Annotated in this window: 29 protein-coding genes and 1 tRNA gene (2 of these 30 only partly in view); 28 read left to right on the top strand and 2 right to left on the bottom strand. The window is 39.5% G+C overall.

The features are described from left to right. The 18 genes from AC07VK_RS08050 to AC07VK_RS07965 all read left to right on the top strand — a co-directional run. Positions 1–1055, top strand: partial view of an alkaline phosphatase gene (locus AC07VK_RS08050; RefSeq protein WP_492959587.1) — the 3' portion only. Its footprint begins 808 nt before the window's first position; 1055 of the gene's 1863 nt are visible here — the last part of the coding sequence; its start codon lies off the left edge, out of view; the stop codon is at positions 1053–1055. Between the two features lie 114 nt (positions 1056–1169). Further along, positions 1170–2072, top strand: coding sequence for a metallophosphoesterase family protein (locus tag AC07VK_RS08045; protein WP_492959585.1), 903 nt, complete (start codon positions 1170–1172; stop codon positions 2070–2072). Between the two features lie 130 nt (positions 2073–2202). Next, positions 2203–3498, top strand: coding sequence for an esterase-like activity of phytase family protein (locus tag AC07VK_RS08040; RefSeq protein ID WP_492959583.1), 1296 nt, complete (start codon positions 2203–2205; stop codon positions 3496–3498). 82 nt (positions 3499–3580) lie between these two features. Next, complete coding sequence (locus tag AC07VK_RS08035; protein WP_492959581.1) at positions 3581–4069, top strand: LytR/AlgR family response regulator transcription factor; 489 nt, start codon at positions 3581–3583, stop codon at positions 4067–4069. Beyond that, on the top strand, positions 4066–4533 hold the full coding sequence (locus AC07VK_RS08030; RefSeq protein ID WP_492956185.1) for a hypothetical protein: 468 nt from the start codon (positions 4066–4068) through the stop codon (positions 4531–4533). Before AC07VK_RS08035 ends, AC07VK_RS08030 begins: the two co-directional genes overlap by 4 nt. Positions 4534–4654: 121 nt before the next feature. Next, on the top strand, positions 4655–6430 hold the full coding sequence (locus AC07VK_RS08025) for an aminopeptidase P family protein (RefSeq protein WP_492959579.1): 1776 nt from the start codon (positions 4655–4657) through the stop codon (positions 6428–6430). 462 nt (positions 6431–6892) lie between these two features. Beyond that, on the top strand, positions 6893–9658 hold the full coding sequence (locus tag AC07VK_RS08020) for a DUF5695 domain-containing protein (RefSeq protein ID WP_492959577.1): 2766 nt from the start codon (positions 6893–6895) through the stop codon (positions 9656–9658). Between the two features lie 879 nt (positions 9659–10537). Continuing rightward, a complete protein-coding gene (locus AC07VK_RS08015) occupies positions 10538–11944 on the top strand; it encodes an aminopeptidase P family protein (RefSeq protein WP_492959575.1) in 1407 nt (468 codons plus the stop codon). Between the two features lie 248 nt (positions 11945–12192). Beyond that, positions 12193–13869 carry a M1 family metallopeptidase gene (locus tag AC07VK_RS08010; protein WP_492959573.1) on the top strand — a complete coding sequence of 559 codons (1677 nt, stop codon included), beginning with the start codon at positions 12193–12195 and terminating at the stop codon, positions 13867–13869. Positions 13870–14207: 338 nt separating this feature from the next. Further along, entirely contained in the window at positions 14208–15125 is a 918-nt protein-coding gene (locus AC07VK_RS08005; protein WP_138823618.1) for a dihydrodipicolinate synthase family protein, read from the top strand. Positions 15126–15139: 14 nt separating this feature from the next. Continuing rightward, a complete protein-coding gene (locus AC07VK_RS08000; RefSeq protein ID WP_492959571.1) occupies positions 15140–16726 on the top strand; it encodes an aldehyde dehydrogenase (NADP(+)) in 1587 nt (528 codons plus the stop codon). Then, positions 16719–17720 carry a 4-hydroxyproline epimerase gene (locus AC07VK_RS07995; RefSeq protein ID WP_492959569.1) on the top strand — a complete coding sequence of 334 codons (1002 nt, stop codon included), beginning with the start codon at positions 16719–16721 and terminating at the stop codon, positions 17718–17720. Before AC07VK_RS08000 ends, AC07VK_RS07995 begins: the two co-directional genes overlap by 8 nt. 40 nt (positions 17721–17760) lie before the next feature. Continuing rightward, positions 17761–19002 (top strand): NAD(P)/FAD-dependent oxidoreductase, encoded by a 1242-nt coding sequence (locus AC07VK_RS07990; RefSeq protein ID WP_492959567.1) that lies wholly within the window; start codon positions 17761–17763, stop codon positions 19000–19002. Between the two features lie 563 nt (positions 19003–19565). After that, positions 19566–20468, top strand: a complete 903-nt coding sequence (locus tag AC07VK_RS07985) for an AraC family transcriptional regulator (RefSeq protein WP_492959565.1) — start codon at positions 19566–19568, stop codon at positions 20466–20468. A gap of 87 nt (positions 20469–20555) precedes the next feature. Beyond that, entirely contained in the window at positions 20556–22337 is a 1782-nt protein-coding gene (locus AC07VK_RS07980; protein WP_492959563.1) for a DUF885 family protein, read from the top strand. A gap of 45 nt (positions 22338–22382) precedes the next feature. Then, a complete protein-coding gene (locus AC07VK_RS07975) occupies positions 22383–23831 on the top strand; it encodes an APC family permease (RefSeq protein WP_492959561.1) in 1449 nt (482 codons plus the stop codon). A 76-nt stretch (positions 23832–23907) separates the two neighbouring features. Further along, complete coding sequence (locus AC07VK_RS07970) at positions 23908–26205, top strand: S9 family peptidase (protein ID WP_492959559.1); 2298 nt, start codon at positions 23908–23910, stop codon at positions 26203–26205. A gap of 133 nt (positions 26206–26338) precedes the next feature. Further along, positions 26339–27127: an NIPSNAP family protein gene (locus tag AC07VK_RS07965; protein ID WP_492959557.1), complete on the top strand. Its 789-nt coding sequence runs from the start codon at positions 26339–26341 to the stop codon at positions 27125–27127. 689 nt (positions 27128–27816) lie between these two features. Here the strand turns inward: AC07VK_RS07965 and AC07VK_RS07960 are convergent. Beyond that, positions 27817–28116 carry a hypothetical protein gene (locus AC07VK_RS07960; RefSeq protein WP_492959555.1) on the bottom strand — a complete coding sequence of 100 codons (300 nt, stop codon included), beginning with the start codon at positions 28114–28116 and terminating at the stop codon, positions 27817–27819. 493 nt (positions 28117–28609) lie between these two features. Here AC07VK_RS07960 and AC07VK_RS07955 point away from each other — a divergent pair, with 493 nt between their 5' ends. From AC07VK_RS07955 to AC07VK_RS07920, 8 genes are all read left to right on the top strand, one after another. Further along, the gene (locus AC07VK_RS07955) at positions 28610–30154 is read left to right on the top strand and encodes a glycosyl hydrolase family 28 protein (protein WP_492959553.1); all 1545 of its coding nucleotides are present in this window, start codon (positions 28610–28612) and stop codon (positions 30152–30154) included. A gap of 1020 nt (positions 30155–31174) precedes the next feature. Beyond that, the gene (locus AC07VK_RS07950; RefSeq protein WP_492959551.1) at positions 31175–35065 is read left to right on the top strand and encodes a TIM-barrel domain-containing protein; all 3891 of its coding nucleotides are present in this window, start codon (positions 31175–31177) and stop codon (positions 35063–35065) included. A gap of 179 nt (positions 35066–35244) precedes the next feature. Beyond that, on the top strand, positions 35245–39369 hold the full coding sequence (locus AC07VK_RS07945; RefSeq protein ID WP_492959549.1) for a hybrid sensor histidine kinase/response regulator transcription factor: 4125 nt from the start codon (positions 35245–35247) through the stop codon (positions 39367–39369). A 228-nt stretch (positions 39370–39597) separates the two neighbouring features. Beyond that, positions 39598–42765, top strand: a complete 3168-nt coding sequence (locus tag AC07VK_RS07940) for a SusC/RagA family TonB-linked outer membrane protein (protein WP_492959547.1) — start codon at positions 39598–39600, stop codon at positions 42763–42765. Positions 42766–42770: 5 nt separating this feature from the next. Next, the gene (locus AC07VK_RS07935; protein WP_492951941.1) at positions 42771–44471 is read left to right on the top strand and encodes a RagB/SusD family nutrient uptake outer membrane protein; all 1701 of its coding nucleotides are present in this window, start codon (positions 42771–42773) and stop codon (positions 44469–44471) included. Between the two features lie 21 nt (positions 44472–44492). After that, positions 44493–46016, top strand: coding sequence for a glycoside hydrolase (locus AC07VK_RS07930; protein ID WP_492959545.1), 1524 nt, complete (start codon positions 44493–44495; stop codon positions 46014–46016). A gap of 125 nt (positions 46017–46141) precedes the next feature. Further along, a complete protein-coding gene (locus AC07VK_RS07925) occupies positions 46142–47980 on the top strand; it encodes a glycoside hydrolase family 35 protein (protein WP_492959543.1) in 1839 nt (612 codons plus the stop codon). Between the two features lie 60 nt (positions 47981–48040). Next, positions 48041–49099 (top strand): cellulase family glycosylhydrolase, encoded by a 1059-nt coding sequence (locus AC07VK_RS07920; protein WP_492959541.1) that lies wholly within the window; start codon positions 48041–48043, stop codon positions 49097–49099. A 317-nt stretch (positions 49100–49416) separates the two neighbouring features. Here AC07VK_RS07920 and AC07VK_RS07915 read toward each other — a convergent pair whose 3' ends face one another. Continuing rightward, entirely contained in the window at positions 49417–50046 is a 630-nt protein-coding gene (locus AC07VK_RS07915) for a Crp/Fnr family transcriptional regulator (protein ID WP_492959539.1), read from the bottom strand. Positions 50047–50361: 315 nt separating this feature from the next. On the opposite strand from AC07VK_RS07915, the gene AC07VK_RS07910 reads away from it, so the two are divergent. Together AC07VK_RS07910 and AC07VK_RS07905 are read left to right on the top strand one after the other, a co-directional pair. Next, positions 50362–50434, top strand: a tRNA-Lys gene (locus tag AC07VK_RS07910). A 1753-nt stretch (positions 50435–52187) separates the two neighbouring features. Further along, positions 52188–57671, top strand: the 5' portion of a protein-coding gene (locus AC07VK_RS07905) for an IPT/TIG domain-containing protein (protein WP_492959537.1). The gene runs 1128 nt beyond the window's last position; 5484 of the gene's 6612 nt are visible here — the first part of the coding sequence; the start codon lies at positions 52188–52190; its stop codon lies off the right edge, out of view.

The raw sequence follows: 57671 nt of genomic DNA, 5'->3' as shown, positions 1-57671 counted from the left end.
TAAAGGCTTATATACCTTATCAGCCAACCTACAAAAGCGACGGATTAAAAAGCAAAGCCAAAAATGTAATTCTTTTAATAGGGGATGGAATGGGACTGGCACAGATTCAGGCAGGTTTGAGTGCTAATTTTGGTCAATCCAACATCATCACGATTAAACATCTTGGCCTTTCGCGTACCGAAGCTTCCAATTCTGATTTTACTGATTCTGCAGCAGGTGCAACGGCTATGGCTACAGGGCATAAAACCAATAACCGTTATATCAGTGTCGATTCTACAGGTAAAGCACTTCAGTCTATTCCTGATATATTGGCTCCTTATGGTCTTACAAGTGGGATCATCAGCAGTGGCGATATTACCGATGCTACACCTGCCGCATTTTATGCGCATCAGCTTGAACGATCTATGACGAAGGAAATTGCGGCCGATTTTAAGAATAGCCATGTTGATATTCTAGTTGGTTCGAAACGCAAAAGCTTTACCGAGAACCCAGATCAAAAACTGATGGATAAAATCTCGGCCAAAGGTTATACACTGCAGAACGACCTAAAAAGTTTTGTTGCCTCAAATGCGGATAAGCAAATAGTACTTTTAGACGATTCTGCTACGCGGAAAGTATTGGATGGACGGGGAGAAATGCTGAAGACTTCGTTCTTAAAAACGGTTGAATTGCTTTCGAAAAATAAAAAAGGATTTTTCATCATGGCAGAAGGGGCACAGATTGATCATGGCGGGCACGCAAACGATTTGCCTTTCGCGGTAACCGAACAACAAGATTTCGACCGCCTGGTGGGTGAAGCCTTAAAGTTTGCCGATCGGGACGGCGAAACGTTGGTAATCGTTACTGCCGATCATGAAACCGGAGGACTATCACTTCTGGATGCCTCTTATAGAAAAGGAACCGTTCGTGGCAATTTCAGTACAGACGATCATACCAATATCATGGTACCTGTATTTGCTTACGGTCCTGGTTCAGATGCCTTTATGGGAGTATATCCAAACCATCAGATTTTTTATAAAATCATCGAAGCTTATCGTTTAAAGAAAACTCAATAAATCTTTAAAAAATACCAAAATCTGCATAGCGGTGTCTGTATATCCACAGCACCGCTTTTTCTTAACGTTAAAGTAACGTGGCAGCGCTAATTTTGAAACAATAAAAAGAATGTTATGGAAAGAAGATCCGCACTTAAGCATATAGGCGGCCTGTTTTTACTGCCAACGCTGCCTACATTTTCGGCGGCAGCCGATAAAAAACCGGTGCTAAGAGTGGCACACATCACTGATGTGCATCTTAAAAATCAATTTAATGCGCCCGCCAGATTTGTTAAATGCCTGCACCATTTACAGTCGCAATCACCTAAGATAGACCTGGTTTTAAACGGTGGAGATATCGTTTTTGATATGAATAAAGAAAACATCGGCACCATTAACGATCAATGGAAACTGGTAAAAGAGACGATGAGGAACGAATGTAACCTTCCTGTGCATTACTGTTTGGGCAATCACGATATCTGGTGGAACGAAAACACCAAAGGCGATATTTTTTACGGGAAGAAATATGCCATGGATAAATTGCAGCTGGTTAAGCCTTATTATAGTTTGGTGAAGAACGGATGGAAGATTATTGTGCTGGATAGTACCCATCTGGATATCGACAATACCTGGTATATTGGGAAATTGGGCGACGAACAGTTGGCATGGCTTAAAGACGAACTCGAAACAACAAATGCTGAAATGCCTGTAATGGTGATGTCGCACATTCCAATCCTAACTGCACTTTTAATGATTGAAGATGACATTGTAAACAAATGGACCATGTTGGGTGGCGATATGCATACCGATACGAGCAAAATTATCAATCTTTTTTATCAACATCCTAATGTAAAACTGTGTTTAAGTGGCCACCTGCATATGCGCGATAAAGTGGTTTACAATGGTGTTACCTATCTTTGTAACGGTGCCGTATCAGGTGCATGGTGGGAAGGCAACAGAAGAGAAACCGCACCAGGTTATGGACTGGTCGATTTACACGCTGATGGCAGTTTTGAAGAGCAATATGTGAATTATTGATGTATGAAGAAGTCGTCACCCTGAACTTGTTTCAGGGTCTTTTTAGCAGGGATATCAGTCAATTACTATTCTTGTTATTCCCTTAATATTGCCTTCACATTTAGATCCTTGCTTTGTTCAAAAAAGTTAAATGAAGAAAGAATTACTTACCCTAATAGTAGCCATATCTATCGGTATGGTATCATGTAAGAAAAGCCACGAAGAAAGCCCTGCAGAATTTAGCTATCCTGCCGTTGCAGAAGTTTCCGATCCTTCAGTGCTTTTCACAACTGCTGCCGGCGTAAAAGTGTACAACGGAGGTTTTGGATCAGCAGTTGCCGCCGATCCCAACTCGCCGGATGTTTTTTATATGCTAACCGATAGGGGTTCGAATGTTGCCGGACAGCTCGCGAACTCCATCATCATCGGAAAACCTGATTTTGATCCACAGATAGGAAAATTCAGGTTGAAAGATGGGAAATTGGTGCTCGAACAAACCATCGAACTTAAAAATGCATCTGGTAACAAATTAAACGGACTTCCAAACCCTGCGGGAATGGGGGCTTCTGGTGAAACTGCTTACGACTTAAACGGACAAGTGATTGCCCCAAGTGCCGATGGGATCGACTCAGAAGGTTTGGTAAGGGCAGCTGATGGCTCATTTTGGATCAGTGATGAATATGGCCCGCATATTGCACATTTCGATGCCTCAGGTAAAACAATAGAGCGCATTAATCCATTTGGAACAGGAACCGGTGGGCGTACTATTCCAGCTGTATTTGCCAATAGAAGAGCAAACCGTGGCATGGAAGGTTTGGCCATTACCCCAGATGGAAAAACTTTGGTAGGCATGATGCAGTCGCCAATGTACAATCCGTCTAAAGCTGCAGTTGCTAATTCGGTGGTATTAAGAATTTTGACTTTTGATATCGCAAGCGGAGCAACCAAGCAATATGCTTACCTGATGGATAACGCTACTTTAACAGGCGTGAGCGATATTGTTGCCGTTAACAGTACTACTTTCCTAACCATAGAACGTGATGGATTGTATGGCGGCGCAGCAAGCAACCCGGCAACATTTAAAAAAGTTTTTAAAATAGACCTGAGCGGTGCTACCGATATTTCTGATTCCGGCAATGGTGCAACAGGAAAACTTTATGGTGGCAAAACCGTGGAAGAATTGAACAATGCAGCAGGTTTGAGCACAGCGGGAATTACCCCGGTAAGCAAAACCATTGTTTTAGACCTGTTGAAAGATCTGCCTTCCATTTATCCGCACGATAAAGCAGAAGGTTTAGCCTTACTGCCTGGCAATATCCTCGTAATTTCTAACGATGATGATTTTGGTGTGGTGGATAATGGAGCAAGTGGTTTTGCACAAAAAATATTGCCTTTAACAAATTCGGTTGATAGAAACCGTTTATACTTTGTTAAAATTAAACTTTAAAGGATTTAGCCATGTGTCAATTGACTCATGGCTAATTTATATCATGAAATAGGTACAAGTTGTGATGTATTGTCTTATTAGTATGCCCATTACTACCGTACTTTTACCCTTTTTGTGCCTGGTAATAGGAATTGAAGTTTACATTGTTAAGCTTTGTACAGCCTATCTTAATTTGCCTATGTATTATAGCTGTGCAATTGTTGATGATGAACAGCACGCGATTGATTTACTCCATGATTATATTGGAGGTGTCCGTTTTTTAAAACTGTTTAGTGCCTTTAATAACCCCTTTGATGCCTTAAAAACAATTAGTGCCGGCGATAAAATCGATTTTCTTTTTTTAGATATAGATATGGATGGAATGAAGGGCACTGAATTATCTCAGCATCTCCGCTCAAAAGCCAGGTTTGTGATCTATGCGTCCGCCCACCTCGAAAATGAGGTGAGAAAAATAGATTCCAGCTTTGAATGTTATCTTGGTAAACCGATCTCAATGAAACGTTTTGCTGGGACGATTGATAAACTGATACGACTTAATAATTTGCCGATAACAATTGAAAATAGCTTATGATCGAACTTGCTTACCCTTTTAAACAGGAATTTTTAGAAGATGTATCCTATCAGTTAATGCGGGCCAGCATGGGAGACCCATGGTTGGTGCTGTCTGGATGTAAAGTACTGGGGATTATTGATGAAGTTGAGGGTAGCTGGGCCCAGATAGTAGGTGAAGGCATTCCTCCAATGGCAATTAAAGGGATGGGGGATTTGATTAACATGCAGCAATTTAGCTGGTTGCCAAAACTGATTAAAAAACAGTGGCCAAAGTATGTGCTTGATGTAGTCGTAGAAAATGAAGACTGTTACGAAATAATCTGCCATAAAGAGGCTTGTCCCAAACGTTTTAAACAACGCTTTATACCAGGTATCCATGCACTGGCCCAAAGAGAATCTGCGCTTGTTTTTAAAGTAAGGTGCTTCGGGAAATCAGATTGTTATGAGGTGCTTAAAGCGCCGGCGGTCGATCGATACGTTTAATATTTCCAAAATATTTTAAGGGAATACAGCAGTGTTTTAAAAATTACATTAATTCCTGCTTGTTTTAAGCGCTGATGTGAATGTAATATTTAAATTTGGCCCTACAAAAAACTTCCTCAACATGACCTTTGTAGAAAAATTGCAGGCCTTACGCCAATTAATGGCTGCTCAAAAAGTAGATGCTTATATTATTACGGCTGCAGATCCTCACATTAGTGAGTATTTACCGGCACATTATAAAGCTATTCCCTTTGCCTGTGGATTTACGGGGTCGGCTGGCACGCTGGTCATCACGCAAGATTTTGCTGGTTTGTGGACTGATTCGCGATATTTTACGCAGGCAGAAACACAATTAAACAATACTGGTTACGAATTGGTAAAGTTGAAAGTACCGCATACACCCGAGTATATTGGTTGGCTGCTCGAAGTTTTGCCAAAGGGTGCAAAAGTAGGTTTTAACCATCAGCTCATTACGGTAGGTTTAGCCCTCGAGATGCAGAACAGTTTAACCCAGCGTGGAATTGAAATAACTGACGTTGATTTGATCAGCACCATTTGGCTCGATAGGGCAGGGTTGCCAGAAGAAAATGCCATTTTAATAAGCAAAGAAGCTGCGGGGCTTACCGTTTCCGCTAAAATAACTCAGGTAAGAGCTGCTTTAAAAATAAATGGTGCAGATTATCATTTTATTTCATCGCTTGATGACATTGCCTGGCTTTTTAACCTAAGGGGAAAAGATGTAGATTATAATCCTGTAACCTTAAGTTTTGCTTTAATTGCGCCTGCAGCGCTAAAACTCTTTGTCGACAAACAAAAATTGTCGCAAACAGATATCGATACTTTAAATCAGCAGGGCGTAACCTTGCATCCCTATGGTGAGGTGGCTGAGGTATTAAAAAAATTACCAAAAGACGCGCAGGTGTTTATTGACCCTAAACGCACTTGTTTTGGCTTGTACCAGTGTTTGCCTTCAAGAGCTAAAATCGTTTCAGGCATTAATCCAAGCACACACTTAAAAAGTTTAAAGAATAACACTGAGGTTAACCACATTCGTAAGGCCATGTTAAATGATGGGGTTGCTTTAACCAAGTTCTTTAAATGGATGGAAGATCATTTAGGCAAAGAAAAGATTACAGAATGGTCTGCAGCAGAGAAATTGGCCACATTAAGAGCAGAACAAGCCTCTTTCGTAGGCATAAGTTTTAATACCATAGCCGGTTACAATGCCAATGGGGCCTTGCCGCATTATAATGTAACAGCAGAAAGCAATCAGGAAATTACAGCCGATGGTTTGTTTCTCGTCGATTCAGGAGGCCAGTATTTGTATGGTACGACCGATATTACCAGGGTAATGCCTATCGGTAACTGCTCATCAACCCAGTCCGATGATTATACCTTAGTGCTAAAAGGCCTGATTGAAGGTTCTAAACTGATTTTCCCAGAAGGTACCAAAGGTTATCAGATCGATTCCATCTGTAGAAAACCACTCTGGGAACATGCCATAAATTTTGGCCATGGAACGGGGCACGGTATCGGCTTTTTTCTGAATGTACACGAAGGACCTCAGAATATTAGTCCAGCCAATGTAGATGTTGCCTTTAAGCCAGGGATGGTAACCTCCATTGAGCCTGGAATTTATCGCCCTGGAAAACATGGGGTACGCATCGAAAACCTGGTTTTATGTATTGCTAAGGGCAGTAGTGAATTTGGCGATTTTCTCACTTTCGAAACCTTAACCTTATGTTTTATCGATACCGCGATTATCAATAAAACACTTTTGGCTCCAGATCAGATTGAGTGGTTAAATCAATACAATCAAATGGTGTTTGAGAAGCTTCAGCCACTTCTTTCAACAGATGAAGCAGCGTGGCTAAAAGAGAAATGTAAGCCAATTTAATAATCCGTGTTGTCAGTCTGAGCTTGTCGAAGACCTTTATTGCTATTTAGTGATAAACGGCTTAAATTTCCTTATATCTCTTATGTGGTTAATAATCTGACATAGGAAAGCAATTCCTGCATTTCAATTAAAGTCAGTACCTTTCGGCTGTAGTTCCGACTTTACATCGGGAGCTGCCGCTACAATCGTGTTTTGACACCTGGCGTAGGACTAATGGGCTAGGTCCCTTTATGTGTTAATCTGCGCGCTTTGCGTAATCTGCGGGAACCTATAACCTGTATAGTTCGTCATACTTCCTGCTATTCACCATCGATCCCGCCATCCGCTTACCGTCTCACGCCCCAACTCCCCATAAATACACCAATTCTTTACCGATTTTGCGCTATTTTTAAGTTCGATGCCTGCTTTATTTTTTAAATTTTAATTTTGATTTAACCACATTCCTTAATTTCCTTTGTCATTATGATTTTCAAATTAAAAAATAAGAGTACCTTATCCATAATAACTTTTAAAGCAATATTTTGCTGTATTTTATCTTTTCTAAATATTGAGGTAGTTCTGGCCCAATCGCCTTGGATTGCTTTAGGCAAAAAGCCGTCTACATTGGGACTGGAAAATGGATTTTCGACCTACAATGCAGGAGCATTTAATCTAAAGCTTGTTAAGTCATCCCAAACAGTAGCAGGTCTGCAGCCTAAAATGGTTAAAGATTTCGATTTTGTACCCAGCGACAGTTTAAAAGTGCGTAGCTCAGATGGTTTATATCACTTGGGCGATATCAATTTAAAGTTACGCTCCATTGGCGAAGAAGCCTGGAAAAGCTACAGCACAGCCGCAAAACGAAGCCCTGTGAAAAACATTGTTATGGGTAAAAACGTACTCGCTGCTGCCGATCTTGCTGCAACACTTCCGGCTGATATCCCGCTGCAGGTTAAACGGATGTGGGAAATGTTTAACGGAAAGCTTGTGCTCCGCTTCGAACTGAAAAACAAGAGTAATAAAAACGTAGAAATCGGTGCATTAGGTATTCCGATGATTTTCGATAATATTCTCGAAGGCAGAACATTAGAGCAAACCCATGCGAAAAATGTTTTTTACGATCCTTATATCGGAAAAGATGCCGGTTACCTTCAGGTTACCAGGCTAAGTGGGCATGCACCTTCTTTGCTCGTTGCGCCACTGGGACATACGCCGTTTGAGGCTTACAATCCGCTTAATGATGACCGGACACCAAGAGGAATCGCGTTTGAAGGTTTTTATGAGTGGATGGTATATAGTAAAGCCTATGCAGAAAACGAATGGAAAAATGTCGAGCAGTGGAATACGCCGACTTCAACCACTTTAAAACCTGGTGAAACCAGAAGTTATGCCCTTCAGTTTATCCTTTCTGGAGCAGCAAAAGATATCGAAAACAAACTCATTGAAAATAAACGACCAGTCGCGATCTCGGTTCCGGGTTATGTACTGCCTAAAGATGTAGAGGGAAAATTATTTGTTAACTACCCTAAAAAGATTAAAACTATTCAGGTTCAGCCCGAAAATGCCCTACAGGTAAGTGCATTAGCCTCAACCAAAAATGGTTGGAAAAGTTATACTGTAAAGGGAAATACTTGGGGAAGAGCAAGATTGTCTATTACCTATGAAGATGGCCTGGAGCAAAGTATAAATTATAAGGTAATTGAAGCCGAAAGTGATGTGATTGCTGGTTATGGCAATTTTTTAACAACCAAGCAATGGTTTAACCAGGCCGATCCTATTTTTAAAAGAAGTCCTTCAGCTATTACTTACGATAATGAAAAGCAACAGCAGGTAACGCAAGACAATAGGGCATGGATTGCAGGTTTAAGCGATGAGGGTGGTGCAGGTTCGTGGTTGGGCGCAATAATGAAGCAATTGGTGCAGCCCAAAAAAGAAGAAGTTGATAAACTGAAACAATTTGTAGATAGTGTAATGTTTGGGCGGATACAGCTTAAAAACGGTCCTCAGAAATATGGTGTAAAAAAGAGCTTATTTTACTATGCACCAGATTCGCTTCCTAAAGATACTTATGCTGCAGATATCAATTTTAAAACATGGTCTGCATGGCCCAAAAAAGAAGCTGATAACCTGGGCAGGTCTTATAACTATCCGCATGTTGCAGCATCTCATTGGGTGATGTATCGTTTGGCGCGTAATTATAGTGGCCTGGTAGAAGAGCAGAGCTGGAAACAACACCTGATCGACGCCGCTGAAACAGGTATGGCTATGGTTAACATTGCCCCTTATTATGCACAGTTTGGGCAGATGGAAGGTACAGTTTTCTATCTCATCCTAAATGACCTCAAAAACGAAGGACTAACAGCAGAAGCAGCCAGGTTAGAAAATGAAATGAAAAAGCGGGCCAACCACTGGCGTTCGTTACAATATCCATTTGGTAGTGAGATGCCTTGGGACTCTACAGGTCAAGAAGAAGTTTATGTATGGTCGAGCTATTTTGGCTACCAGGACAAGGCAAATGTAACGCTTGATGCCATATTAGCGTATATGCCTGTGGTGCCACATTGGGCATATAATGGTAATGCCCGTCGGTACTGGGATTTTCTTTATGGAGGTAAACTTTCTCGCATCGAACGGATGATCCATCATTACGGTTCAGCACTTAATGCCATTCCTGTATTAATGGATTACCGTAAAAATCCCGGCGACTTTTATCTTTTACGTGCTGGTTACGGTGGACTTTTGGGTTCGATTTCCAATATCACTCAAGAGGGTTTTGCGCCTGCTGCATTTCATGCTTATCCATCAACCTTAAAAAATGACGGCATTACGGGCGATTATGGATCTGGTTTTTTTGGCTATGCGGTTAATACTTCATCGTATATCTTACAACACCCCGAATTTGGTTGGTTAGCTTTCGGTGGCAATTTGAACAAAACTGGCAATAATATCAATGTTAAATTAACTACAGCAGCAAAATCATCGGTTTACATTGCTGCTGCGGGCCTTTGGGTTAGTCTTGATGCGGGTACCATTGATGAGGTAAATTATAATACGGTAAATGGCGAAATTCGCCTAAAACTGAGCAAAGCAAATGAATATACACCTAATGCCCTATTGAGGTTTTTACAACCTGCAAAAATTAATGGCGTTGGTGCTTATACTGTAAAAAGCAGTGGCGTTAGGAAGAGGGGAGGATACGAGTTTCCACTTGCAAAAGCACATACAACTGAGATCATTCTTCAAAGATAATATCAGTTTTTTCTACTGTCTCCGCCCCGTGAACTAAAATTTACGGGGCTTTTTTTTCTTAATTAATATTGATAACCAATAGGATATGTACTTTATCAATATTATAAATTGATATAAGATGTTTATATTATTTGTATTACAGATTATTAAAGTTAAATATTGAATTTAGTAGAAGTATTTTATAGATTGAAGACCATTGATTTTGTTCTATTTATAGCTAAATAATTACTTCATATTAATTGATTCAAAATTTTGTATTTCAGTAAAATATTTAATTTAATAATAATATAGTCCATTTAAATTGCTTAGATTGTTCTTGTTTGTCACAAAGTGATTCCTCTGGAATAAGAGGATGGTGTGAGAAAAGCGATTTTATCGCCAATAAAAAAACATTTTGATTGAAAAGTGGGGCTCGTTAATTTATTGTTCTTATTTCTTTAAGGGTCGTCATCTCGACTGGAGTGCAACGCAATGGAGAGATCTTTGTAGCAAATTATCGAAATGAAATTTAAAAGATTTTGCTTCGCAGAGCTTTTGGATTCTTCACTAAGGTCAAAATAACGATACTTCAAGGCCGTTTGTCTCCATAAAATTCACTCATTTATATTGATTTTACATAATAGATTGCCCCCTCAGAATGACAAAATAAACTTCATAAATGTTCTGTGCATCCGCGGCTAAAATTGTTAACGATATCATAAACTTTCTTTAACCCCCCTTTAAGTGTGCAGATTTTACCCTTATTTTTCGCTAACCTGAAATTTATTGTGATTTTTGTGCCATAACCATAGCTTATAATTTGCAGATATAAACCATATTTTATCCATTCATTTTAATTCTGATGTAATGAATATGGCTTTTTGGATATTTGCTTAACACATGAAAAATATGTTTGAAAAGAAAATCTACCTCCAACGAAGAGCAGCATTAAAATCAAAGATAAATTCTGGAATATTACTCTTTTTGGGTAATGAAGAAAGTCCGATGAATTATAAGGACAATACCTACCATTTTAGGCAGGATAGTACCTTTTTATATTATTTCGGGATTAGTGAGCCATCATTGGGCGCTATTATCGACCTTGATGAAGATCAGGTTATCCTTTTTGGCGATGAAATGAGCATTGATGATATCGTGTGGATGGGCAGACAGAAAACACTTGAAGAAAAAAGTTTGGATGCCGGCTTGACCAAAGTTCTGCCTTTAGCGCAACTGGATACTTATCTTAAGCAATACCAGGATAAAAAGCGTCAGGTTCATTTCTTGCCCCCTTATCGTTCAGAAAATAAAATTAAATTGGCTGATTGGCTTAATTTGCCTGTCGATCAGCTTAAAGAAAAAGCATCTCTTAGTTTTATTAAAGCCGTTGTAGCACAACGATCAATTAAATCTGTCGAAGAAATTGAAGAATTAGACCGTGCAGCAGCAATATCGGCCGATATCCATTTAATGGTGATGCAACAGGCAAAACCTGGTATGTACGAACGCGAACTTGCCGCAAAAATTCAAGGTGCTGCATTGGCTTCGGGCGGTAATCTGGCTTATCCGGTTATACTAACTGTTCGTGGCGAAATTTTGCACAACCACTATCATGGTAATCAGCTACAGGAAGGTCAGCTGGTTTTGAACGACTCTGGTGTAGAAACAGCTTTAGGTTATGCAGGCGATCTTACCCGTACTTTTCCGGTAGGCAAAAAGTTTAGTGCCGAGCAAAAAGACGTTTATGATATTGTATTGAATGCTTATACGCATGGCAAAAACATGTTGGCACCGGGCGTAAGATATTTAGATGTGCATTTGGCTTCGTGTAAAATGCTGGCACAGGGTTTAAAAGATATTGGCCTGATGAAAGGTAATATCGACGATGCGGTGCAGGCCGGTGCGCATGCGATGTTCTTTCAATGTGGAACAGGTCATATGATGGGCTTAGATGTACACGATATGGAAGATTTAGGCGAGCAATATGTAGGTTATACCGATGAACTGACTAAAAACACCACTCAGTTCGGATTGAAATCGTTGAGGTTGGGCAAAGCACTTGAAGCAGGATATGTGTTAACGGTAGAGCCAGGTGTTTATATTATTCCCGAACTTATAGACCGTTGGAAAGCCGCTAACCAATTTACCGAATTCATTAACTATGATAAATTGGAACAGTTCAGAAACTTTAGCGGTGTAAGGGTTGAAGACGATTTTTTGGTTACCGAAAACGGAAGCAGGATGCTGGGTAAACATTTAGCTTTAACCACCGATGAAATCGAATCGATTAGAAGTGGGGCTTATTAACAAAGGTGCTTATTGGGATTAACAAATCTTTTTGTTTTGGAGCGCGGGACTTTTCGATTTTTGAAAGGATGGCAGGGTTAGAAACCTCGGACAGACGCACAGAACTAAAGTTAAATAAACCTGATAAAACGGATGCTCCCGATTCTTCATCGGAGCAGGAGGGATAGCAGGGCCGAACTAACCGATAAAGTACTGCAATTGCTTTTCAAATTAATAATATACGATCGCAACATGATAACCAGCAAAAGATGAGAAAATTAACACTTACAACCTTAACCATGGTCTTAGTATTGTTCAGTACAATACTTTTCGCACAGTCACCCAAAAAGGTTTACACTTTGGCCGATACCTTAAGGGGGAGCCTTAATGCCGAACGTACCTGGTGGGATGTGCAGCGTTATGAACTTTCTGTTAAACCCGATTATAATGATAAAAGTATAACGGGCTCGAATAAAATCGTATATAAAGTAGTGCAGCATAATAATGGTAGTACCCGCATGCAGATCGATCTGCAGGAACCATTAATTATTGATAGTGTGCTGTATAACGGAAGTTCAAAGGTGAAATTCGAACATGTGGGCAGTGTTTGGTATGTGCATGTTCCGGCACAGAAATTATCAGCACAGAATAACGTACATATTTTTTACCATGGTAAGGTTCACCAGGCCAAAAGGGCACCTTGGGATGGTGGTTTTATCTTCACCACCGATTCGCTTTCGCGCCCGTGGATGACGGTTGCCTGTCAGGGCTTAGGCGCTTCAGTCTGGTATCCGAATAAAGATCATCAAAGCGACGAGCCTAATCTGGGCGCTTCTTTAACGATGACGGTTCCTGATACCTTGGTAGCGGTAGGCAATGGGCGCCTGGTATTCAAGAAAGATAACCACAATGGCACTACAACCTATCAGTACAATGTTAAAAATCCGATCAGTAATTATTGCATTATCCCTTACATTGGCAAGTACGTTAATTTTAAGGAGAAATATGCAGGTGAAAAAGGTGCATTAGATGTGAATTATTGGGTACTCGATTACAATTACCCAAAGGCGAAGACCTACATGCCCGATCAGGTGCATAAAATGATGAAAAGCCTGGAACATTGGTTTGGCCCTTATCCTTTTTACGAAGATGGTTATCAATTGATCGATGCTTCGCACACCGGAATGGAGCACCAATCGGCAGTATCTTATGGTAATGGTTATAAGTTTGGCTATAGAGGTAGAGACATGTCGGGCGATGGTTGGGGCTTAAAATGGGATTTCATCATTATCCACGAAAGCGGGCACGAATGGTTTGGAAATAACATTACCACCAACGATCTGGCCGATATGTGGGTGCACGAAGGATTTACCAATTATAGCGAAACCCTTTTTGTAGATTACATTTTTGGTAATAAAGCTGGAAATGAATACAATTTTGGGATCAGAAAAGGCATTCGCAATGATAGCCCTATTATTCCCCCATATGGTGTAAATGCGCAGGGCAGTGGCGATATGTATCCAAAAGGAGGGAACATGTTACACGCTATCAGGCATAGCTTAAATAACGACGAACTTTTTAGGTCGATATTGCGCGGACTCAATCAAACCTTTTACCATAAAACGGTAACTACTGCACAGATCGAAAATTATGTTTCTAAAAAAGCAGGTTACAATTTTTCAAAAGTTTTTGATCAGTACCTGCGTACGGTGCAAGTTCCTACATTTGAATATTACTTAAAAGATGGTAAAGCTTTTTATCGTTACAGCAATTGTATTAAAGGTTTCAATCTGCCTTTAAGCCTGAAAAAAGAAGGTGTTAAAACGCTTAAAATTATTCCTTCGCAAAACTGGCAACAGGTTACATTGGCTAAAGGTCAAGATGCGCTTTTTACAAAATCGGGTATCGAATTTATGTACTACCTACAGGTGAAAAATATAAAATAGTTCATGCTGAAATAGGCGAGGCAGGAGGGTGTTATGCATCCGATTGATTTTATTAAAGGTATTCTTTTTCGGAAGGCTACCTTTTTTTGTTATATCTCATTTGCTTTACAAAGGTTCCCAGCTTTTTCTGATTAGTTTTGTCTGATTCAAATGGCGTATTTATGACCAATATCGGTTAAAATCCAACAATATTACTGGCTGGCAATCTCCTAACTTTGAATATCGTTTAAATGAATTTATCGACTATAATTTAATTGAATGATTTACCAATTACACCGGTTTGGATTAAAAGCCCAGATTAAATTTTTGAACCTTAATTATTAAAACATAACATTACAATGAGTATCAAATGGACTGGGGTTTTCCCTGCTGTAACTACAAAATTTACAGCAAACGATGAGTTAGATTTTCCGGCTTTCGATTTAAACATCGAAGCGCAATTAGAAGCAGGTGCTGAAGGGATTATTTTAGGCGGATCGCTTGGCGAAGCCAGTGTACTAACCGATGAAGAAAAGTTCGGTCTGTTATCGCATACCTTAACTGTAGTAAATGGCCGTGTACCGGTTTTATTGAATATTGCAGAGTCGACTACCAAAAAAGCAATCGAAGTAGCTAAAAAAGCTGAATCACTCGGTGCACAAGGTTTAATGTTGTTGCCGCCAATGCGCTATAATGCTGCTCCAGACGAAACTTTGGCCTTTTTTGGTGCCATTGCTGAAAGCACAAGTTTGCCGATCATGATTTATAACAATCCTGTTGATTATAAAATCGAAGTTACCTTAGATATGTTCGAGGTTTTGACTAAATACGATAACATCCAGGCAATCAAAGAATCAACAAGAGATGTATCAAACGTAACCCGATTGATTAACCGCTTTGGCGACCGTTTCAAAATCTTTACTGGGGTAGATCCATTGGCGATGGAAAGCATTGTGATGGGTGCGCATGGATGGGTTGCAGGTTTAGTAGATGCTTTCCCGAGAGAAACAGTGGCTATTTTCAGATTAATTAAAGAAAACCGCATTGCTGAGGCGCTAACCATTTACCGTTGGTTTTTACCTGTACTTGAGTTGGATATTCATGCAAAATTAGTACAGTACATTAAACTGGCAGAGGTAGCAACCGGATTGGGAACAGAAGCTGTTCGTGCACCTCGTTTGCCACTAAGCGGCGCAGAAAGAGAAAAAGTGTTGAAAATTATTAACGATGCATTAGCTGTTCGTCCGGAACTACCTGCAGGTAGCTGGGGGAAATAGTTTAAAAACCAAATATGAACGGAAAAAATATTGTAGCCAGCACCTATATAGAAGTTAATGAAAAAAGCCTTAAAGCCGTTAATCCTGCAACAGGATTAACGCTTGACGGTGAATTTTTTAAAGCGAACGATAGTCTTGTTAATGATGCTTTAACGTCGGCAACATCGGCTTTCCAAAGCTATAGAAGCCTAAACAAAGATCTTAAAGCTGCCTTTTTAAATGCAATTGCTGATGAAATCGCCAATCTTGGCGGAGAGCTGGTAGACAGGGCTTCGGCAGAAAGTGGTTTGCCTTTAGGCCGTTTACAGGGCGAACTGGGCAGAACAACTGGTCAGTTAAGGTTATTTGCCAATCTGGTTGCCGAAGGCTCTTGGGTTGATGCAATTATCGATACTGAACTGCCTGAAAGACAACCTTTACCACGGCCAGATATTAGACGAATGCTGATCCCAATCGGGCCGGTAGTGGTTTTTGGTGCCAGTAACTTCCCACTTGCTTTTTCAGTAGCAGGTGGCGATACAGCATCAGCACTAGCTTCTGGTTGCCCTGTAGTAGTTAAAGCACATCCCGCACATTACGGAACCAGTGCTTTGGTAGGCGGTGCCATTATCAAAGCTGCTGAAAAAACGGGAATGCCTAAAGGTGTTTTCTCTTTGTTGTATGATGATGGTTATACCATTGGAGCTGGCTTGGTTCAGCATCCATTAACCAAAGCAGTAACGTTTACAGGTTCGCTTAAAGGCGGAATGGCCTTGATTAATCTGGCGCAACAGCGCGAACAACCTATTCCGGTTTTTGCCGAAATGGGAAGTATTAATCCGGTAATTTTTCTTCCCAGGGCCATAGAAAACCAGGCAGAAGAACTGGCTAAAAAATATGCTGCATCAATTACTTTGGGCGCTGGTCAGTTTTGTACCAACCCGGGTTTATTATTAGCGGTGCAATCGCCGGCACTTGAAAATTTTAAAGCCGTTTTAAAAGAAGCAATTTCAACTATTCCATCTGCAACTATGCTAACCGAAGGTATTGCCAATAATTATGGTAAACTTTCTGCTGAAGTAGTAAATGAAGGTGGTGTTGCGCTTTTATCGGCATCAACAGTAAAAAATACTGAACTTCAAAATCAATCAGAGGCGAAAATTGCTCAGGTTAGTGCTGCCGATTTTATCAAAAATCCAAAACTCCGTGAAGAAATTTTCGGCCCATATTCGCTGTTGGTTGTTGCTCAGGATATTGCTGAACTTGAAAAAGCCATTGATGTGCTGGAAGGACAGCTTACCGTAACCTTAATGGCCGAAAAACAGGAACTTCTGCATTATCAAACTTTGGTAAATAAACTGACTGATAAAACCGGAAGGATTATTTTAAACGGTGTGCCTACAGGTGTGGAAGTTTGCGCAGCCATGCAACATGGTGGACCATTTCCTGCTACCAATGATAGTCGTTTTACTTCAGTTGGTTCAACTGCAATCAACCGTTTTGTAAGGCCATTGGCTTATCAGGACTGGGAGCAGGAATTATTGCCGGATGAATTGAAAGACGGAAATCCTTTAGGTATTTTCAGAATGGTTAACCAGATATTAACGAAATCTCATGAGTAAAACTTTTTTTTGTGTAGATGCACATACTTGCGGAAATCCGGTTAGGTTAGTTGCAGGCGGCGGTCCTCAGCTTATTGGCTCAAATATGAGCGAAAAACGTCAGCATTTTTTGAAAGAATTCGATTGGATCAGAACAGGTTTAATGTTCGAGCCACGTGGCCATGATATGATGTCGGGCAGTATTCTTTATCCGCCTCACGATCCAGCTAATGATGTAGCTGTACTTTTTATCGAAACCAGTGGCTGCCTTCCAATGTGCGGCCACGGTACTATCGGAACCATTACTATTGCCATAGAGGAAGGATTGATTCAGCCCAAAATACCAGGGGTGATCAGAATGGAGGCCCCGGCCGGATTAGTCTTGATTGAATATAAGCAGGAAGGTAAAAAGGTTAAATCGGTTAAGCTGAAGAACGTAGCTTCTTACCTGGCAGCAGAAAATTTAGAAGTAGAATGCCCAGATTTAGGTATGCTTACTTTTGATGTAGCTTATGGCGGTAACTTTTATGCCATTGTAGACCCGCAGGAAAATTTTCCGGGACTGGAAAACTACACCGCTTCGCAACTGATTACCTGGAGCCAGACCATTAGAAAACGCATTAATGAGCAATATACTTTTGTACATCCTTTAGACCCGACGATAAATGGCTGTAGCCATGTGCTGTGGACCGGTAAAACAATCGATCCTACATCAACCGCCAGGAATGCAGTTTTTTATGGCGATAAAGCCATCGATCGTTCACCATGTGGAACGGGTACTTCAGCCCGCCTGGCACAGTGGTTTGCTAAAGGAAAATTAAAACAGGGAGAAGATTTTATCCACGAAAGTTTTATCGGTAGCAAGTTTATCGGAAGAGTAGAGGAGGTTGTAGACCTGAACGGAATTAAAGCCATTATACCAAGTGTAGAGGGCTGGGCAAAAATTTATGGTTACAACACCATTAAAATAGATGCCGAAGATGATCCATATGCATATGGATTTCAGGTGATTTAGGGAGTTTTTAAAAAGAATATCAGCAGTATAAATTAAAAGAATGTCGAAAGTATTAATTATAGGTGGTGGAATTGTAGGCCTAACTTCAGCGTATTATCTGCAGAAAAGGGGTTACGAAGTAACAGTTTTAGATAAGGGAGATATTACAGACAACTGCTCATTTGGTAATGCAGGGATGATTGTGCCCAGTCATTTTGTGCCTTTGGCTGCACCGGGCATGATAAAACAGGGTATCCGTTGGATGTTTGACAGCAAAAGCCCTTTTTATGTTCGCCCATCTTTAAATGGGAACCTCATTAACTGGGGCTTGAAATTTATGAAACATGCCACGGCAAAACATGTGAGCCAATCGGCAGTACCTTTACGCGATTTATCGCTGCTTAGCAAAAAACTATATGAAGGATTGGCTAAAGAGCCTGATTTCGATTTCGAATTAACGAACAATGGTATTCTGGCATTTTATAAAACAGAAAAAGCAGGAGAAGAAGAAGCGCATTTAGCTGCAAGGGCAATTGAACTGGGTTTGGATATGGCTGTGTTAACAGCCGACGAATGCCGCGCGTTACAACCCGATTTAAAATTAGATGTTTTAGGCGCCGTACATTATCGTTGCGATGCACACCTTTACCCAACAAAGTTGATGAATGCTTTGCTTAAGTATTTGTTAAACAATGGTGTTAAAATAGAACGTAATAAAGAGGTTGATAAAATAGAAACGGTTGGCAATCGAATTATGAAGGTTTTTACAGGCAATACCGCCTGGGAAGCCGATCAGTATGTTCTGGCAACTGGTTCATGGTCGCCTGCTGTAGCTAAAATGGCCGATGTTAAAATATCTTTAATGCCAGGTAAAGGTTATTCTTTTATGGAGCCAGAACCTCAGCAACGGCTAACTATTCCGGCATTGCTATGTGAAGCCAGAGTGGCTATAACACCAATGAACGGGCAGATTAGGTACGGTGGTACAATGGAATTAGATAAAATTAATACGCGCATTAATATGCAAAGGGTTAAAGGGATTGTAGAATCGGTTCCGGCTTATTTCCCGGATTTAAAACCCGCACTTCCAGCAGAAAAAGATATCTGGTATGGTTTCCGTCCGTCATCACCAGATGGTTTGCCCTACATTGGCAGAAGCGAAAAAAGAGAAAATCTAATTATCGCTACCGGCCACGGCATGATGGGTTTAAGTTTAGGCCCCGCAACAGGTTTGTTGGTTAGCCAGATTGCTTCGGGCATAGCTACTGATCTAAAAATGGAGCCATTCGCAGTTGTTAGATAGTATTGAATTTATATTATGCATTTCGTCATTCCCAAGATGTCAGTTTTAGAAAGTGGTTGGTATGACATGTTGGGAGGTATCTTCATCTCGACCGTAGTGTTCCGAAGGAACTCCTTTGGAGGAGAGATCCTTGAACTATATTAAAAGATTTCTCCGTTTCGCTGTGCTTCAGTCGAAATGACGCGTGATTTTTGGAATCTGTCATTGATAACTCGATTGGAAATCGTTAGGCAGCAAGCTTAAATCAAGGAAGTCAAGCTTTCAAAACTTGACTTCCTTGATTTAACTCAGTTTCTCACCAATTTTCCCAAAAAAATGCCAGAATAGACTGCTAATTCAAAAATAGCAGACTTTACTCATTCAAATTAATCGTCTTATATCTTGCTTTACAGTAGGTTAAACTAAATTTGTAGTGATTTACGAGCTGCCGAATTCATAATCGAATCCGTCATATATTATCAAATTATAGCAGGATTTTAACCTTATTTAGGTTTTATTGGTTTATTTGAGTTAATATTCATACATTCAATTCGTAATCAAACTCAACCAACTAAACCAAAATTATGAAAGTATTACCATTTACCATGCTTGTTCCCGATGACAAGAGTGTGATATCGGAACATATTGAACTTCCATATTTTTACCAATACCTGCACCGACATGATGAGTGGCAGATAACTTACATAGAAAAAGGAGAAGGTACATTAATTGCGGGGAATGATATGCATGCTTTCCGATCGGGCGATATTTTTGTAATTGGGGCAAAACTTCCACATCTTTTTAAAAGCAATCCCGAATATTTCTGTGCTGAGAACAATAAAACAATCAAAGCATGTTCTATTTACTTCAATCCCAATGGTATTTTAGGTGCTTTATTCAATCTTCCCGAAATGAAGATGGCAAGTGCTTTTTTGGCTAAAAACAAACATGGTTTCAAAATTCCTGCTGCTTTTACTAAAAACATGGTAACCAAAATGTTCAATGTTCATCAGGCATCAGGCGTTGATGTGCTGTTTAACTTTCTGAAATTGGTTAACAGTCTTCAGGATTTAAATGAGAATGTAGAATCGTTGTGTTCAGATATGTATTCTTCTAACGTAACCGAAAATGAAGGTATGCGGTTGAGTAAGATCATTAACTTTATCACCGAAAACTACAATAATCAGATTTCTTTAGAAGATGTAGCCAATGCCGCGTTTATGACGCCTCAGGCTTTCTGCAGGTATTTTAAGAAACATACCGGACATACTTTCGTATCCTTTTTAAACGAAGTTAGAATTAACGATGCCTGTAAAAGTCTTATTTCGGGTGAGAAAGCCGATTGCATTTCAGGTGTAGCCTATAAAGCCGGTTTCAATAGTATTACCAATTTTAACCGGGTATTTAAAAGTATTATTGGTCAGTCGCCAAGAGCATATATCGATACTTATAATAATGTGAGCAGGGTGAGCTATGTAGGCGCCTAAACAAAAAAAACACTTTTATTTTTTAAAAAAAGCGAGCCATTTTTTCAAATGGAGGCAAATGCTATTCGCCAAATTTAACCAAACCAAATGCAAAACAAATTGAAGTTTTTTGTCCTCTTGTTAATGGTAAGCCTGTTATCAGGTACTTTTGTATTAGCCCAAACATCAAACGAAAGTTTGTACGAACAAACCAGCGAAATGGGTACGCTGATAGTAGGCTACCAAAGGGATGTAGATGCCATTAACGATTTCTATTATCCTTATTCCGCAGGAGGTACTTATTCTTTTCCGATGACTACTTTTAAGAGCCCTGAACAAAGAAAACGCCTGCAAGACATCAACAAAGATTATTTAAGCAAGTTAAAATCGGCCAAATTTGAAGGCTTTAGTATTTATGGCAAAGTAGATTATATCCTCCTTAAAAAACAGATAGAGTCTTCTGCCTGGCTCTTAGGTAAAGAGGAAACAGAATATAATGCCCTGTCGAAGTATTTTACCTTTGCCGATGCAATTTATGCACTCGAAAAGCTGAGAAGAAGGGGCACTTATAAAGAAGGATCTTTACTGGCTGTCCAGATGACCGAAATCGCGAAGCAGATTGATACCCTGGGCCAAAATTTCACGAAGCAGGTAAGCCTCAAACCCGATCAGCTTAAAATGGCAACAGCCATAACCTTGAGTTTAAAACACCGTTTAAAAGGTTTTTATCAGTTTTATATGGATTATGAGCCTGGTTTTACCTGGTGGGCACCAAAACCATACGAAAAATTAGATCTCGCTTTGACCAATTACGCTAAGTTTTTTAACGATAAAGGAGATCTTGTACCAGCAACAAAATCAAATAAACCAGAAATTAGGGGCAATCCCATTGGAAGGGAAGAACTGATCAGGCAATTAAATGCAGAACTTATCCCTTACACACCAGAAGAACTGATTAAGCTTGCCGAAACAGAATTTAAGTTTTGCGACGAAGAACTTTTAAAAGCATCGGCAGCAATGGGCTTCGGTAAAGACTGGAAAAAAGCCCAGGAAAAAATCAAGAACAGTTATGTGCCCTTAGGCAAACAACCAGAATTGATTGTAAAACTACAGGATGATGCCTTAAACTTTATAAAAGCCAACGATCTGATCAATATTCCTGCACTGGCAGAAGAAACCTGGGGCATGGTCATGATGTCGGCCGAACGCCAATTGGTAAATCCATTTTTTACCGGCGGGCGCGAAATTAGTATTTCCTACCCAACAAATTCAATGGAAGAAGATGATAAGTTAATGAGTATGCGGGGTAATAATCCTTATTTTTCGAGGGGAACCGTGCAGCACGAACTCTTACCGGGTCATCATTATCAATATTTTATCAATAACCGTTATAAAAGCTACCGCGATCCTTTTAAAACTCCTTTTAGTGTAGAAGGCTGGCCTTTATACTGGGAGCTTTTACTCTACGATAAAGGCTTTGCCAAAACTCCCGAAGAAAAAATGGGCATGCTTTTCTGGCGGATGCACCGTTGCGCGAGGATTCTTTTTTCGCTAAACTTTCATCTTGGTAAATGGACTCCTCAGCAGTGTGTCGATTTTCTGGTCGATCGGGTAGGACACGAACGCGCCAATGCAGAAGGCGAAGTACGAAGATCTTTCAAAGGCGATTACAGTCCTTTGTATCAGGTAGCTTACCTTACTGGTGGTCTTCAGCTTTTTGCGCTGAAAAAGGAATTGGTTGATAGTGGTAAGATGAGCTTCAAAGCTTTTCACGATGCGGTAATTAAAGAAAACTTAATTCCTGTAGAAATGATCAGGGCTACTTTAACCAATCAGCCCTTAACCCGCGATTTCACTACCTCTTGGCATTTTTACGGCCAACTTAAATAAGTAAATAAACTCACCAACCATTTGAACCACCAAGCAACAGAACACATGATTGAAAAAGAAACCACACAATTTAAACCCTCACTTAAATTGATGGATGCAACAATGCTTGTAGCCGGAAGTATGATCGGCTCAGGTATTTTTATAGTAAGCGCCGATATTACCCGGAATGTGGGCAGTTCTGGCTGGCTATTAGTGGTTTGGCTAATTACAGGCTTTATGACGCTTACTGCTGCATTGAGTTATGGCGAATTAAGTGCCATGTTCCCAAAAGCGGGCGGGCAGTATATTTATTTAAAGGAAGCTTATAATCCGCTGATCAGTTTTTTATATGGCTGGAGTTTTTTTACCGTAATCCAAACAGCGACTATTGCCGCAGTAGGCGTGGCATTTGCCAAGTTTACTGCATATCTTGTGCCTGCACTAAGTGAAGATTTAGTCGCCATCGATCTGGGGTTCTTTACCATTTCCCCAGCTCAACTATTGGCCATTGGGGTGATTATATTACTGACCTATATTAACAATAGAGGGGTAAACGGTGGTAAAGTGATTCAAACCACCTTTACAGTAGCTAAATTATTAAGTTTGTTTGGCCTTATCGCGTTTGGCCTTTTCTTTTTAGATAAGGGAATCTGGAAAACAAACTGGGAAAATATGTGGGTTTTAGGACCGCTATCTGCCGATGGAAATATTGGCTCTTACACCACTTTGGCGGCTTTTGGTGCTATTGCGGCGGCGATGGTGGGCTCGATATTTAGTAGCGACTCCTGGCACAACGTTACTTTTATTGCCGGAGAAATTAAAAACCCCGCACGCAATATTGGTTTGAGTTTAGCCTTAGGAACCATCATCGTAACGGTGCTCTACATCCTTACCAATGTGATGTATACAGGGGTGCTTTCATTACACGATATCGCCTATGCTGATAAAGATCGCGTAGCGGTTTCTGCTGCCAATCATATTTTCGGTACAGCGGGTACCGTCATTATTGCATTAATGATTATGGTTTCGACTTTCGGCTGTAACAACGGTTTAATTATGGCTGGTGCCAGGGTGTATTACTCAATGGCCAAAGATGGGCTTTTCTTTAAAAAAGTAGGTACACTCAACAAAAATGCGGTTCCTGGTTTTGGACTGTGGATTCAATGTGTTTTTGCTTGTTTATGGTGCATTAGTGGAAAATATGGCGATCTGTTGGATATGATCTCGTTTGTAGTAGTGATGTTTTATATGCTCACCATTTTCGGAATTTTTATCCTTCGTAAAAAACGACCGGATGCCGAAAGGCCTTACAAAGCTTTTGGCTACCCTGTGCTGCCAATCATCTATATGGCAATGGGACTGGCTTTTTGTGTATTGCTGATTATTTTTAAACCTAAATTTACCTGGCCTGGGTTAATTATCACTTTAATTGGTATACCGGTTTATTACCTGATTAAAGGAAATATTGCCCGACAGGATTTGAAAGCAAAAGAATCGGTTGATGTGAGCGGTTAAAATATTGATGTTATTCATCAAAATCTAAAGGAAATCTGAAAAGCCGTAGCACTATATTTACCACAAAAAATCTGTAATGACCATTTATCCAAACGCTAAAAAAGCAATAGCGATCATCTTATTCAGTTTTGTTTCCTTTCAGCTGCTGGCGCAACAAGCGGGTTTACAGCCTTATGCACCAAGTGCTGCTGAAATGGCAAATGCTTACCAATTATCTGCTAAACTGGATACCGCATTACGGAATATCCCAACCAACAACGATCCTGTTCCCTTTTGGAAAAAAGACGGGAGTGCATTTTGGTACAAAAAGAACCTTCCTAACAGAACATGGGAATATTATTATGTAGATGCTGCAACAGGTAGACGTAAAGCTGCATTTGATAACGATAAACTGGCTGAAAACATAGAAAAGGTAACAGGTAAAAAGCAAAATCCATTAAAACTGCAGTTTGCTGAACTGTATTTCGCCGATCAGGGTAATACGGCAAAACTAAAAATACAGGATAAATGGTATGAATTAAACTTGAACGATTACAGTTTGGCGGACACCAAAGACACTACAATTTATCGTTACAATGCCAAAAGACCTTTGCAGCAAAGCAGATCGCGCTGGCAACGGAACCGTGAGGCCAGAAAATCGCCTGATGGTAAAAGCGAAATCCTTATAAAGGGTGGAAATATATTTGTGGTTGATCTAGCTACCAAAACAGAAACCCAATTGAGTACTGATGGTAATGCCGATAAACCTTATGGCGAATTTGCATGGTCACCCGATGGCAAAAATATTGTTGCCTATAAAATCGATCCGAAAGAGACTAAAAAAGTACATTATGTATTAAGTTCTGTTCCTGGCACTACCCGTGGTGAATTAAAATCAAGAGAGTATGCACAGCCTGGCGACGATTTTACCGCTTATCAACCCTATGTTTTTAATGTAACGGCTAAAACTGCCATTAAAGTAGATGCAGATCCGATAGATTTCTTTGGTGCACCAGAATTGCATTGGCGCGATAACAACAGCAGATATTATACCTATGAGAAAGTAGATCGCGGCCATCAACGTTTCAGGGTAATTGAAGTAGATGTTTTAACAGGCAAAACCAAAAACATTATCGAAGAAAAAACAAAAACCTTCATTTATGAGCGCCGCATTTATACCCGTTACTTACCTAAAACAAATGAAATATTGTGGACCAGTGAGCAGGATGGATGGCAACACCTTTATCTGGTTAATGGCACCACAGGAAAACAGACGCTGATTACCAAAGGCAATTGGGTGGTTAGGGATATCGATAGTGTAGATGTGGTTAAACGCCAGGTTTGGTTTAGGGCCTGCGGAATGAATGCCAGTGAAGACCCTTACTTTATCCATTATTACCGGATTGGTTTCGACGGTAAAGGATTGGTAAATCTTACGCCCGAAAAAGGTAACCATAACCTCAGTTTTTCTCCCGATCGTAAATATTATATCGATACTTATTCACAGGTAAATGTGCCGCCTGTAAGCGAGTTAAGGTTAACTTCGAACACCAAAAAAATAAGTGAAATAGAACATGGCCAAACGGATGTTTATTTGGCTACCGGTGTTAAACTGCCTGAAGTGTTTGTGGCCAAAGGAAGAGATGGCATAACAGATATTTGGGGCATTGTTTGTTTTCCTTCAAAAATGGATGTGAATAAAACTTATCCTGTGATCGAAAATATTTATGCAGGTCCTCATGATAGTTTTGTGCCCAAAAGTTTCTTGCCTGCCAGTGAGATGCAGAGCATTGCCGAATTAGGCTTTATTGTAGTACAGATTGATGGAATGGGTACTGCCAACAGGTCTAAAGCTTTTCATGATGTATGCTGGAAAAACATAGCTGATGCTGGTTTCGCTGATCGGATATTGTGGATGAAAGCCATGGCCGTTAAATATCCAAATGCTGATATTAACAGCGTGGGGATTTATGGCACTTCGGCAGGGGGGCAAAGCTCAACAGGTGCGCTGTTATTTCATCCCGATTTTTATAAGGCTGCGGTTTCTGCCTGTGGTTGTCATGATAACCGCATCGATAAACAATGGTGGAACGAACAATGGATGGGGTATCCGGTAGGACCGCACTATGGAGAACAATCCAACATTACCAATGCAGCAAAATTACAGGGTAATCTATTTTTAATTGTTGGTGAGGCCGATGAAAACGTACCACCAGAATCAACCTATCGACTTGCCGATGCATTGATCAAAGCAAATAAAGATTTCGATATTTTAAGCATTCCGGGTATGGGGCACAGTGATGGCGGTATTTACGGTCGTAGGCGTAAACGCGATTTCTTTGTAAAACATTTATTGCACGCCGAACCACCAAATCCGAATGTATTGGTTCAATAGTCGTTGGTTAATAGGTGATTAGCCCTTTGTTTATCTGTCATTGGCTCCCTAAAAATGTAATGACTCAACGCTACTTTTATTCAATCATTAAAATAAATTGTTACTTTGCTGCATTATCTAATCATCCTTAACCATGTTGCAAAGAATTAAAGTATCCTGTCTGTTTTTATTTGTGCTGTTATCCAGCGCATTTGTGGCCAATGCATCGAAGATAGATTTCTATCAGATCAAAATTTACCATTTGAAAACCGATGCACAAGAAAAAACAGTAGATGATTATCTGCAGAATGCATATTTACCCGCATTGCACCGTATCGGAATTACAAAAGTTGGTGTATTTAAGCCAATTGTAAGCGATCAGGCTGTGGTTACAGAAAAGCTTATTTATGTATTTATTCCTTTGAAATCGTTCAATGGCGTTCTGGACTTGGATGAAAAGTTAGCCAAAGATAAACAACATGCCATTGACGGTAAAACTTACCTTGATGCAGCTTATACTGAAACTCCTTATGAGCGATTAGAATCTATTGTTTTAAAGGCTTTTGAGGATGCTCCTCATTTTATGCTCCCTAATCTAAAATCGCCGATGAAAGAACGGGTTTACGAATTAAGAAGTTATGAGGCACCTACTGAGAAATATTTTAAGAATAAAGTTGAAATGTTTAATAAAGGTGATGAAATCGGTTTATTTAAAAGACTCAATTTTAATGCCGTATTTTATGGAGAAGTAATCGCCGGTAGTCGCATGCCTAACCTCATGTATTTAACCACTTTCGAAAATAAGGCAGATAGGGACGCACACTGGAAGGCTTTCTCTGCAGATGATTATTGGAAGAAGTTATCAGCCATGCCAGAATATCAGCACAATGTTTCTAAAAACGATACTAAATTTGTTTACCCTACAGACTATTCAGATTTTTAAGAAAGGTAAAAGCTGAAAGACTAAAGCTGAAAGCAAAAGGTAAACTAATTTCAGTGTAAATCTGTGTTTCCGTGGCAAAAAAATAATCCAAGCTGGATAGATCAGGTTCAGGATGACGATCGCCGGAAACGAGTTATGAAATCTTAATGTTCTTAACTACTTAATGGTAGAAGCTTAAAGACTAAAGCTTAAAGCAAAATTAAATTCCGTGTAAATCTGTGTTTCCGTGGCAAAAAAATAATCCAATCCAGATAGATCCTGAAACAAGTTCAGGAGGACGATCGCTAGGAATAAGCTATGAAATCTTAATGTTCTTAATTACTTAATGGTAGAAAGGTAAAAGCTGAAAGCAAAAGGTAAACTAATTTCAGTGTAAATCTATGTTTCCGTGGCAAAAAAAATAATCCAAGCTGGATAGATCCAGGTTCAGGAGGACGATCGCCGGGACCGAACTATAAAAATCTTAACGTTTTTAATTGCTTAATGGTAAGAAAGGTAAAAGCTGAAAGACTAAAGCGCAAAGCAAAATTAAATTCCGTGTAAATCTGTGCTTCCGTGGCGAAAAAATAAGCCTGGATAAATCCTGCATCAAGTTCTGGAGGACGATCGCTAGGAATAAGCTATGAAATCTTAATGTTCTTAATTACTTAATGGTAGAAAGATAAAAGCGAATATCATCAGGGAGCTACTTACAAAAGTATTTCTTTATCCTTATGTTCAGTCAGAATCAGCTGATTTACCGTGTCTTCAAATTTTCTAAAATCGAGCGGTTTAAATAAAAAACAGTTGCCCTTAGCAATGGTATTATCGTAATCGTTACTTACAAATACAACAAATTTTACGCTGTTTCGAAGCATTCTGGCTATATCAATTCCTGATATTTCCATCTGGATATCCAGAAATAGAAAATCAATCTTCCCGTAAGTCCAAAAGGCGGCCATGGCATCTATTGCATCTGTAAAACTTCCCTTTAGTTGGAGTTTGTTCATTTTGGAAACAAAGTGCTCAAGTGTTTTTATACTCGTTTGGCTGTCATCTATAATTACACAGCTATAGGATTTTGATAGGGGGGAATTCATTTGTAATAAGCAATTTTATAAACACTTGCAAAATGCTTGCCATTCGATTGTTTTTTAAGTTTATCATGCAAAAATACTTTGTTTAAAATATAACTAATCAATGTTTTATGGTCAGGTAGTATAAAAAATAAACTATTTTGTGCTTTGTATTTTTTTTGATAGTATAGGTAATTGCGGTTCTAGCCCTGTATTTATAGAAACCTGAAGAAATCTTTTTCGCAAATCCTCGTTCCCGATTCCTTTAGCATATAAATCGAAATAAAAATCATTCTTGATAGATATATTATTGCTTTAAATATTGTACCCTATAGCGCATGACAGTTAATCTGATAAGCCAGTTATCTTTGTAAAGAGATAACTGCAGTACCCGTAATTATTTCGCTAACCAAATAATTTTCTCATCATGATTGTACCGATACTTATCAATAAAATAAGCAAGAAGTTGCTGTTGTTTATGCTCGTTTTTCTGTCGTTCAGGGCTGGTGCAAGGGCCATAAATCAGTTTAATCTTTTAGTTGCCCCAGGTACCTTGTCAGAAAATACTGCGGCCTTATTGTGGGATAAACAATATGAGGCGCCGAATGTAATTTATCAAATCTCTTTAAACGGTAAAGTATACGGTACTACAGGAAAAACCAATTATACGATCGAAAATTTGAATCCAAATACCTGGTATACGGTAAGTGTAAATGTTAAAGGAAATAAGACTGCCCGCTTAAATACTCTACGTTTTAAAACCAGGGTAAAGGGAAAAATATTCAATATTTTAGATTTCGGGGCAAAAGGAGATGGTATGGCCAGTAATACGAAAGCGATTCAAGCAGCGATAGACGCCTGTAGTGTGGGCGGAACGGTCTATATCCCTAAAGGGACTTTCGTTTCAGGTGCACTCTATTTAAAAAGTAATATGACCCTCCGGATAGAAGAAGGTGCAGTATTAAAAGGGTCAACAATTGTAGAAGATTATTTGCCGATGATCTTAAACCGTTTCGAAGGCTGGGAGCTGAAAACATATGCCAGTTTACTCAATGCAGGTACGCTTAACCGCAATGGAACTTATAATGTGAAAGATTTAAGAATTACAGGTAAAGGCACCATTAGTGGCGGAGGGAAAAAACTTGGCGATGCGATGATCAAAGCCAGTGGAATAAGAAGCAGAGGCCGTTTAGTCTGCTTAATGAACTGTCAGAACGTAAGTTTGTCTGATTTAACGATTACTGAACCTCCTTGCTGGACCATTCATTATATCTATAGTAACAACATAACCTGTCAGAATTTAAACATCATCACTGTAAATATCCGTAACGGGGATGGTATAGATCCCGATTCTTCTACTGATGCTTATATTTTTAACTGTACTTTCGATACTGGTGATGATTGTATTGCCATTAAATCGGGTAAAAACCCTGAAGGCTTTTTTGTAGCCAAACCAACCAAAAATGTACGGATAACAGATTGCGACTTTAAACGCGGTCATGGTATTTCGATTGGCAGCGAAATGTCTGGTGGGGTAAGCGATGTTTTGGTACAAGACTGCAAAGCTGGGAAATTATTACATGGCATGCAGATAAAAGGAACAAAAGATAGAGGTGGTTATGTAAAAAATGTAACCGTAACCGATTGTCAACTATTGCAGATTACGATCTTCTCAGCAGTTAATTACAACAACGATGGTGAAGCCGCACCACAGATCCCTACCTTCGAAAATTTTGTATTCAAAAATATAGATATGTCTATGGCTTCAGATGCAGGTACAACAATTAATATCAATGGTTTTAAAGATCCAGCCCACCGCTTGAGAAATGTAACTTTCACGAACGTCACACTGCCAGAGCAGTCAAAAGTTGTTGTAAATGATGCCGAAAAGATAAAATTTACTGAAGTGAAATCGGCCGCCGGCGCTAAACCTCAGTACATGGTAAACAATAGTTCGGAAGTGATTTATTAGTTCATTAGTCATTTGTTCAATGGTCATTAGTTCATTACCTGGTGACCATTAAACATCAATTATTGATCTTTTTATAACTTTAATAATCTTTACTACCTTAAACCCCTATCCGCCTATCGGCACCTTTCCCCTGAAAGGGAAAGGGCTAAAAAACAAGTTACTGCATACTGCAATATGCCCCATGCTATCGGCCTAGGAAATGATGGAAGGAGATCCTTCGACTACGCTCAGGACGTTAAAGCTTTTGCACCTTCTTTCAACCTACCACTACCCCGAGGCAGCACGCACTCCCCGATCCTTTATAAGCTTGTCCCGAACATTCTTCGGGAGGGGCTTGTGCTGGCGACCCAAAAAGCTTTGACGAATTTATCTGACATCAGTTCCAAGCCTTTCAGTTATGCCTTGGTCTTTGTTATTTTTAACGGCAGGCATGCTTTCGCTGCGCTCAGGTTTGTTTCTTTTGGGCCAAGCCAACCTGCGAAGCAAGCTTGAAGGCCTATAAAAAAATATACAAAACTGAAAAAAGAAAGAGCCCTCGGCGGCGGTGGACCTGTACCGATTTTTCATCGGCAGCCGAAGCAAGACTGCGCAAAGGACAAGAATAGCGACCGCTTTAAGGTTCCCGCCTGCGCGGGAATGACGACCACATTAAATAACTCCTAATAATATTATTTCGTGCAAATCTGTGCTTCCGTGGCAAAAAACTAACCATAAAGATTCTGAAATAAATCCGATAGCTATCGGATCAGAATGACGCAATTTTAGATCCTGAAACAAGTCCAGGAGGACGATTGCTGAATCAGTTCTGTGAAATCGATCTTCTACTACCTTAATGCCCTTAATTTCTTAATGATAGAAAACATCACTCCATCTCTGGTAAAAAATTAGATAGGCAAACGATTGCGCGGTTTTTATACCTAAAAACGCACTAGATCCTTTAATGTGTTTGCTAACTTTAGCCCACAGCAACTAAAGCTAAATGCTTGCTTACACATAAACACATAACCAAATCAAAATTTAATGACCCCGCATTATTTCTTAAAAAACTTTAAAATAGCCAATCTCAAAAATCAACCTAAAAGCGTTGTTTTGGCATGTGCGTTTTTTTTAATTGCCACTCCATTTTTTGCTTCTGCTCAGCCAGCTGCTCAGAAAACCAATCAGGCAGCAGAAAAAGTTACCAAAGTGATTGGTGCAAAAAAGATTAATACCACCACAGTAGAATTGTTGCTTTCTGATAATCAACGTTTAACGTTAGATTTTTACAATGATCATATTTTCCGTCTTTTCGAAGACCCTACGGGAGGTTTTATACGTGATCCGGAAGCTAAACCAGAAGCCAAAATTTTAGTGGAAAACCCACGCAGACCAGTTTCAAAACTAGATGTTAAAGATGAGAATAATCAACTGTTCATATCTACCGGTAAGATTACCGTTCTTTTCGATAAAAATACTTCCCTGATCAAAATTATCAACCTTGCTACACAAGCTGTGGCTGTTGAAGAATTAGCGCCGGTTCAGTTCGAAAAAGGAAAAGTAACCCTGAGTTTGAAAGAAAATCCGCAGGAGTATTTTTATGGCGGAGGTGTACAGAACGGTCGTTTCTCACACAAGGGAAGAGCCATTTCTATCGAAAACCAAAACAGCTGGACGGATGGGGGAGTTGCTTCGCCAACGCCTTTTTATTGGTCTACCAATGGTTATGCTGTTATGTGGCACACCTTTAGCAAAGGAAATTACAATTTTGGGGCTAAAGAAAAAGGATTGGTGAAATTGGCACATGAAACCGATTACCTGGATGCTTTTTTTATGGTTAACGATGGAGCAGTCCCTTTATTGAACGATTTTTATCAACTTACCGGAAATCCGATTCTGTTGCCAAAATTTGGCTTCTACCAGGGCCATTTGAACGCTTACAACCGCGATTTTTGGAAAGAAGACGAAAAAGGAACTTTATTTGAAGATGGCAAACGTTACAAAGAAAGCCAGAAAGATAATGGCGGTATAAAAGAATCGCTTAACGGCGAAAAAAATAATTATCAGTTTTCAGCCCGTGCGGTGATCGACCGTTATAAAAAACACGATATGCCTTTGGGCTGGGTGCTTCCAAATGATGGTTATGGCGCAGGTTATGGTCAAACTGAAACATTAGATGGCAACATTCAGAACCTGAAAAGTTTTGGCGATTATGCCCGTAAAAACGGCGTTGAAATTGGACTTTGGACACAATCCGATCTACACCCTAAAGCAGAAGTAAGTCCGTTATTGCAGCGCGATATTATTAAAGAAGCCAGAGATGCAGGCGTTCGTGTATTAAAAACCGATGTGGCCTGGGTAGGCGCGGGTTATTCGTTCGGCTTGAATGGCGTTGCCGATGTAGCGCAGATTATGCCTTATTATGGCAATAGTAGTCGTCCGTTTATCATTTCATTAGATGGCTGGGCAGGTACACAACGTTATGCAGGTATTTGGTCGGGTGATCAAACTGGTGGCGTTTGGGAATATATCCGTTTCCACATCCCTACCTATTTGGGGGCTGGTTTATCAGGTCAACCGAATATTACTTCCGATATGGATGGTATTTTTGGTGGTAAAAATCTAACCATCAACACCCGCGATTTCCAATGGAAAACCTTTACGCCTATGGAATTAAACATGGACGGTTGGGGCGCTAACGAAAAATATCCACATGCATTGGGCGAGCCTGTAGCCTCGATTAACCGTAATTATTTAAAACTGAAATCGGAGTTGATGCCCTACACTTATAGCGTAGCTAGAGAAGCGGTTACCGGACTGCCGATTATAAGGGCAATGTTTCTGGAGTATCCAAATGCCTATACCAAAGGTACTTCAACACAATATCAATACCTGTACGGGCCTTCTTTTTTAGTTGCACCGATTTATCAGGCAACCAAGTCAGATGAGAAAGGTAACGATATCCGTAATGGTATTTATTTGCCAGATGGAGTATGGATTGATTATTTCACCGGAGAAAAATATGCAGGGAACAGTATTCTCAATAGTTTTGATTCGCCGTTATGGAAATTGCCTGTTTTTGTGAAAAATGGCGCCATTATCCCGATGACGAATCCTAATAACAACGTTGCTGAAATCAATAAAGCAAACCGTATTTATGAATTATATCCTTTTGGAAAAACTTCATTTACGGAATACGATGACGACGGTGCAACAGAAGCCTACAAATTGGGAAAAGGCGCTTCTACTTTGATTGAATCAGCACTAGATGGGAAGAACAATGCCTTGGTTACCATTCATCCTGCAAAAGGTGATTTCGATGGCTTTGTGAAAGAAAAAACAACCGAATTTGTGATCAACGTTACCGAAAAACCAAAAAGGTTAACGGCAAAAGTTGGAAACAGCAAAATAAAATTGACAGAAACAAACTCAAAAGAAGAGTTTTTAAAACAGTCTAACGTTTATTTCTACGATGCTACACCAAACTTAAACCGTTTTGCTACGAAAGGAAGCGAGTTTGAAAAAGTGGCAATGGTTAAAAACCCTCAATTGTTGGTTAAACTTCAGTCTACTGATATTACCATCAATCCGGTAACACTTAGTATAGACGGTTTTAAATTTGAGCCTGTAGATAAACAACGCATGTTAACAGGGAAATTAACTGCTCCTGTTAATGCAAGGGTAAGTGATAAAAACAGAGAAGCCTATACGCTAACACCAAGCTGGACCAAAGTGAGCAATGCAGATTTTTATGAAATCGATTTTAACGATATGCATTACACTACTATCAGCGATACTGCTTTATTATTTGATGGTTTATTGGCCGAAACAGCTTACACCTTTAAATTGCGTGCAGTAAACAAAGATGGCTACTCGGATTGGACCGAAATTAAGGCAACTACTAAAACCAACCCGCTTGAGTTTGCTATTCAGGGTATTGTTGCCGAAACTACAGTAGAAAATCAAGGAGGTTCTGGTATCAATAAATTGTTCGATTATGACGAAGGTAATACCTGGCATACCAAATGGGGTGTTAAAGCAGTTCCTTTTGATATGATCATTGATCTGAAATCGGTCAATCAACTGGATAAATTCCACTACCTGCCACGCACAGGAAGAGGGAACGGAATTTTATTAAAAGGTAAAGTATTTTATAGCAATAATAAAGAAAACTGGACAGAAGCTGGTGCATTTGAATGGGCCAATAGCGACGAAATTAAAATATTTAATTTCACTGCACATCCTGCTGCACGTTACATCAAAATTGCTGTTGCTGATGGCGTAGGTGGTTTTGGTTCAGGTAGGGAGCTGTATGTGTTTAAGGTTCCTGGTACCGAAAGTTATCTTTCGGGGGATATTAATAACGACCGTTTAATTGATAAGAATGATTTAACTTCTTATATTAACTATACCGGTTTAAGAAAAGGTGATGCCGATTTTGAAGGTTATATCAGCAATGGCGATATCAATAAAAACAACTTGATCGATGCTTATGATATTTCAGTTGTGGCCACACAGCTTGAAGGAGGTGTGAAAAATGCTAAAATCGATAAAATTGCAGGTAAACTGGAAATCAGTACTGCTAAACAAGCTTACAACAAGGACGAAATCATCGAAATCAAAGTAAAAGGAATAAACCTGAAATCAGTAAATGCTTTAAGTTTTGCACTACCATACAGTGCACAGGATTATGATTTTGTAAGCATTCAGCCTTTAAATACCAAACAGATGGATAACCTGACCAACGATCGCCAGCATACAAGTGGTGCCAAGGTTTTGTACCCAACCTTTGTAAACATAGGTAACAAAGATGCTTTAAACGAAACTGCCGATCTGTTTATCATTAAATTAAAGGCAAAACACAAACTACAGTTCATGCTTAAAATTAGTGAAGGCATTTTAGTAGATAAGAATCTCAATTCAGTTAAATTTTAGTTAGTAGTGATTAGTGCAGAGAGGTCGGTTTTTAATCGGCCTCTTTTTTATTGGCACTAACTAGAACACCAGAATAGATTCGGTAATAAGTTTGCAAAGTGTATCTTTACAACTCGTCTATTTTAGAAAGAGGCGGGGTTTAGCTAAGGCATTCTCCCATCAAATTTTGTTGTTCAACTATGAGATTAATTAGTCTAGCTTGTTTTATTCTGCAATTTTTTTTCCTCTTTACTCATGTTAAAGCGCAGGTATTCCCTGTAAATAAACAGCCAGTAATAGCAGGCCATTATGTAATTAAAACATATGGCATAAACGAAGGGCTGCCCTCAAAAAGTACAACAGCTGCCTTAAAAGATAAGCGGGGATTTATATGGGTAGGTACCGAAAACGGTTTGTGTAAGTTTGATGGCTATTCTTTTAAAATTTATGTAAATATCCCGGGCGATACCACATCAATAACCAATAACTATATCAATGCTGTTGTAGAAGATCAGAATGGTGTTTTCTGGGTGGCTACCATGAACGGTTTAAATAAATTCGACCCTGTAACAGAGAAATTTGAGCGTTTTTATCATCAAGAAAACAAGAGGACATCGTTGAGCAATAATAAAATATGGTCGCTGCTCATCGATAGAACAAATAAGCTCTGGGTAGGTACCGACGATGGTTTTAACCTTTTTAACAAAAACTCAGCATCATTTACAGTATATCAGCCCAACATTAAAAATCCAAATGCCATTAAAGGAAAATCCGTTAATGCCATTGCAGAAGATAAAGAAGGTAACTTATGGTTAGGCAATTGGAGCAAAGGATTAAATAAATTTGATAAAAAGACGAGGCGCTTTACCAATTACACGCAGAAGGAAATAGCGGGTGAAAAAAATCCAAATGATATCTGGACACTTAGTATAGATGCCGATGGTATGATATGGGTTGGTTGTTATTGGAAAGGTGATCTGTTCAGATTCGATCCGAAAATAGGGAAATTCAACACCTTCAGTAGTAAAGGCACTGGTAACGCCTCAGTATTTAGTATATTAAGTTTAGGTGCAAAAAAAATGCTGGTTGGCGGAAATGCCGGATTATTTTGGGTAAACACTGAATTAAATAAATGGGAGAAAATAGAAGAACTCGATTTTTTTGCCAATGGGGGGCTATACCGCGATAAAACAGGAATGATATGGGTTTGTGGTAAAAATGGTCTCAGTAAAATAGACTTTAACCAATATAAATTTAATTTTATCTCCCTTCCTTTTGACCAGGCAGAAGTTAAATCCATCATCAGTTATGGTAAGATTTTTTGGATAGGCACAAACAAAGGTTTGTTTAAATATAATCCCGATAATCGTTCAGTAATTAAATTGCTGCATACCGGTAATGCGAATAGTTTATCCAGCTCTGATATTATTAACTTATCTACCGATTTAAAGGGCAGGTTATGGGTGCTGGGCGAAAATGGTTTCGATCTTTACGAGGAGCAAGAGAATAAATTTGTTCACCATCATCACCGCTCGGCACTTGGTAGTTTTTTTAATGAAGATGTTTTTAGAGATTTAATTGAGGTAAACAATAACGAATATTATTTGGCTACCGATGCTGGTTTGAAAGTATATAATGATAAAACCCGCAGTTATACACATTACTTTAACGACCCTAAAAACCAGGCTTCATTAAGTAATAACCATTTGTACTGCCTGTTAAAAGATGCGCAGGGAAATGTTTGGATAGGGACATACGGAAGCGGGCTCAGTCGCTTTAACCCTAAAACCAGAAAGTTTAGCAATTACATGATCGATAATTCAAGAAAAGGTGGCATTAGCAATAATATTGTAAATAGCCTCTATCTGGATTCACATCAAAATGTTTGGATCTGCACCCGCGATGGATTGAATAAATATGTAGCTAAAACAGATACTTTCGAAATATATTCAAAGCAAAACGGTTTTGCGAGCAATGTTTTTACCGATCTGGTAGAAGATAATAATGGCAGGTTATGGGTAACTACCGAACAGGGCATTTCACTCTTTGATCCGGTAAATAAAATGGTGAAAAATTACGATGAGAAAGACGGTGTTTATGCCAATGCCGCTATCTGTAAAAATGCAAAAGGAGAAATTTACCTGGCAGGAAGTAAAGGAATCGTTTATTTTAACCCACAACAGCTAAAATATAATAAAACGGCCCCGGCGGTTTATTTTTCCGATTTTTCTATTTTTAATAAATTAATTCTGCCAGGTGATGATTCTCCTTTAAAATTACCGGTGTACATGACTAAGGAGATTACTTTGCCTTACAGCCAAAGTGTGCTTTCTTTTGGTTTTGTAGCGCTTAATTATACGCTTTCCGAAAAAAACAAGTATGCTTATTTTCTTGAAGGTTTCGACAAGAAATGGAATTACAGTGGCAGTGAGCATAAAGTTACCTATACCAATTTAAATCCCGGTAAGTATGTGTTAAAGGTAAGGGCATCAAATAACGATGGCATCTGGAATATGGAGGGCAACTCTATTATAATTACCATTACACCGCCATGGTATGGTACCTGGTGGGCTTTTTGTATTTATGGACTGGCTTTCTTTGGGATGATTTATGCCTATCTTAAATACCGTGAGCATCGCGCAAACCTCGAATTTCAGGTGAAACTGGCCCATGTAGAGAGTGAAAAAGAGAAAGAACTTAGCGAGAAGAAACTTTCTTTTTTTACCAATGTATCGCACGAGTTTCGTACGCCACTTACACTAATTATCAATCCGGTTAAAGAGCTTTTATACAAGAACGATAAGAATGTTGATACCACTGATTTAAATATTGTGTACCGAAATGCAAAACGGCTTTTAAGTTTGGTAGATCAATTGTTATTGTTCAGAAAAGCAGATACCTACGGCGGGAAATTAAAAGTAGCTCCGGTAAATCTGGTGAGTTTGTGTAAAGAAGTATTTCTTTGTTTTGTGCACCAGGCCAGGTCTAAAAATATTGTATTTGAGTTTATATGCGCTGATGAATTGATCCCATTTTATGCTGATAGGGAAAAAATAGAGATTGTGTTTTTTAATCTGCTTGCAAATGCCATAAAATTTACGGCCGATGGCGGTACGGTTAAAATGATTGTAAAAAGTAACCAGGAGAATATAAATGTACTTATAGAAGATACAGGCTGTGGTATTACCAACTTTGCAGGAGAAAAACTCTATGAAAAATTTTATCAGGATCCAGGAAATAAATCAGCAAAGGGAGGTTTCGGTATCGGTTTGTACCTGGCCAAGAATTTTATAGAAATGCATGGCGGAGCGATAAGTTATACCAGCGTCGAAAATAAAGGCACTACATTTAATATTGCTTTACTAAAGGGAATAAGCCATTTTAAAGATGCGGTAATTTTGCAGGAGGAATTGGTAGATACCGATTCATCGTTGTTTAAAGAGTTAATAGAGGATGAAATTACGGCAAATAATATCGTAAAAGCAGCAGAAGAACCATTGATTGATAGTCAGCTCGCTGTGGATTTGAAAACACTATTGATCATTGATGATAACATCGAGATCAGAGAATACCTGAAACAGGTTTTCAGAATGGATTATCACCTTTATGAAGCGAGCAACGGAGAAGACGGATATGATATGGTAAAAGAGCTATTGCCCGATATTGTGATATGTGATGTAATGATGGATGGTATAACCGGCATAGAACTTTGTAGTAAAATAAAAGAAGATGTAGCCGTTTCTCATATTCCAATTATCCTGTTGACCGCTATTTCTGCACCAGAAGTTAAACTTAAAGGAATAGAAGGCGGGGCCGACGATTACATTAGCAAACCTTTTGATAAAGATTTTTTAAAGGCGAGGGTAGCCAGTATATTAAAAAGTAAAAATGCCCTGCAAAAATATTTTTATAATGAGATTACCCTCAATTCTAACAATACCAAAATCTCTGCAGAATACAAAGAGTTTTTGGATAGCTGTATCCGTATTGTAGAAGAACACCTGATCGACCCCGATTTCAATATCGATATATTAACTGCGGCTATTGGCATGTCGAGATCTAATCTTTACCGCAAAATAAAATCCATTTCTGGTCAGTCAGCGAATGGCTTTATCCGTTTCATCAGGTTAAGAAAAGCTGCCGAAATTTTTATCAATACCGATAAAACCATTCAGGAAACTTCTTACATGGTGGGTATTAACGATCCGAAATATTTTAGAGAGCAGTTTTATAAGCTCTTTAACATGAACCCATCGCAGTACATTAAAAAATTCCGCAAGCCGTTTTCCAATAATATTAATACCACAGTTAAAAAAGGTAAATAGCAAGTAGCCTTCATCTATTTTTTAATAATTGGCCCCGAAGCATTCTTTTGGGGTTTTTTCGGTTTGTTTACCCCTCTAATTTGGATTGTTTGTACCCTATAGGAGTTGTTTGTTGGCGCTAATTTAGCCTTCTATAAAGCAGTGCTATAATCGCGATTCCGATAGAGGGTTCTGTTGGGTAGGTTATAAAATTGATCTGCTAACCAAATATTAAACTTGCAAACCAATATGAGAAGAAAAGTTCTGAAAGGATTTTTGCCAAAAATCTTTACAATTAAAACACTGGCATTTCTATTTATCGTATCCATTAGTTTACCGGCAATGGCATCTTTAGTTTCTGTTAAAACAGCGATAAAGAACAAGCGCAAAGAAATTGTGGTAACGGGTACCGTAACAAACGAAACAGGTACTACATTTCCAGGTGTAGCGGTTAAAATTAAGGGAACCGAAAAAGCGGTGCAAACAGATGCAAATGGTAAATACAGCATTAATGTTGCGGCCAAAACTGATGTACTTATTTTTTCTTTTGTAGGCTATATCAACCAGGAGCAAACGGTTGGTGATAGAACAACCATTAATGTTCAGCTTAGTTCAGATACCAAAACCCTAAACGAATTGGTAGTGGTTGGTTACGGCACCCAGAAAAAAGCAACATTAACAGGATCAATCTCGCAGGTAAAAGGAGCCGACCTGGTGAAGAGTCCGCAACCGAATTTATCCAATTCATTAGCCGGCCGGTTTTCTGGTGTGGTAATTAACAATAGGAGTGGCGAGCCAGGTTTTGATGGTTCAAACATCACCATCAGGGGTTTGGCTACAACCGGGAGCAACAGTGTATTAGTTGTTGTAGATGGAATACCTGGACAAATTGGCGGTCTGGAACGATTAGACCCTAACGATATTGAAAGTGTTTCGGTACTAAAAGATGCCTCTGCCGCCATTTATGGTAACCGAGCAGCCAATGGTGTAATTTTAGTGACTACAAAAAAGGGGAAAACTGGTAAACCAACCATCAATTATAGTTTTAACCAAGGTTTTAGCTCGCCAACAAGATTGCCAAAAATGGCAGATGCTGCAACTTATGCGCAGATAATGAACGAAATTGGTTTCGATTCGAATCCCGCAGGTGGTCTTAATCAATCTTACTCGGCTGATCAGATCGAAAAGTTTCGTAACGGTTCTGATCCGTTGTTGTTCCCTAACACCGATTGGATTGACCAAACTTTAGAAAAAACAGCTTTGCAAAGCCAACACAGCCTTTCCATTAATGGTGGCGGACAAGATGTAAAGTATTACATGTCGTTAGGGACTGTTTCTCAAGACGGTTTGTATAAAAATGGAGTAACCAAATACAATCAGTACAATTTTCGTACGAATATAGATGCTAATGTTTCTAAATACCTTAAAGTTGGCTTATCTGTATCTGGTAGACAAGAAAACCGTTTGTTTCCTCAGGTTGGTGCGGGCGATGTTTTTAGGGCCATTTATAGAGCAAAACCTATTGTAGGTGCTTATTATCCAAATGGTTTGCCAACAACTGGTATAGAAAATGCAAACCCTGCCGTACAGGTTACTGATATTGGGGGAACGAATAAATCGCCTACGCAGGTTTTAAATGGTATTTTAAGAGCTAGTTTTATTATTCCCGGGGTTGAAGGCCTTTCGGTTGATGGTTTCTTTTCTGCTGATAAATCTAATGTATTTACCAAAAGTTTCAGCAAACCATATCTGCTATATCAATACGATCCTACATCTAAAAACTACAATAGTGTTATTGTTGGTGGCAATAACCAAAAAGCTACGCTGACCGAAAGTCATAGAAATGAATCGTTGCTTACTTCGAATATTAAACTAAACTACGCTCGTCGTTTTAACCTGCACGATATCAATGCTTTTGTGGGTTATGAGCAGAGCGAAAATCATTTAGAATATTTCGATGCACAACGTTTTAACTTCCTCTCTACTTCGTTGCCTGAACTTTCTCAGGGAGGTACTGCAGCTACCGATTTCTTAAACTCAGGCTATAGTACAAACTATAACCGCCGAAGCATTATCAGTCGCCTGGCCTATAGTTATGATGATAAATATCTTTTTGAAGGGCAGTTGCGTGTAGATGGATCCTCAATTTTTCCTCAGGGCAAACAGTATGGTTACTTTCCTTCTGTTTCTGCAGGATGGGTAATCTCAAAAGAAAAATGGTTTAGCGAAAGCATTAAATTTGTTGATAATTTAAAAATCCGGGCTTCATACGGAGCGCTAGGTAACGATAATGTAAATGGTTTCCAGTATTTTGATAATTATGTATTGGTTGGGAATGGATTTGTAGCCCAAAGCCCGGGTGCAACCTCATCAACCATACAGCCAGGTGTAAACTTAGTTAAACTCGCAAACCCGAACATTACCTGGGAGGTTGCCAAAAAACTTGATATCGGTTTCAATGCCGTTTTATTCAAAAACTTTAGTATCGAAGCGATCTATTTTCAGCAGAAACGTTCCGATATCTTAAGCACGCGTAACGCATCATTGCCTGGATCTTCAGGAATTGTAAACCCTTTTGGTTCCGATCCGCTGGTACCGTCAGAAAATATCGGTAAGGTTAATAATGCTGGTTTTGAAGCTACTTTAGGGTATAACCACAATGGCGAAAACTTTAAATGGAATGCATCTGGTAACATTACTTATGCAAAAAGCAAAGTAATTTTTATTGATGAAGCAAGCGGTACGCTAGATTATCAACGCCAAACCGGAAGACCATTAAACGCTAACCTGCTTTACAATAGCATAGGCATATTCAGAACACAACAAGAGTTAGATGCTTACCCACATGTAAGTGGCGCTAAAATAGGCGACCTTAAATACCTCGATTATAATAATGACGGTAAAATAACGGCCGATGACCAAACCAGAACACCATATAGCAATATTCCTCAGATTACTTATGGTTTTACGCTTGGCGCATCTTATAAAAACTTTGATGTATCAATGGTATTAGCCGGACAAACCCAGGTAAGCCAATATGTTTTGCCAGAATCGGGTAGCGTAGGTAACTTTTATAGCAGTTGGGCCGATAACAGGTTTAGTTCGGCAAATCCGAACGGAACTTACCCAAGGGTAACTGACCGTGCATCGAATGCGATTAGCGGTGGGCAGTTTAACAATACTTTTTGGCTTAATGATGCCTCATTCTTAAGGCTTAAAAATGTAGAAATTGCCTATAACATTAAGGCCAGTTTCTTGGAACGGATCAATATATCGGGATTAAGGCTTTATGCAAGTGCATTTAACTTGTTCACCATTTCTAAAGTAAAAGATTACGATCCTGAAGGAACCAGTGGCAGCGGGCAATTTTATCCACAGCAACGCATTATTAATTTAGGCGCCAATATTAAATTCTAAATATCATGAATAACAAATCAATATATATAACACTTTTAGGCCTGTCTCTTATCTCAGTGAATATTGTGGGCTGTAAAAAAGAATTTTTAAATGTAGAACCAACAGACCGGATCTCTACAGCTGCTATAGAAACCGATACGGCTGTTTTTGAGGCCTATGTAACCAACCGTTATATCGCCAGTAGATTGCAGGATAAGGAAGGTGACGGTTCTTCACCGGGTTTTGGTAGAGGTTTTGAATATAGCATGTGGAGCTCTTTTACTGATGAATCTATTTATAATAATGACGATGCAACCTGGTTGATACAAAGAGGACAGCTGGCACCTGAAAATTTAGGAAGCGCTGGTGTATATTGGGGAAGGAGTTACAAAAGCATCAGAGAATGTAATTATGCGCTCGAAGTGCTTGGTAAAATTAGCATGAGTGCAGCTCATAAAAAACAATTGGTTGCAGAGCTTAAGTTTATTAAGGCCTTCCGTTATCAGGATTTAATTAGGAATTATGGTGGTGTAGTTTTAATGGGTGATAAGGTAACCAACCTGACCGATAATTTGCAGGATCCGGCTTTGTTTCAACGCGCTTCGATTAAAGAATCTATAGATTATGTGGCAGCACAGCTAGACCAGGCTGCAGCAGATTTACCTTTGGATAACAGCAGTAGCTGGATGGTAGGAAGGGCAACAAAAGGCGCTGCACTTGCACTAAAATCCCGCTTACTTTTATATGCAGCAAGTCCATTGTATAATGCTGGTACCTGGCAGGCGGCTGTTACGGCAGCCCAGGCAGTTATTTCTTTAAATAAATACGGAATTTACACAGGTGGTTATGGGAATTTATTCTTAACCGACCAAAGCAATGAAATTATTTTCGCGAGGCTGTTTACCAAAAATGCAAATCATACCCATTTAGAAATTGCTAATGGACCAAATGGTTACGGTGGTTGGGCGGGTAATACCCCATTGCAAAATCTGGTTGATGATTATGAAATGGCCAACGGTAAAGCCATTACCGATCCTACCTCTGGTTATGACGCGAACAATCCGTACAAAGACCGTGATCCTCGTTTTGCAGCAACCATTTTATACAATGGTGCAGCGTATCGAGAGCGTAATGTAGAAACCTTTATTCCGGGAGGAAAGGATAGTAAAGATGGGAATGATAACTGGAATACAACCAAAACCGGATATTACCTTAAAAAATTCATGAATAATGCCTATCCATTGCAAAATCCTTGGGGCAATGCAGGTTTTCAGCCCTGGATATATTTTAGATATGCAGAAATTTTGCTTAATTATGCTGAAGCTGCAAACGAAGCTTACGGTCCTGATGCTGTTCCTGCCGGATCAACATTATCGGCAAGACAAGCCATCAACATGGTAAGGGCAAGACCAGATGTGAATATGCCTGCATTGGCCGTTGGACTTACACAAACACAGATGCGCGATGCAGTTCGTTATGAGCGGAGGGTAGAACTTGCTTTCGAAGAACATCGTTTTTATGATGTGAGAAGATGGAAAATTGCGGATGTAACCGAAAACAAACCTGCTGCCGGAGTGATTATTACCAAAACAGGCACAGGATTTACTTATGCACCTAAAGTTGCGCTGGATGGGCGTAAGTTTGAAACCAAACATTACTGGTTGCCAATACCAAGGGCCGAGATTTTAGCCTCAGGTGGTAAATTGCAGCAAAACCCGGGTTATTAATAAATAGAAATTAAATTTTACATGATAAAGCCATATCAATACCTGAACCGTTTTTTTGCCTGCCTGGCCTTATTTTTCTATGGCGAAACCGCGCTTGCGCAAGTTGCTGTTGCGAAAATAGAGATCGATCCAGCCATCACATTCCAAACCATAGAAGGTTTCGGCGCTTCTGATGCATGGACTTGTCAGTTTGCCGGATTATGGCCTGCAGAGAAAAGGGATAAGATGGCCGATCTGCTTTTTAGTACCCAAACGACAAAAACAGGTCAACCTGTTGGTATTGGCCTTAACATGTGGCGTTTCAGCATTGGCGGTGGCAGTGCCGCCCAAGGTAAGGCAAGCGATATTGGCGACGAATGGCGCCGTCAATACGCTTTTCTGCAACCAGATGGCAGTTATGATTGGAATGCGATGCCAGGGCAAACCTGGTTTTTAAAGGCCGCAAAAACCCGTGGTGTAAAACAGTTTATCGGCTTTGTAAACAGTCCGCATGTACTTTTTACCAAAAACGGTAAAGCATATTCTACCGATGGTAACTGCAACCTGAATTTTGATAAACTTCCCGAATTTTCTGCCGATCTCGTAGCCACTATTAATGGAATAAAAAAAACAACAGGTATAGAACTAGATTACCTTAGCCCTGCAAATGAGCCACAATGGAAATGGAATGAGCATAACCAGGAAGGCTGCCCCTATAACAACACTGAACTGGCTCAGCTTTATAAAGGTGTAAATGATGCATTCAATAAAAATCAGATCAAAACCAAAATACAGGTAGGAGAGGCAGGTCAGCTCGATTACTTATACGATAATGGAAACACTGCAAAGGGAAATCAGGTATATCAGTTCTTTAATGCTTCATCACCGAACTATGTTGGCAATCTTTCCAATATCGATAATTCTATTTCTGGTCATAGCTATTTTACCACCAGCCCAGAACAAAAATTTATTGATGTACGTAAAAAAACAGGCGATGCTGTGGCCGGTGTAAAAGGTTTAAGATATTGGATGTCTGAATATTGTGTGCTGGGGGATGATGTGCTTAAAGGTGAAAAACGCGACCTGGGTATGGTAACCGCTTTGTTTATTGCAAGGTTAATCCACCAAGATCTCGTTTTATCAAATGCAACGTCATGGCAGTGGTGGTTGGGCGTATCAACTGGCGATTACAAGGATGGTCTGGTTTATATCGATCGAAACAAAACCGACGGACAAGTGTACGAGAGTAAAATGTTATGGGCTTTAGGCAATTATAGCCGTTTTATTGATGCAGGTAGTAAGCGGCTTCAGGTTAAAACAATTGAAGAAAAAGTAGCACAGGTGTATGTATCATCTTACTTACAAAATAAAAAGCTTGTAACGGTAGCCGTTAACCCGACAGAAAACGATCTCGATCTGGATATCGATGTAAAAGGGAATAAGCAAAGTTTTGTACAAACCTATGTTACTTCAGCCGAATACAATTTATCACCCTTTAAACAATATAAGGATACGAAACGTGTTCGTGTTCCAGCTAAATCTGTAACCACTATACTTAGTAATTAACTTTCTTACTCTGTAATTACAAAGCGCCTTATTTTTTTATATCAATCATTTTGTTTTGAGCTGAAAGGCACTTTACAGATCGATATGGGAAAACTATGCTTTTAACTTTTTTAAATATATCTTAAATGAAACCTATCCTCAAACTCCTTAAGATTACAGTAATTTTAATTACTTGTTTTTCCAGCTTTGGTGCTTTTGCACAGGCTCAGCACACTTTTAAGCTTGCAGACTCTGTTTTTCTACTGGATAATAAACCCTTTCAGATCATTTCTGGCGAAATGCATTACCCCCGTATACCGAGAGAAGCCTGGCGCGATAGAATGAAAATGGCTAAAGCGATGGGCTTAAATACCATTGGTACCTATGTATTTTGGAATGTACACGAACCGCAGAAAGATCAGTTTGATTTTTCTGGTAATAATGATATTGCTGAATTTGTACGTATTGCAAAAGAAGAAGGATTATGGGTATTGCTTCGCCCTAGTCCATATGTATGTGCCGAATGGGAATTTGGTGGTTACCCATTTTGGTTACAGAACATTAAAGGTTTACAGGTAAGGAGTAAAGAAGCGCAATATTTAAAAGAATATAAAGAATACCTTAAAGAAATTGGTAAACGGTTAGCGCCATTGCAGATTAATCATGGTGGCAACATCTTAATGGTACAGGTAGAAAACGAGTATGGTTCTTATGGGAATGATAAAGAATACCTAAAAATCAATACCCAGCTCTTTAAAGATGCCGGTTTTGATGGCGTGCTTTCAACCTGCGATCCTGTTCCTGCATTAGAAGGTGGGCATTTAGCGGGTTTGCTTCCTGGCGTAAACGGTATCGACAATCCTGCTCAGATCAGAACGCTGATCAATAAGTATAACAATGGTACCGGACCTTACTTTGTGCCAGAATGGTATCCGGCCTGGTTCGATTGGTGGGGTACAAAACACCATCAGGTGGATCCAAAAATGTATGCTGACAAACTGGATACTGTACTTAAAGGAGGGATTTCTATTAACATGTATATGTTTCATGGTGGTACAACCAGAGGTTTTATGAACGGGGCAAATTATAATGATTCTACCGCATACGAACCACAGATTAGTAGTTACGATTATGATGCCCCTTTAGATGAGGCAGGTAATGCGACGCCAAAATTTATGCTTTTCCGCGAAGCGATTAAAAAGAATTTGCCTGCAAACCAAACACTTCCGCTCATACCTGCTGCCAAGCCTGCAGCTGCGTTGCCTGTAATTACTTTTACCAAATCAACAGACATCTTTAACCTGGTTGGGAAACCACAATTAAGTGAAAAACCATTAACCTTCGAAGCCCTTAACCAACCTTATGGTTTTGTATTGTACAGCAGCACGATAAAAGGTGGGCGCAAGGGCGTAATTAAAATCAATGAGCTGCGCGATTACGGATTAGTATATATTAATAAAAAACTTGCAGGTGTTTTAGATAGACGAGTTTATCAAGATAGTTTAGTGGTTGATCTTCCTGCTGGTAATGTGCAACTTGATATTTTAGTAGAAAACATGGGTAGAATTAATTTTGGTCCTTATCTGCTTAAAAATAATAAAGGGATTACTAAAAATGTAACTTTTAATGGTGAAGAGATTAAATCATGGAAAATGTATCCTTTGCCATTTGATAAAATCGATACCCAAAAAATACAGCCTAAAGTAAATAGCCAATCTGCGGCGGTACTTAAATCGGCCTCCTTTAATTTAACAAAAGTTGCCGACACTTATCTAGACATGCGCCAGTGGGGAAAAGGACTGGTTTGGGTTAATGGACATAATTTGGGTAAATATTGGGCTATTGGGCCACAACAGACCATTTATTTGCCTGCAGAATGGCTTAAAAAAGGAAAGAATGAAATTGTAGTTTTCGAACTGCTTAAACCTAAACAACATACATTAAGTAGCTTAGCTAAACCTATTTTAAATGAACTGAAAAAATAAATAACATTTCGATTTTCTTCTGGTTAACGCCTCACTAACCAAATATTAATTATCAAACCTATGAAAATTAAAACATCAATTGCAACAATGGCCGTTATGTTAAGCGTGTGCTTAATGGGATGTAAAAAAAAAGAATTGATTACAGAGATTCCACCTGATATCGGAAAAACAGATGTTACGGATGCTCAAAAAGCAAATTTAGAATCGGTTGGTGCTGCGGGTATTGCAGGTGTAAATTGGGCGGATGGCCGAGATAATTTTGTTGATGGCTGGGTAATCCCCTCAGGTTTAACCGCTGGTGATGATTACACCACTGTATCGGCAAAGGCAAATGCCATATTAACAGGTTTCCAGAATAACATGGCGGGTGTAAATACGGTAAGGTTGCCAATTAATCCGCCAAGTGTATCCGATTCGTGGTGGGGTGCATATACAGGCGCAATAGATCGAGCATTGAGCAAGAACATGAAAGTGATTTTAGCTTGTTGGGAGAGTGCATCTTCCCATAATGGTACTATTGATGACACTACTCAGTTTTGGGCCATGTGGCAAACCGTAGTTAATAAATATGGAAGTAATGCCAATGTGTATTTCGAACCCATGAATGAGCCCTATGGTTATACATTGGCCCAATTAACCACTATTTATGCCGAATGGCTTTCCCGTTATCCCAATGTAAGCAAAGGGCGGATTCTTTTAGGGGGTACCGGCTATTCGGAAAATGTAACAGCTATTGGTGCAGATAGCCGCTTTTCGAGTTGCCTCTTATCCCTGCATAATTATGCATTTTGGGCTACGAGAACACAATCGGCCTGGGAAGCCGACTGGAGAAACCGTTTTGGTAGTTATGCAGGCCGTACCGTGGTTACTGAATTCGGTGCAGCCATGACTACGGGTAAAAATTATACCGGTTCGGTTGGTAGCGATAATGAGATTGCCTATATAGTTGGTTCTACCAATGTATTTAGAACCGATAAAGTTGCCAGTGTGTACTGGCCAGGGCTTAGGGATAATGATAGCTACAGTATTCAGAACCGTGGCGGAAGCGGAACAAATATTACCTTAACAACTACCAATCAATCGGGATTAACCCGTATCAGGTATGGCTGGGGTTTATAATAAGATTTAAGGAAAAATCCGTCTCATAAATAATAATTTATGAGACGGATTTTGCTTTAATAAATGTACTTAATTGCTAAAAATCTCATCAGGAAAGGCACTACTTTTCCGGTCGATTTTTCTACAGCCATTTGTGTACCGCTGTATTTTTATCTACACTTTAGCTTTCAGGTAATCCATAGGGATATCACCCAAACTTTTATCACCCTTCTACCAAACCGGGCCTATTTGACTTCAGTACTATCTATTTATTCAAAAAATTAAAGTGCAAACGTTTGATGCTCGGCAGGGGGGACTCATATCAGAAACCTGGCGTACTATTCTTTTTCAGTAAGTGCTTTTTTCCTAATCCTGCTCAGTGTTTCGAGCCGCATGCCGATAAATGATGCAATATACTTAAGTGGCACACGGTTTATTAAATGAGGATAGGAAACCAGGAATCTTTGATAACGTTTCAATGCAGTGGGCAGCCTGCTTATATAAGCACGTTCAGTTGCTCCGAGGAAATAAATCTCTGTCATTTTACGGCCCACGTAGTTGGCAATCGGAAACTTGTTGTAAAGCAGTTTCGACATTTCGTGCGGAATGGCAATTGCAAATACCGGATCAATCGTTTCAATATATTCATCAGAGATTTCATTCTCCCACAAATTTCTGATGGTTCCCGCGAGTTCATTTTCGGCAGCAATCCAAGTCGTAATTTTTTTGTTTCCCATTTTAAGGTAACCATGTACTGCTCCTTCCAAAATAAGGAAAATATATCGATTACGCTTTAATGGCGAGGCAATGTGTTTGTTTTTGGCAAAGCGGATGGGAAAGGTTTGCTCGTTAATAATTTTTTCAATTTCATCATTAAGGGGATGATAAGATTTGAAAACTGTAATGAGTGGCGAAAAGCCTCCAAATGCAGCCCACTTATCTTCACCGTAAGTATTTTCAATATTCATTAAAGGAATGGTAATTTATCTGTAAAAATGGAAATAATAGTGAAAATAAAAAATCACTTTTATAACTACAAAGGTTTTATTCAGCCAATACTTTAAATCAGATTTCGGTATAGAAATATATTTTTTTACTGCAGTGCTTATTTTGATGATGATGAACAAAAAAATAGAAATAATATTTTTTGTTGTTCTAGTCTGATGTTTAATTATTTAGCTGCTTTTTGTTTCGTTAATGTTAAGTTTTTATTAAATAGATTGACTTTGTTCTTTGCAGGAATGAATTTAATTTCTAACTTCGCAGCCTCGAAAGGGACAAATGATTCCGTAGCTCAGCTGGTAGAGCATTACACTTTTAATGTAGTGGTCCTGGGTTCGAATCCCAGCGGGATCACAGAAAGCCTCACAGAAATGTGGGGCTTTTTTGTTTTATCCCCGCTGGGATTCGAACAGAAGCGCCGGCCTGGGTTCGATTTGTAAAAGGCTCAGGACTAAGTTCGGGGTTTGCAGACTGAGCCAATCCCAGCGGGATCACAAAAAGCCTCACAGAAATGTGGGGCTTTTTTGTTTTAGACCTGTACCTCCAAAATTTGCAAAAATACTGATCACTGCATTTAGTGTTAAAACGGTCACTCGGCTCATTTTAAGTGGTTTTAAACTTCTAAAAAACAGGGTTGGATTCAATGGTCGTTTCGTCTGGAGAAAAGAAATGGAGATGCGCTAATAGTCTTAAATCAAAAATTGTATTTTTTATTCTGATATGTTTTTTTTTAAGAGGGCTGGTTTGCCGTATATCGTGTCTCCGACACAGCTATACACCAACAATACCTTAAGATAACTTTCTCTTTACATATCATTTAGCTATTGTTAACACGCCGATCTAAAGCAAAGCAAATTTTTGACCTACCTGATCTACACCAGGGCTATAACTCAACCAAAGCAAGTGCGAAGCAGTATGAAAGCAAGTACCTAGTAGGCCTGGCCGGAAGGTGGCCTAAACGTGGGGTAAATGTGGCGTAAAGGTGGATTTTGGAATATTTTTTTGAGGATTTTAATCAGATGGATTGATTTGGGTGATCATCCCTTTTGATTATCCTAATATACTAAAATTATGGCTGTTTGGAATGGAATTATCAAAATTAACGGGCAAACAGGATCTTGTTTTTTTTCAAACGCAGAATTAAGGCTATTAATAAGGTACCTCATTCCGGGCGTTCGAATTTCAAAGCCACTCTAAGATATTGCAAACGTTGATTTTTACACTAGGTGTAAATCCCAGCGGGATCACAGAAAGCCTCACAGAAATGTGGTTTTTTTTTGTTGGCGTGCATTTCTGTTAATTACACATGTTTGGTGGGATAAAGTTCATTAAACCCCAAAGTTACAAAGTAGTGGATTTTGAATATAAAATTGAGTTTAGAAGGGCGATGCACCCACAATTCTGATAGGATATTTTCTGAGAAATCTAATTTCTTATCCTTCTTGCAGGAAGCCATAACTGCTCATGGTTATAATTCAGACCAGGTAACTGAGGTGTCTTTTTGTACTTTGGAACACTAATCTTCCAAACTACTTTTGGTGATAGTGCTATTTGTTTTGATAATCTTGATCACTTTTTTTTGACTATGAATATTTATGCTAAATTTGTGAGGCATGAATTTTTCTTAATTAATTAACAATCTCGATAATGTTTTTTCTACACTGAACCCCTCTCACACTTATTTGGCCTTCTGCCTTTCAGTGTTATAATCGAACTATATTTTAATTGGCTAGTTATTTCTTATTCATGATTACAGGTGGATAGAGATGGCTACAGCTTAACCAAACAAAAACGCCTCGTTATGTGCCTAAATAAATGCCTAAAATTCAATTTAAAACCCTTGGGAAAAGCAAGTAGAAATCAATTGCTTTTAATGTGGGGTAACTTTGGCCTATTTAAATTTGTTCTGCCTTTTTTTTTCTTGATAATATCGTTCGGATCGTACGCACAAAAGCCAAATATTAGTTATACAAGCCCACAAACAGTTTTTCTTGAAAAAGAAATAACACCCATTAATGTTACAAATACTGGTGGAGCTGTTCCAGCCAGAGTATACCCTCAAGTCCATCAACTTTTTTCATCAAACCCATTGTTTATTGATCATTTCGTGAAATCTTCGTCGGGGGATTTTTATGGCATTCAATACGCTTCAATAATCCGTGTAAAACCGGATGGAAGTTCTTCCGTGTTTGCTGGAAGTATAACTTACGGTTATGCCGATGGAGTAGGTACGTCTGCACTGTTTGGTAAGATGAATGATATTATAAAAGATAATGCCGGAAATTTGTATGTGGCTGAAAATAATAGCAGGGATGAAACAAATGGGCGAATAAGAAAAATAACGCCAGCAGGTGTAGTATCAACTTATGCGCAAGGGCTGTTTATGCCAAAGGCGCTTGCTATGGATGCGAAGGGCATAATCTATGTTGCCGAAGCGCCGGGCAGGATAATGAAAGTTGCTACCGATGGTACTGTTTCTTTTCTGGCTGGCAAGTCTGGAGTTTCAGGAAAAGCAAACGGTACAGGTGCCGCTGCCTCATTTTACAATGTGGTTGCCATAACGGTAGCTACTGACGGGAATATATATGCATTAGAATCGGGCAATAGTTTGATTAGAAAAATCACGCAGGAAGGTGTTGTAACAACCTTTGCCGGCTCGAGCTTTGGTAGTGTGGATGGCAGCGGGCCATCTGCTTCTTTTTGGGCTCCAATCATGATGCAAATGGATTCGAAAGGAAATTTAATTGTTGCGGATGGAAATTCATTGTTTCGCCGTGTAAGTCCTGCTGCAGATGTGGTTACCATTGGAGGACCAGTATATTATGATCCAAACGGACAAACGAAAGCTCAAGACTATTATAACAACTTCATACTTGATGAGGATGATAATATTGTATATTTCGGAGCAGGTCTTTATAAGATCTTAACAACGGGCTTTACCGTCACCCCAACATTACCAGCGGGGCTCTCGTTGCGTACCGATGGTACTATAACTGGTACACCAAAGGCACTTTCTACTGCCACTAATTATAAAATTTCCGCATCAAACGAAGTCGGAATAAGCACCTATAATTTAAATCTCACGGTCGCTGTTTCTACAGAACCGCCCGTAATTACTTCCTTTTCACCAACATCAGCATATACAGGGCAAGGGCTTACCATTACAGGAAGTTATTTTACAGGCACAACTGCGGTAAGTATAGGTGGAAAGCCCGCCTCAAGTTTTTATTTAACATCTCCAACCAGCCTTTCTGCAACTGTTGCTGCTGGCAGCTCAATATCAGGAGATGTTACAGTAACTAATCCGTACGGAACAGCCAGTTTATCAGGATTTACCTTTATCCCTCCACCTACTATTACAGCGATCTCTTCTTCTAGCGGGGCAGCAGGTAGTATTATAACGATTACAGGTACAAATTTTATCGGAGTATCTCAGGTTAATTTTGGAGGATATTACGCTTCGTTTACAATCGTTTCGCCAACACAAATAAATGCAGTAGTAGGAAATAGTGGGGGATCGGGGTCGGTGACTGTTTATGCCCCTGCTGGAAGTGCAAATTTTCCTGGCTTTACTTATATTGCTACTCCAAGTATTAATACCGTATCTCCCTATAGTGGTGGTACAGGTGATAATATAACGATAACCGGTAGTAATTTTAGTAATGCAACAAATGTAAGTTTTGGAAACACTCCTGCAAGTTCATTTACAGTGGTTTCTCCAACAACCATCAAGGCTGTAATTGCCGCTGGCTCAGGTAATGGCATTACTGTAACTACACCCGGAGGAAAAGCAATATATAGTAATTTTATTTATATTTTACCTCCGGCTATTACTCAGGTATATCCACTTAAAGGCGGACTAAATAGCTCAATTACAATCATTGGATCTAATTTAAGTAATTCACAGGTAAGAATAGGTGGTGTGCCGGCCAATATAGGTTATAATAGCAGTAACCAGATTTTGGCTTACGTTGGCAGTGGTGCTTCATCGGGTAATGTAACCGTTACAAATACCTACGGAACGGCATCTGTGCCAGGATTTATCTGGGTGGCAGCTCCAACTGTTACCGCTTTTACACCAACAACTGCGGCTAGTGGAGATGTTATTACGATTAGTGGTACGGATTTAACAGAAGTAAGTACGGTAACAATTGGTGGTGTTAATTCGTTATTTACCATTTTATCGCCCACCTCAATCAAGGCCACTGTTGGTGCTGGGGCGAGCGGTGCTATTGGGGTTAGTTCGCCAGGTGGTTCTGCAAGTTTACCTGGTTTTAGTTATCTAGGGCCGGCTATTACTTCGTTTACACCAACAAGCACTGGTGCTGGTCAAACTGTTGTTATTACCGGGAATAACTTTACAAATGCTTCCGATGTTTATTTTGGGGGTATTGCCGCTACTTCATTTATTGTCAATTCATCAACTCAAATTACTGCTGTTGTTGGTTTAGGGAAATCAGGAAGTGTAACGGTAGTAACACCTTTGGGACGGATTTCCGCACCTGGGTTTACCCATCCAGGTCCATCGATCTCTTTTTTTAATCCACAGTATGCCGGTACATTGTCAACATCACCAGTAACAATTACCGGTGTAAATTTTACAAATGCTACCGCTGTGCGTTTTGGAGGAGTGCCAGCCAGATCATTTACAGTATTGTCGCCAACTTCTATAAGTGCTATGCCAGCTGAATCTACATCGGGAGATGTGGTAGTTGTAACACCACTCGGTCAGGATGCTAGATCAGGCTTTGTGTGGGCTCAGCCACCAACAATTACAACGTTTTCTCCTGCTGCACAAAAAAGTGGTGGACAGGTAACCATTACCGGAACGAATTTTATTGGTGTTACCGGAGTGAAAATTGGAGGTGTTGCGGTTTCATATTCTACAGTTTCACCTACTAGCATTTTCGTTTACATCAATAATACCGTTGTGAGCGGTAGTATCAGCGTGAGTACAGTTGGGGGGAGCGCTTCAATAGATGGATTTATTTATAATTCACCGGTTATCCAAAGCATTAGTCCGCTAATAGCTGCTGCCGGCCAAACAGTTACCATTACCGGCAACAATTTTGACGGTATACAATCAGTAAACTTTGGAGGTGTTAATGCAGCTTCTTTTTCTGTTGTCTCCTCAACCACAATAACGGCTACAGTTGGAACAGGCAATACTGGCAATGTAAATATTGCCGGTACTGAAGGAACGGCAAGTATAGCTGGTTTTACATTCTTGCCTCCGCCATCAATATATTCATTTACCCCTACTTCAGGTGGTTTAGGAACATCTGTATCTATCAATGGTTCAAATCTTATCACTACATCGGCAGTAACGATAGGTGGTATTGAGGCAACAATAACCAGCGTAACTAACAATGTGGTGATGGTTACAGTAAATGCTGGAGCCAGCGGCAAAATTTCTCTAACAACTATTGCAGGTACTGCGCAGATGGATGGTTTTATCTGGTATCCTGCCCCAATCATCGCCAGTGTAAGCCCGCTCATTGCGAATGGGCAAACTCCAGTTACTATAACGGGGAGTAATTTTAATGGAATAACACAGGTTAAATTTGGCTCATCTACGGTTGGATTTACAGTGGTATCGCCAACTCAGATTAAAGTCACGCCTGCAAATGCCTCCAGTGGAACCATTACCGTAACAAATTCCGGGGGAACTGCTTCTTTTCAGGGGTTCATTTTTTTGCCTGCTCCGGTAATCACTTCATTTACAACAATTGGTGAAGGCGCTACGGCAGAAGTCAAAATTATCGGGGCTAATTTTACTAATGTTACCAGTGTGAAATTTGGTAGTGTGGAAGCAAGTTCATTTATCGTAAATTCACCTACCAGTATTCAGGCAATACCCGGTTTAGGTGAAACCGGATTGATTACTGTTACGGGTGATGGCGGATCTGGAGCAATAGCCGGATTTTTATATAGTAAGCCGCCTGTGGTACTTTCATTTTCACAAACATCTGGACCGGTTGGAACAGCATTAAGTATAACGGGAGATAACTTTAATACCGTACCTGAAAAAAACGTGGTTTATTTTGGCCCCGTTAAAGCCCAGGTTACTAATGCAACCAAAACGAAATTAGATGTTGTGGTACCGGCCGGCGCAAATAATTTAGTTACAGTAACCAATATAGATAAGGGGTTAACCGGATATTCGAACCTGCCATTTTTGGTTACCACTACAGCCACCTTTTCGGGCTATTCGAACAAGCATGATATAAATTTCAACGCTGCAGTTTCTTCAATAGTTACCAAAGATTTTGACGGCGACGGCACTCCTGATTTTTTAATTGCAAAAAACGATTCGCTGTATGTCCTTTTACATGGTAGCGATAAAGTGTTATCCGGATCATCGTTTACTCAAAAAGTTAATTTAATGAGCGGGAAACAAGTGATAAACACAGTAGTAGATGATGTAGACGGAGATGGAAAACCCGATATTTTATTTGGTACAGGACTCAGTATTGTTTTTTTACGGAATACATCAACCGGGGGTAATATATCTTTTAGCACAACTGCATTTGAATCATTAAACAGTTCATACTCGGGTATGACGCTTAGAGACATCGATATGGATGGCAGACCAGATTTATTTTCAGGTACAGATGGAACTTATTATCCTAATACTTCAAGGGTGGGCACTGTATCTTTTGGTACCGCAGGATACTTTCAAAATATCCCCTCGAGCAGCAATATTTCATTTAGCTTAACCGATATTGATGGTGACAATATGCCTGATCCTATATATGGAAGTTCTTATAATGGATTTACAATATTTAAAAATAATACGGTGCCAGGTAGTTTAAATCCTCAACTTTTTCCAACTACGTATATCCAGCACTCGAGTTATTATCCTTCAACTTTAATGTCTGCCGATTTTGACGGAGATAACAAAGTGGATGTGCTTGAAAATGATTATGGCTATAATGCTGGCAATGTATTTCTGGTTTCAAGAAATATAGCAACAAAGGGAACGATTACCACCTCGTCGCTCGAAACACCTCAAGTGTTTTCGAATACGGGACTGAAATATCGAAACGGTTTGGCTGATGTTGATGGAGACGGTAAGATAGATGTAACGGGAGGGGTAAATTCTACTATTAGCTATTCGCGTAATTTATCTAGTGTTGGCAATATTCTGTTTGCAACGCCTGTTCAACTAATTTCAGGTACTAACGATAATTTAAATAATTATAAAGTATGTGATATGGATGGCGATGGCAGGAATGATCTTGTGGTTCTAGACCCTATAAAAAATAAAATAACGATTTATAATAATGGCCCTATACCTATACCGCAAATAACCTCAGTATCTCCTCTTATTGCAGCAAAAGACTCAACTGTTTATATTGTCGGTAAATATTTTGACCAAACATCGGTTGTGAATTTTGGTACTAAGGCTGCAAAATCATTTAGGATAGTTTCACCTCAAACTATTATAGCAATTGTTGGTGAGGGAGAGAGTGGTAGCGTCACTGTTCAAACTCCGAATGGCCAAGATTCGTTTCCAGGTTTCGTTTTTGTAAGCCCTCCGGTTATTACATCAGCAGTAGCAGCAACAGATGGTACTGGGCAATTACTA

The sequence above is a fragment of the Pedobacter sp. GW821-FHT01D05 genome (assembly GCF_059422505.1).
The sequence above is the reverse complement of the archived record's forward strand: the minus strand, read 5'-3'. Positions and strand labels throughout refer to the sequence as shown.

Coding starts and splice junctions, on each gene's coding strand:
- AC07VK_RS08045 (WP_492959585.1), top strand. CDS start 1,170: ATGGAAAGAAGATCCGCACTTAAGCATATAGGCGGCCTGTTTTTACTG.
- AC07VK_RS08040 (WP_492959583.1), top strand. CDS start 2,203: ATGAAGAAAGAATTACTTACCCTAATAGTAGCCATATCTATCGGTATG.
- AC07VK_RS08035 (WP_492959581.1), top strand. CDS start 3,581: ATGCCCATTACTACCGTACTTTTACCCTTTTTGTGCCTGGTAATAGGA.
- AC07VK_RS08030 (WP_492956185.1), top strand. CDS start 4,066: ATGATCGAACTTGCTTACCCTTTTAAACAGGAATTTTTAGAAGATGTA.
- AC07VK_RS08025 (WP_492959579.1), top strand. CDS start 4,655: ATGACCTTTGTAGAAAAATTGCAGGCCTTACGCCAATTAATGGCTGCT.
- AC07VK_RS08020 (WP_492959577.1), top strand. CDS start 6,893: ATGATTTTCAAATTAAAAAATAAGAGTACCTTATCCATAATAACTTTT.
- AC07VK_RS08015 (WP_492959575.1), top strand. CDS start 10,538: ATGAAAAATATGTTTGAAAAGAAAATCTACCTCCAACGAAGAGCAGCA.
- AC07VK_RS08010 (WP_492959573.1), top strand. CDS start 12,193: ATGAGAAAATTAACACTTACAACCTTAACCATGGTCTTAGTATTGTTC.
- AC07VK_RS08005 (WP_138823618.1), top strand. CDS start 14,208: ATGAGTATCAAATGGACTGGGGTTTTCCCTGCTGTAACTACAAAATTT.
- AC07VK_RS08000 (WP_492959571.1), top strand. CDS start 15,140: ATGAACGGAAAAAATATTGTAGCCAGCACCTATATAGAAGTTAATGAA.
- AC07VK_RS07995 (WP_492959569.1), top strand. CDS start 16,719: ATGAGTAAAACTTTTTTTTGTGTAGATGCACATACTTGCGGAAATCCG.
- AC07VK_RS07990 (WP_492959567.1), top strand. CDS start 17,761: ATGTCGAAAGTATTAATTATAGGTGGTGGAATTGTAGGCCTAACTTCA.
- AC07VK_RS07985 (WP_492959565.1), top strand. CDS start 19,566: ATGAAAGTATTACCATTTACCATGCTTGTTCCCGATGACAAGAGTGTG.
- AC07VK_RS07980 (WP_492959563.1), top strand. CDS start 20,556: ATGCAAAACAAATTGAAGTTTTTTGTCCTCTTGTTAATGGTAAGCCTG.
- AC07VK_RS07975 (WP_492959561.1), top strand. CDS start 22,383: ATGATTGAAAAAGAAACCACACAATTTAAACCCTCACTTAAATTGATG.
- AC07VK_RS07970 (WP_492959559.1), top strand. CDS start 23,908: ATGACCATTTATCCAAACGCTAAAAAAGCAATAGCGATCATCTTATTC.
- AC07VK_RS07965 (WP_492959557.1), top strand. CDS start 26,339: ATGTTGCAAAGAATTAAAGTATCCTGTCTGTTTTTATTTGTGCTGTTA.
- AC07VK_RS07960 (WP_492959555.1), bottom strand. CDS start 28,116: ATGAACAAACTCCAACTAAAGGGAAGTTTTACAGATGCAATAGATGCC.
- AC07VK_RS07955 (WP_492959553.1), top strand. CDS start 28,610: ATGATTGTACCGATACTTATCAATAAAATAAGCAAGAAGTTGCTGTTG.
- AC07VK_RS07950 (WP_492959551.1), top strand. CDS start 31,175: ATGACCCCGCATTATTTCTTAAAAAACTTTAAAATAGCCAATCTCAAA.
- AC07VK_RS07945 (WP_492959549.1), top strand. CDS start 35,245: ATGAGATTAATTAGTCTAGCTTGTTTTATTCTGCAATTTTTTTTCCTC.
- AC07VK_RS07940 (WP_492959547.1), top strand. CDS start 39,598: ATGAGAAGAAAAGTTCTGAAAGGATTTTTGCCAAAAATCTTTACAATT.
- AC07VK_RS07935 (WP_492951941.1), top strand. CDS start 42,771: ATGAATAACAAATCAATATATATAACACTTTTAGGCCTGTCTCTTATC.
- AC07VK_RS07930 (WP_492959545.1), top strand. CDS start 44,493: ATGATAAAGCCATATCAATACCTGAACCGTTTTTTTGCCTGCCTGGCC.
- AC07VK_RS07925 (WP_492959543.1), top strand. CDS start 46,142: ATGAAACCTATCCTCAAACTCCTTAAGATTACAGTAATTTTAATTACT.
- AC07VK_RS07920 (WP_492959541.1), top strand. CDS start 48,041: ATGAAAATTAAAACATCAATTGCAACAATGGCCGTTATGTTAAGCGTG.
- AC07VK_RS07915 (WP_492959539.1), bottom strand. CDS start 50,046: ATGAATATTGAAAATACTTACGGTGAAGATAAGTGGGCTGCATTTGGA.